50 protein-coding genes and 1 tRNA gene (2 of these 51 running past the window's edge) are annotated in these 57,671 nt (G+C 38.4%); 14 read left to right on the top strand and 37 right to left on the bottom strand.

The genetic code is table 11. The annotated features are described in order from the left end of the window. The 3 genes in view from nrfD to BLP81_RS02245 are tightly spaced (at most 32 nt apart) and all read right to left on the bottom strand, a layout consistent with a single transcriptional unit that may run on beyond the window. On the bottom strand, positions 1-545 hold the start of the coding sequence (nrfD, locus tag BLP81_RS02255; RefSeq protein ID WP_093365174.1) for an NrfD/PsrC family molybdoenzyme membrane anchor subunit. Its footprint begins 922 nt before the window's first position; 545 of the gene's 1,467 nt are visible here — the first part of the coding sequence; it begins with the start codon at positions 543-545; its stop codon lies beyond the left edge, outside the window. A 32-nt stretch (positions 546-577) separates the two neighbouring features. Next, entirely contained in the window at positions 578-3,655 is a 3,078-nt protein-coding gene (locus BLP81_RS02250) for a TAT-variant-translocated molybdopterin oxidoreductase (protein ID WP_093365454.1), read from the bottom strand. Positions 3,656-3,683: 28 nt separating this feature from the next. After that, positions 3,684-5,024 carry a c-type cytochrome gene (locus BLP81_RS02245; protein WP_093365171.1) on the bottom strand — a complete coding sequence of 447 codons (1,341 nt, stop codon included), beginning with the start codon at positions 5,022-5,024 and terminating at the stop codon, positions 3,684-3,686. Between the two features lie 200 nt (positions 5,025-5,224). On the opposite strand from BLP81_RS02245, the gene BLP81_RS02240 reads away from it, so the two are divergent. The 10 genes from BLP81_RS02240 to BLP81_RS02195 all read left to right on the top strand — a co-directional run bounded on the left by BLP81_RS02240 (position 5,225) and on the right by BLP81_RS02195 (position 12,937). Further along, positions 5,225-5,596 carry an SPOR domain-containing protein gene (locus BLP81_RS02240; RefSeq protein ID WP_093365168.1) on the top strand — a complete coding sequence of 124 codons (372 nt, stop codon included), beginning with the start codon at positions 5,225-5,227 and terminating at the stop codon, positions 5,594-5,596. A 102-nt stretch (positions 5,597-5,698) separates the two neighbouring features. Beyond that, positions 5,699-6,379, top strand: coding sequence for a TIGR04282 family arsenosugar biosynthesis glycosyltransferase (locus BLP81_RS02235; protein ID WP_093365165.1), 681 nt, complete (start codon positions 5,699-5,701; stop codon positions 6,377-6,379). Positions 6,380-6,442: 63 nt separating this feature from the next. Then, positions 6,443-6,778: an arsenosugar biosynthesis-associated peroxidase-like protein gene (locus BLP81_RS02230; RefSeq protein ID WP_093365162.1), complete on the top strand. Its 336-nt coding sequence runs from the start codon at positions 6,443-6,445 to the stop codon at positions 6,776-6,778. A 45-nt stretch (positions 6,779-6,823) separates the two neighbouring features. After that, positions 6,824-7,876 (top strand): arsenosugar biosynthesis radical SAM (seleno)protein ArsS, encoded by a 1,053-nt coding sequence (gene arsS / locus BLP81_RS02225; RefSeq protein WP_093365159.1) that lies wholly within the window; start codon positions 6,824-6,826, stop codon positions 7,874-7,876. A 19-nt stretch (positions 7,877-7,895) separates the two neighbouring features. Beyond that, positions 7,896-8,864, top strand: coding sequence for an arsenosugar biosynthesis arsenite methyltransferase ArsM (arsM, locus tag BLP81_RS02220; protein ID WP_093365156.1), 969 nt, complete (start codon positions 7,896-7,898; stop codon positions 8,862-8,864). Positions 8,865-8,955: 91 nt separating this feature from the next. Then, positions 8,956-9,450 (top strand): rhodanese-like domain-containing protein, encoded by a 495-nt coding sequence (locus BLP81_RS02215; RefSeq protein WP_093365153.1) that lies wholly within the window; start codon positions 8,956-8,958, stop codon positions 9,448-9,450. Then, positions 9,450-10,082, top strand: coding sequence for a TIGR04282 family arsenosugar biosynthesis glycosyltransferase (locus tag BLP81_RS02210; protein ID WP_093365150.1), 633 nt, complete (start codon positions 9,450-9,452; stop codon positions 10,080-10,082). Before BLP81_RS02215 ends, BLP81_RS02210 begins: the two co-directional genes overlap by 1 nt. Then, the gene (locus BLP81_RS02205; RefSeq protein WP_093365146.1) at positions 10,079-10,891 is read left to right on the top strand and encodes a purine-nucleoside phosphorylase; all 813 of its coding nucleotides are present in this window, start codon (positions 10,079-10,081) and stop codon (positions 10,889-10,891) included. Before BLP81_RS02210 ends, BLP81_RS02205 begins: the two co-directional genes overlap by 4 nt. A 164-nt stretch (positions 10,892-11,055) precedes the next feature. Then, on the top strand, positions 11,056-12,156 hold the full coding sequence (locus BLP81_RS02200) for an acyloxyacyl hydrolase (protein ID WP_093365142.1): 1,101 nt from the start codon (positions 11,056-11,058) through the stop codon (positions 12,154-12,156). A 31-nt stretch (positions 12,157-12,187) separates the two neighbouring features. Continuing rightward, positions 12,188-12,937, top strand: a complete 750-nt coding sequence (locus tag BLP81_RS02195) for a GIN domain-containing protein (protein WP_093365137.1) — start codon at positions 12,188-12,190, stop codon at positions 12,935-12,937. 11 nt (positions 12,938-12,948) lie between these two features. Here the strand turns inward: BLP81_RS02195 and greA are convergent, their stop codons facing one another. Continuing rightward, positions 12,949-13,425: a transcription elongation factor GreA gene (gene greA, locus BLP81_RS02190; RefSeq protein ID WP_093365133.1), complete on the bottom strand. Its 477-nt coding sequence runs from the start codon at positions 13,423-13,425 to the stop codon at positions 12,949-12,951. A gap of 112 nt (positions 13,426-13,537) precedes the next feature. Here greA and BLP81_RS02185 point away from each other — a divergent pair, with 112 nt between their 5' ends. After that, positions 13,538-13,963 (top strand): Rieske (2Fe-2S) protein, encoded by a 426-nt coding sequence (locus tag BLP81_RS02185; RefSeq protein ID WP_093365129.1) that lies wholly within the window; start codon positions 13,538-13,540, stop codon positions 13,961-13,963. On the opposite strand, the gene BLP81_RS02180 is transcribed toward BLP81_RS02185, so the two are convergent. The 7 genes from BLP81_RS02180 to BLP81_RS02150 all read right to left on the bottom strand — a co-directional run bounded on the left by BLP81_RS02180 (position 13,956) and on the right by BLP81_RS02150 (position 19,205). Then, a complete protein-coding gene (locus BLP81_RS02180) occupies positions 13,956-14,924 on the bottom strand; it encodes an ABC transporter ATP-binding protein (protein WP_093365125.1) in 969 nt (322 codons plus the stop codon). The two genes, BLP81_RS02185 and BLP81_RS02180, sit on opposite strands and share 8 nt — an antisense overlap. 88 nt (positions 14,925-15,012) lie before the next feature. Continuing rightward, positions 15,013-15,597: a DUF3332 domain-containing protein gene (locus tag BLP81_RS02175; RefSeq protein ID WP_093365121.1), complete on the bottom strand. Its 585-nt coding sequence runs from the start codon at positions 15,595-15,597 to the stop codon at positions 15,013-15,015. 78 nt (positions 15,598-15,675) lie between these two features. Continuing rightward, complete coding sequence (locus BLP81_RS02170; RefSeq protein WP_093365118.1) at positions 15,676-16,941, bottom strand: BaiN/RdsA family NAD(P)/FAD-dependent oxidoreductase; 1,266 nt, start codon at positions 16,939-16,941, stop codon at positions 15,676-15,678. A gap of 38 nt (positions 16,942-16,979) precedes the next feature. Further along, positions 16,980-17,582 (bottom strand): N-acetylmuramoyl-L-alanine amidase family protein, encoded by a 603-nt coding sequence (locus tag BLP81_RS02165; RefSeq protein WP_093365114.1) that lies wholly within the window; start codon positions 17,580-17,582, stop codon positions 16,980-16,982. Positions 17,583-17,744: 162 nt separating this feature from the next. Beyond that, a complete protein-coding gene (locus BLP81_RS02160) occupies positions 17,745-18,482 on the bottom strand; it encodes a hypothetical protein (protein ID WP_093365107.1) in 738 nt (245 codons plus the stop codon). A gap of 21 nt (positions 18,483-18,503) precedes the next feature. Then, the gene (locus tag BLP81_RS02155) at positions 18,504-18,707 is read right to left on the bottom strand and encodes a hypothetical protein (RefSeq protein ID WP_093365104.1); all 204 of its coding nucleotides are present in this window, start codon (positions 18,705-18,707) and stop codon (positions 18,504-18,506) included. Positions 18,708-19,123: 416 nt separating this feature from the next. Then, positions 19,124-19,205, bottom strand: a tRNA-Leu gene (locus BLP81_RS02150). Positions 19,206-19,301: 96 nt separating this feature from the next. On the opposite strand from BLP81_RS02150, the gene BLP81_RS02145 reads away from it, so the two are divergent. Beyond that, positions 19,302-20,699, top strand: a complete 1,398-nt coding sequence (locus tag BLP81_RS02145) for a dipeptidase (protein ID WP_093365101.1) — start codon at positions 19,302-19,304, stop codon at positions 20,697-20,699. Between the two features lie 429 nt (positions 20,700-21,128). Here BLP81_RS02145 and BLP81_RS02140 read toward each other — a convergent pair whose 3' ends face one another. The 10 genes from BLP81_RS02140 to BLP81_RS13580 form a co-directional block, all read right to left on the bottom strand. Beyond that, positions 21,129-24,491 carry a GEVED domain-containing protein gene (locus BLP81_RS02140; protein WP_093365097.1) on the bottom strand — a complete coding sequence of 1,121 codons (3,363 nt, stop codon included), beginning with the start codon at positions 24,489-24,491 and terminating at the stop codon, positions 21,129-21,131. A gap of 427 nt (positions 24,492-24,918) precedes the next feature. Next, positions 24,919-25,941: a uroporphyrinogen decarboxylase gene (gene hemE, locus BLP81_RS02135; RefSeq protein ID WP_093365094.1), complete on the bottom strand. Its 1,023-nt coding sequence runs from the start codon at positions 25,939-25,941 to the stop codon at positions 24,919-24,921. A 230-nt stretch (positions 25,942-26,171) separates the two neighbouring features. Beyond that, positions 26,172-27,158 carry a porphobilinogen synthase gene (gene hemB / locus BLP81_RS02130; protein ID WP_093365087.1) on the bottom strand — a complete coding sequence of 329 codons (987 nt, stop codon included), beginning with the start codon at positions 27,156-27,158 and terminating at the stop codon, positions 26,172-26,174. Between the two features lies 1 nt (position 27,159). Continuing rightward, positions 27,160-27,936, bottom strand: coding sequence for an enoyl-CoA hydratase/isomerase family protein (locus BLP81_RS02125; protein WP_093365085.1), 777 nt, complete (start codon positions 27,934-27,936; stop codon positions 27,160-27,162). After that, complete coding sequence (locus BLP81_RS02120) at positions 27,926-29,392, bottom strand: sensor histidine kinase (protein WP_093365082.1); 1,467 nt, start codon at positions 29,390-29,392, stop codon at positions 27,926-27,928. The genes BLP81_RS02125 and BLP81_RS02120 overlap by 11 nt, the downstream gene beginning before the upstream one ends. Continuing rightward, entirely contained in the window at positions 29,392-29,937 is a 546-nt protein-coding gene (locus tag BLP81_RS02115) for a CopD family protein (protein ID WP_093365079.1), read from the bottom strand. The genes BLP81_RS02120 and BLP81_RS02115 overlap by 1 nt, the downstream gene beginning before the upstream one ends. Positions 29,938-29,992: 55 nt before the next feature. Continuing rightward, positions 29,993-31,366, bottom strand: a complete 1,374-nt coding sequence (locus BLP81_RS02110) for an MATE family efflux transporter (protein WP_093365077.1) — start codon at positions 31,364-31,366, stop codon at positions 29,993-29,995. 4 nt (positions 31,367-31,370) lie between these two features. After that, complete coding sequence (gene hemH / locus BLP81_RS02105) at positions 31,371-32,405, bottom strand: ferrochelatase (RefSeq protein ID WP_093365074.1); 1,035 nt, start codon at positions 32,403-32,405, stop codon at positions 31,371-31,373. 1,384 nt (positions 32,406-33,789) lie between these two features. Continuing rightward, positions 33,790-34,647 (bottom strand): CPBP family intramembrane glutamic endopeptidase, encoded by an 858-nt coding sequence (locus BLP81_RS02100; protein WP_093365070.1) that lies wholly within the window; start codon positions 34,645-34,647, stop codon positions 33,790-33,792. 126 nt (positions 34,648-34,773) lie between these two features. After that, positions 34,774-34,959, bottom strand: a complete 186-nt coding sequence (locus BLP81_RS13580) for a hypothetical protein (RefSeq protein WP_176752667.1) — start codon at positions 34,957-34,959, stop codon at positions 34,774-34,776. A gap of 170 nt (positions 34,960-35,129) precedes the next feature. On the opposite strand from BLP81_RS13580, the gene BLP81_RS02090 reads away from it, so the two are divergent. Beyond that, positions 35,130-35,525: a helix-turn-helix domain-containing protein gene (locus tag BLP81_RS02090; RefSeq protein WP_093365064.1), complete on the top strand. Its 396-nt coding sequence runs from the start codon at positions 35,130-35,132 to the stop codon at positions 35,523-35,525. Here the strand turns inward: BLP81_RS02090 and BLP81_RS02085 are convergent. The 3 genes from BLP81_RS02085 to BLP81_RS02075 all read right to left on the bottom strand — a co-directional run bounded on the left by BLP81_RS02085 (position 35,517) and on the right by BLP81_RS02075 (position 39,614). Next, the gene (locus BLP81_RS02085; RefSeq protein ID WP_093365061.1) at positions 35,517-37,676 is read right to left on the bottom strand and encodes a peptidase domain-containing ABC transporter; all 2,160 of its coding nucleotides are present in this window, start codon (positions 37,674-37,676) and stop codon (positions 35,517-35,519) included. The genes BLP81_RS02090 and BLP81_RS02085 overlap by 9 nt on opposite strands. Next, positions 37,657-38,811, bottom strand: coding sequence for an HlyD family secretion protein (locus BLP81_RS02080; RefSeq protein WP_093365058.1), 1,155 nt, complete (start codon positions 38,809-38,811; stop codon positions 37,657-37,659). Before BLP81_RS02080 ends, BLP81_RS02085 begins: the two co-directional genes overlap by 20 nt. A 320-nt stretch (positions 38,812-39,131) precedes the next feature. After that, the gene (locus BLP81_RS02075; RefSeq protein WP_093365056.1) at positions 39,132-39,614 is read right to left on the bottom strand and encodes a TlpA family protein disulfide reductase; all 483 of its coding nucleotides are present in this window, start codon (positions 39,612-39,614) and stop codon (positions 39,132-39,134) included. A 168-nt stretch (positions 39,615-39,782) separates the two neighbouring features. On the opposite strand from BLP81_RS02075, the gene BLP81_RS02070 reads away from it, so the two are divergent. Continuing rightward, positions 39,783-42,239, top strand: a complete 2,457-nt coding sequence (locus tag BLP81_RS02070) for a ligase-associated DNA damage response DEXH box helicase (protein ID WP_093365052.1) — start codon at positions 39,783-39,785, stop codon at positions 42,237-42,239. Between the two features lie 544 nt (positions 42,240-42,783). Here the strand turns inward: BLP81_RS02070 and pncA are convergent. From pncA to BLP81_RS02005, 13 genes are all read right to left on the bottom strand, one after another. Beyond that, on the bottom strand, positions 42,784-43,374 hold the full coding sequence (pncA, locus tag BLP81_RS02065) for a bifunctional nicotinamidase/pyrazinamidase (RefSeq protein WP_093365050.1): 591 nt from the start codon (positions 43,372-43,374) through the stop codon (positions 42,784-42,786). Further along, positions 43,371-44,783: a nicotinate phosphoribosyltransferase gene (locus tag BLP81_RS02060; RefSeq protein ID WP_093365048.1), complete on the bottom strand. Its 1,413-nt coding sequence runs from the start codon at positions 44,781-44,783 to the stop codon at positions 43,371-43,373. The genes pncA and BLP81_RS02060 overlap by 4 nt, the downstream gene beginning before the upstream one ends. Positions 44,784-44,858: 75 nt before the next feature. Then, the gene (locus BLP81_RS02055; protein WP_093365045.1) at positions 44,859-47,252 is read right to left on the bottom strand and encodes a tetratricopeptide repeat protein; all 2,394 of its coding nucleotides are present in this window, start codon (positions 47,250-47,252) and stop codon (positions 44,859-44,861) included. A gap of 64 nt (positions 47,253-47,316) precedes the next feature. After that, positions 47,317-48,069: a glycosyltransferase family 2 protein gene (locus tag BLP81_RS02050; protein WP_093365041.1), complete on the bottom strand. Its 753-nt coding sequence runs from the start codon at positions 48,067-48,069 to the stop codon at positions 47,317-47,319. After that, positions 48,069-49,415, bottom strand: coding sequence for an undecaprenyl-phosphate glucose phosphotransferase (locus BLP81_RS02045; RefSeq protein ID WP_093365038.1), 1,347 nt, complete (start codon positions 49,413-49,415; stop codon positions 48,069-48,071). The genes BLP81_RS02050 and BLP81_RS02045 overlap by 1 nt, the downstream gene beginning before the upstream one ends. 3 nt (positions 49,416-49,418) lie before the next feature. Beyond that, on the bottom strand, positions 49,419-50,405 hold the full coding sequence (locus BLP81_RS02040; RefSeq protein WP_093365035.1) for a UDP-glucuronic acid decarboxylase family protein: 987 nt from the start codon (positions 50,403-50,405) through the stop codon (positions 49,419-49,421). Positions 50,406-50,565: 160 nt separating this feature from the next. Further along, a complete protein-coding gene (locus BLP81_RS02035) occupies positions 50,566-51,873 on the bottom strand; it encodes a UDP-glucose dehydrogenase family protein (protein WP_093365033.1) in 1,308 nt (435 codons plus the stop codon). Between the two features lie 196 nt (positions 51,874-52,069). After that, positions 52,070-53,284 (bottom strand): WcaI family glycosyltransferase, encoded by a 1,215-nt coding sequence (locus tag BLP81_RS02030; protein ID WP_093365032.1) that lies wholly within the window; start codon positions 53,282-53,284, stop codon positions 52,070-52,072. After that, positions 53,277-53,825, bottom strand: a complete 549-nt coding sequence (locus tag BLP81_RS02025) for a putative colanic acid biosynthesis acetyltransferase (RefSeq protein WP_093365030.1) — start codon at positions 53,823-53,825, stop codon at positions 53,277-53,279. Before BLP81_RS02025 ends, BLP81_RS02030 begins: the two co-directional genes overlap by 8 nt. Beyond that, the gene (locus BLP81_RS02020) at positions 53,822-54,913 is read right to left on the bottom strand and encodes a glycosyltransferase (RefSeq protein WP_093365028.1); all 1,092 of its coding nucleotides are present in this window, start codon (positions 54,911-54,913) and stop codon (positions 53,822-53,824) included. The genes BLP81_RS02025 and BLP81_RS02020 overlap by 4 nt, the downstream gene beginning before the upstream one ends. A 48-nt stretch (positions 54,914-54,961) precedes the next feature. Further along, positions 54,962-56,206 (bottom strand): O-antigen ligase family protein, encoded by a 1,245-nt coding sequence (locus tag BLP81_RS02015; RefSeq protein ID WP_093365026.1) that lies wholly within the window; start codon positions 56,204-56,206, stop codon positions 54,962-54,964. Beyond that, positions 56,206-57,441 carry an O-antigen ligase family protein gene (locus BLP81_RS02010; RefSeq protein ID WP_093365024.1) on the bottom strand — a complete coding sequence of 412 codons (1,236 nt, stop codon included), beginning with the start codon at positions 57,439-57,441 and terminating at the stop codon, positions 56,206-56,208. Before BLP81_RS02010 ends, BLP81_RS02015 begins: the two co-directional genes overlap by 1 nt. Before the next feature lie 30 nt (positions 57,442-57,471). Beyond that, on the bottom strand, positions 57,472-57,671 hold the 3' end of the coding sequence (locus tag BLP81_RS02005) for an acyltransferase (protein ID WP_093365022.1). The gene runs 472 nt beyond the window's last position; only the last 200 of its 672 coding nucleotides appear in the window; its start codon lies off the right edge, out of view; the stop codon is at positions 57,472-57,474.

Here is a 57,671-nt window from a genome sequence, read left to right as displayed (position 1 = left end):
AAACCTGTCCACCAGAATACCAGAGACACAGAAAGATAAGTAGAAATCGCAAACACATCCCAAAGCAAGGGCGAGTTAAAGTTCACCCATAATGATCCGAATTGGTTTGGTATAGGTAACACCCAAAAAGCCAGCCAGGGACGCCCCATGTGGATAATCGGGAAAAGACCTGCCTGGATAACAGAGAAAATAGTCATGGCTTCCGCAGAGCGGTTAATAGCCATTCTCCATTTTTGTCTGAATAGTAAAAGTACGGCAGAAATAAGCGTTCCTGCGTGACCAATACCTACCCACCATACAAAGTTGGTGATATCCCAGGCCCAACCCACAGTCTTGTTGAGACCCCAGACACCGATCCCTTCGGATACGGTATAAATTATACAGCCTAAACCCCATAAAAAGGCGATGAGTGCTATCGAAAAGACAACCCACCATGATTTATTTGCCTTCCCTTCCACAGGTCTGACCACGTCCAATGTAACATCATGGTAAGACTTATCTCCTGTAACTAAGGGTTTTCTAATAGGCGATTCGTAATGAGACATAATTTATTATAAATTTATTCTTAGTTAGTTGATTATGCTTCGGTTGTATTTCGAACTTTAGTCTGATACATCACATTTGGTTTAGTTCCTAAGTACTCAAGCAAATGATACATTCTATCATCCTGTGTTTTTTTGTACACAACACTCTCTTTGTCATTGATATCTCCAAACAGAATAGCGCCATTATCACAGGCAGAAGAACATGCCGTCTTAAATTCGCCATCCTCTATAACTCTTCCCTCGCGCTTGGCATCAAGAATTGTTTTTTGAGTCATTTGGATACACATGGAACATTTTTCCATGACCCCACGAGACCTTACAGTCACATCCGGATTCAATACCATTCGACCTAAATCGTTATTCATGTGGTAATCAAACTCATCGTTTTGATTGTATAAGAACCAGTTGAATCGTCTTACTTTGTAAGGACAGTTGTTAGCGCAATACCTTGTACCCACACAACGGTTATAGGTCATATGGTTTTGGCCCTGACGCCCGTGAGCTGAAGCAGCAACCGGACAAACCGTCTCACATGGCGCATGATTACAATGCTGACACATCACAGGCTGAAAGATTACCTGAAGGTCTCCTTCTGAAGCATTTTCAAGATCACCATAGGTATCTATAGCACTATTTAAACCGGAAATATCGTTTTTAAGCTCATAATCTCCCTGTATGGTGTCTTCTGAAGAATAATAACGGTCAATTCTTAACCAGTGCATATCCCTGCTCTTACGGATTTCACTTTTTCCAACTACAGGAACATTGTTCTCACTGTGACAGGCGATAACACAGGCACCACAACCTGTACAAGCATTAAGGTCTATAGACAGATTGAAATGATGTCCAATAGAACGGTCAAATTCATCCCATAAATCCACCTCAGGACTGGTAACCTCAACTTCCTGATGGTTAAGTGAAACCTCGGGAGTTGCATTCCAGTAATGCTTGTCTTTGGTATTGAAAATCTCTAAAGTCGTTTCCTTTACGATATCTCGTCTACCCATCATGGTATGCTGAAGCTGCACACAGGCAAACTCATGCACACCACTCACCTTTTCGAGACGCACGGTTTGGTGAGCATCAAAGTTTTGGTACAAGGGAAACGCATTAACACCAACCTGCATTTCTTCCTGGATAGCCTCGGTTTTACCGTAACCTAAAGCAATACCGATAGAACCTGGAGCTTGTCCGGGCTGTATAATAACAGGTAGTTTTTCTAATTTTTTATCACCTAAAGTTACCGTCACGTAGTCTCCGTTCAAAGCACCATTGGCAACATTTGAATTTTCTAAACCTAGCGCCTGTGCATCAGATTGAGAAACGGTAACATAGTTATCCCAGGAAGTTCTGGTGATTGGGTCTGGCATTTCCTGCAACCATGGGTTATTGGCATAAGAACCATCACCCATAGAAACCTTGGTATACAACGTCAGTTCCAGTCCTTCTGAATCACTCTGAGAAACCAGTTTTTTAGCTCCAGCAGGAATATCTATAGCAGGGACATCAGAGGTCTTTGGCAGGTCCATATCAAAAACATAACTTCCGTCATGAAGAGATTTATTCCAGGATAAGCCCTCGTAAGTCGACTTGAAGTTTGCTTTTATGTATTCATAATATTTTGCAGAATTACCGTTCAATTTCAACAAACAGTCTTCGAACTGCCTGGTATTGAACAGTGGCTTGATGGTTGGCTGCATCAGACTAAAGTCTTTTTTAGTAAACCTAACGTCTCCCCAGGATTCTAAGTAATGAGGAGTTGCAGCTATATACTTGCAGAGCTTAGCCGTTTCATCTTTCTTCATAGAAAAACTCACGGTAGTATCCACATTAGCCATAGCAGCAGTAAACTCATCCGCATTAGGCAGGGAGTAGGCTGGATTTGCACCTGCAATCATCAAAGCACCAACATTTCCGGCTTTCATGTCAGAAATTAAGGTCTGGATTTTAGAATTTTGACCCTGACGAATCAAGCGAGGGTTTTCAGTATCCAAAGCCCTGCTCGATAATTTTTCGTTGATTTCTAAGGCCATCGCCTGAGCTTCAACAGAATCTAAACCTGTTACGAAAACAGCTCCACCAGAAGCTTTGGATTTCAAGCTTGAAACCACGCTATCAACCTGATTTTTAAGCGCACTGTTTAGATTTGTAGTGGCGACTTTACCAACGATTTGGTTATAAACCTCAACTACAATTTGTTTTTGCAAAGAGGGCTTAACCGAAACTCTTTTATCGGCATTTGCACCAGTTAAAGTCATGTTGGCTTCAAACTGGACGTGGCGGGACATTTTTCCGTTCTTCGGAACTCTGCTTTTGCTGTAACCAGAATCAAAAGCTCCACCCTGCCAGTCTGCAAGGAAATCTGCGCCTACAGAAACAATCATCTCCGATTTGGAAAAGTCGTAGTTAGGAAGCGCTCTGTAACCATACTTAGCTGCAAAAGCATCGACAGCAGCTTCATCAGAAACCGTATCGTATACAAGATGAACTACATTAGGATAGTTCTCCTGAAATTCTTTGATGAGCTTATCTGTAGAAGGTGAAGCAAAGGTTTGCGTTAAAAGATAGGTTTTCTTATCTGCTTTAGCTTTTAAGTCAGACTCTAGAGAGGCGAAGAACTCAGTCCAGGTCACATCTCTGTTTTCAATCTGTGGATTCTGTAGACGCTTGATGTCATATAAATCCAAAACTGAACCGTAAACTCTGGCCTTACCAGCAGAAAGTCCAGTCGCTTCTTTATTCTTTTCAATTTTGATAGGGCGTCCTTCTCTTGTTTTCACAAGAACACTTGCAAAATCAAACCCATTGGCAATGGTTGTAGCGTAATAATCCGCAACACCCGGCACAATACGCTCTGGCTGGACAACATAAGGAATAGATTTGATAACGGGACCTTCACAGGCTGCCAAGGATGCAGCAGCTGTACTAAACCCAACATACTTTAGGAAATCTCTACGCGAAGTTTGAGAACCCTCTAACTTTTCCTTATCACCTAAAAACTCATCTGCAGGAATATGTTCTGCAAATTCTTTTTGTTCAAGCGCTTCAACCAAAGGACTGTTTTCCTTAAGCTGCTCAGCACTTTTCCAATATTTCTTTTCTGATGACATATTGAACTTTAATTTTTCTAAATTAATATTAATAATGACACTTTCCGCATTCCAGACCACCCATATCGGCGACGGTAAACTCTTCTACACCATACTTCTCGGAAAGCTCTTCATGAATTTTTTCGTAATACGCGTTATCTCCAACCTTAATTTTAGATTCCCGGTGACAATTAATACACCAGCCCATGGTTAAGGGCGCATATTGCTTTTGAATCTCATAGGTCTCTACCGGACCGTGACAGGTCTGACATTCAATTCCAGCGACGCTAACATGCTGAGAGTGATTGAAGTAAGCGAAATCAGGTAAATTATGAATTCTGATCCATTTTACAGGCTTGGTTTCTCCGGTATAGGATTGCGTAGACGTATCCCAGCCTGTAGCTTCGTAAAGTTTTTGGATTTCCGCATTATAATCGACCCCATATTCTTCCTTGCCTTCCGCCTGAGTTTCTTCCGCTACCTCAGCAATCTGCTTATGGCAGTTCATACATACATTAAGCGAAGGAATTCCTGAATGCTTGGACACCCTTGCAGAAGAATGACAATACTTACATTCAATTTGGTTTTCACCAGCGTGTATTCTGTGGGAATAGTGAATTGGCTGAATTGGCGCGTAACCCTGGTCGACTCCAACCTGCATCAAGAAACCATAACCTCCCCAGGCCACTGCAAGCAACAAGAAAATAACAGCGACAAAAATCAAAAATTGATTTTCAGCAAAGGCTACCCAAATAGGCTTGCCCTTGGGCTTATCTGCTTTTATTGGGATACCGTTAGCCTCAGCAAAACGGTTAAGGGTTTTATTAACCAGATAAAGTATAACCGAAAGCACTAATAAAACTATAGCCAATAGCCCGAGTACAATTTCCGTAGAAATTCCAGCTCCGCCCTGAGCCTCTGCTCCAGGAGCTGCAGCTACATCCGCTTTTGGCTCTGGTTTTGGCTCTTCAACATAAGCCAAAATATCATTGATATCCTGATTGCTCAACTGAGGAAAAGCATTCATCGCTACTTTATTCCACTCGTTGTAAAGCTCAACAGCCTGGTCATCACCAGATTTTATAAGTTCCTGACTATTTTTAATCCATTCATACAACCACTCCATCTCTCTTCGCTCGGTTACACCGTGAAGAGAAGGACCAGTAGCATTCTTATAGCGCTTGTGGCAAGCCGCACAAAGTGAATTAAACAATTCTTTTCCCTTTGCAGGATCTGAATTCACAACCACTTCAGGCACATAGGACCCGTACCCACTACTTTCTTCTCCGGCCTCCGCTCCATCCTGAGCAAAAGCTGTAAAAGTTAAAAGCAAAAAGGACACTAGAAGGAAATGTTTCAGAATAAATGGGCGTTCCATCGACTTTTTCATATAATATTTATTAACCTATTTCAATGTGATACCCATAAAAACGTGCGATTAGGCATCAAAAAAATTGACAACAAAAGTAACACTTAAAGAACGTTTCTGGAATACCTACATATGTTAAATGGCAATTTATAATCTTTCTAAATTACAATTTGAAGCCTTTATTTTACGTTTAACTGTACATTTGCTTCAAAACCAATACGATGTTAAAAAATTTGATTTTTGTTAGTTTCATATTTTTATTTTCAACACTGTCAGGCTGGGCTCAAAAACTCAATTCGACAGAACTCAATACAATTGAAAATCTCATCAAGGTCAAACATGACCTGGAATCCAATCATGAACTCAAAACGACTTATAAACTTCAAATTTTTTCCGGCTCCCTGGAGGAAGCAGAAGAAAATCAACAAAAGTTTGAATCCTTACAACTCGATATTACGTCTAAAATCATTTATCAAACTCCGAATTACAAGGTTTGGGTGGGTGATTTCAGAAACCGGATACAAGCAGACAGGGCTTTTGATAAAATAAACTCTGAATACCCCAACACGCTTATTATTCGTCCTGGGAAATAAGATCTGATTTTATCGTAACCAAACCTGGCAGAAAATCGATTTTACCACAAATAAGGTGAATAACTCCAGTAAGGTTTTGATCACCGATGAGACTAAGTATACATGAAGACATCTGTAGCCCTTTTAATTTTCTCCAGATCTGTAGAAGCTGAATGTAGTTTCAAGGGTTTTGCCGGCAATCAGCTTTTTTTTCAAAGTCAGGAAAATCGACTTAAAAAACTGTGTTCCAAAACAGGGCTTGATGTTTTCAATCATGACGAACATCAACAACAGGGAAACACGTTCGGGGAACGTTTTTGCAATGCTCTTTCTTCAGTATTTTCAAGAGGATATGACAAGGTCATCGTCATAGGTAATGACTGCCCCCAGTTAAAATACAAACACCTTCAGTCTGGAATAGATGCTCTCCATTCTGGCAAGGCGTGTTTGGGCAAATCTTTTGATGGCGGATTCTACCTGCTGGCCATTCAAAAAAAGCATTTCAATCATTCTGACTTTTTAAATCTAAGCTGGAATACGTCAGATGTAAGTTCAGAAGTTATTCAATTGCTCAGCACCAAAGCTGAAGTCAGTTTTACTCCTACTTTAAAGGATATCGATAAGCAGTCTGACTTTTCAGGCTTGCTCAATTTTTCAAAGCAACTCTACACCGATGTTATTTTGATATTAAAAACCATGCACAAATCTTATGATTTTGGTTTTCAAAGTCCTTCTTTGTATGTCAAAAACATCATTTCTGGGTCTTTTCTCAACAAAGCTCCACCTCTGCTTTCTAGAGCTTAAGAAACAGCAACATAAGATTTATAGTTTTACATAACCCCGGGCAATTGCCCCTAATCTCATACTATGGCAGATTCATATTACGATCCTAAAGACCTCAGAAAATTCCCGAAAATCACAGACTGGAATCAGGAACTGGGCGACAAATTTTTCGAATACTACGGTAAAGTTTTTGAAAAAGGAGCGCTTTCTGAACGCGAAAAATCACTGATTGCTCTCGCCGTTTCTCATGTGGTGAAGTGCCCGTATTGCATTGACGCTTACACCCAGGACGGGCTCCAACGCGGCATTACCAAAGAAGAAATGATGGAAGCTGTACACGCCGGAGCTGCCATTGAGTCTGGCGCCACTCTGGTACACGCGACGCAAATGATGAAAAAATACGACAAGTTAAGTCATTAAAAGACGGACTTAAACCGCGATTTAAACCTTTAAAATTAATCAACCATGGCAACGAAATCTCTGCTTGCAAGAAAGAAACTGATGGCTAAAGCCGAGGAGCAGCTCAAGTTCCTGTCTAACGGAATTTTCAAAGATGAACTTCCTACCTTCAGGCATCAGTTGGAAAAGATCGAAGATTTCCCGCTAAAGCCTAAGGCACTGGAAATTCTCCAGCTCAATCTGGGCTATATGTGTAACCAGGTTTGCGAGCATTGTCACGTAGATGCAGGTCCGGATAGAAAGGAGATCATGACCAGAGGAACCATGCAGCAATGCCTGGAGGTCATTAAAACGACCAAGGCACATACTTTGGATCTGACCGGAGGTGCTCCGGAAATGAATCCCAATTTCAGATGGTTTGTGGAAGAAGCGGCCAAACTTGGTGTCAAAGATTTCATCGTCAGGTCCAATCTGACCATCATACGAGCAAATAAAAAGTATTATGACCTGCCTGAATTTTTCAAAAAACACAATGTTCATGTCGTGAGTTCCATGCCCCACTGGACCAAAGGAAAAACCGATAAACAGCGAGGTAGCGGTGTTTTTGATAAATCTATAAAAGCGCTGCAGGACCTGAATGCCATAGGCTATGGGTTACCCGATTCTCCCCTTAAACTGGATTTGGTTTACAACCCGTCCGGGGCGTTTTTACCTTCCAACCAGGAGGCTTTGGAACAGGATTTCAAAAAGGCGCTCAAAGAAGATTTCGGTATTGACTTCAACAGTTTGTTTACCATCACCAATTTGCCCATCTCCCGATATCTGGACTACCTCATCGCCTCAGATAATTATGAGGATTATATGTACAAACTGGTAGAGGCCTACAATCCTGCTGCGGTCAAAAATGTAATGTGCAGGAATACGCTTTCTGTAAGCTGGGATGGCTGGCTTTATGACTGCGACTTCAATCAAATGCTGGAAATGAAAGTGGAAAGTCCGATTCAACATATCAAAGACTATAACGAAGAGCAACTGCAGGAGAGATCTATATGTGTCTCACAGCACTGCTACGGATGTACGGCTGGCGCTGGAAGCTCCTGTCAGGGGAGTGTGGTTTAAAACAAATGAAAAGTAAAGAATGAGTTATTTAAAAACTACTTACGACGTCTATAAAGACGCTGCACTTAAGCCGGATGTGGGGCTATGCTGCACAACAAATCCCATCTGGGAATTACCAGGGCTTAAAATTCCCAAGATCATGCAGGAAATGAATTATGGTTGCGGAAGCACCGTTCATGCCAGGGACCTTTCCAACAACCCTAAACTGCTTTACGTAGGCGTTGGAGGGGGGATGGAATTGCTGCAGTTTGCTTATTTCAATCGCCAGAAAGACGGAGTGATAGGCGTAGATATGGTAGACGAAATGCTGGAGGCTTCCAGGAAAAACTTCAAAGAAGCAGAGCAAATGAATCCCTGGTTTAAAAGCGATTTTGTGGCTCTCAAAAAAGGAGACGCCCTAAATCTTCCTGTGGAAGACAAGAGTATAGATGTCGCTGCTCAAAATTGCCTTTTTAATATATTCAAAGCAGAAGATCTGAAGAAAGCCATTGAAGAAATGTACCGCGTGCTGAAACCCAATGGCAAACTGGTGATGAGCGATCCTACCTGCGAGCAGCACATGAATGACACCCTGAGAAACGACGACAGGCTGAGGGCACTTTGCTTAAGCGGCAGTTTGCCTTTGGCTGATTATGTGAAGGCCCTTACAGATGCCGGGTTTGGTACCATTGAGATACGCGCCAGAAAACCTTATCGCATTCTGGACCCGAAACATTATCCAACCGACGAATTGATTTACATAGAGTCGGTAGAAGTAGCGGCCATCAAAGATCCTATGCCCGATGACGGTCCCTGCATTTTTACGGGAAAAGCAGCGATTTATTATGGCGACAAACCCTTCTTCGACGATCAAAAAGGTCACATTTTATTGCAAAATCAGCCTCTGGCTATTTGTGATAAAACCGCTAAGGCGCTATCAGATTTGAGAAGAGAAGATATCTACATCAGTGAATCTACATTTCACTATGATGGCGGCGGATGTTGTTAAATAAACAGCAAGAAATTATAAAGTAGAGTTCGGCCAAAAATAAGCGCCTAACTTTGCCAAAGCTACCTCTAAACTGTATAATTTAATTTACATGAAACCCAGGTTAATCTTACTTATTCTTATATTTCCACTACTTGCTTATTCCCAAAGTATTGACGAAGCAATCCAAAAATATAACGAACACAAAGTTGAATACATAAGCGTTCAGGAATTAGCTGAACTTAAAGACTCCGATCGAAACATAAAATTACTCGACACCAGACAAGCTTCAGAATATAGCATCAGTCATATTCAAAATGCCATTTATGCTGGGTATGAAAATTTTAAACTAACAGCTATCCAAGATAAAATCAACAAGCAAGACACAATTGTGGTCTACTGCTCCATAGGAGTGCGTTCTGAAGATATTGGAGAACGGCTTCAAAAGGCGGATTACAAACATGTTTTCAATCTCTATGGAGGTATTTTTGACTGGGTAAATCAAGGCCGTAAGGTTTACGACCAAAAAGGTGAACCCACCGAAAAAATCCATGCTTACGATATATTCTGGAGCAGATACCTTAAGAAAGGTCAAAAAGTATATTGATGAATAACCTGGTTATCGTTTTTGCTAAAAACCCGCAGCCTGGCAAGTGTAAAACGCGTTTAGCCAAAAGTATAGGGGATGAAAAGGCGCTTGAAGTTTACAAGGAACTCCTCAAACACACTGCTAGAACTATAGGCAAGGTCAAGGCTAATCGTGCCGTCTTTTATTCCGAAGAAATTCGGAGTGGAGATTTATGGAGTGATACCAAATTCCAGAAACAAGTACAAAGCAAAGGGCATTTAGGACAGAAAATGCAGGCCGCTTTTGCCTGGGGCTTTGCGCAAGGCTTTTCTAAAATCTGCATTGTAGGCAGCGATTTATTTGAACTTAGAGCCTCAGACCTAGAGAACGCCTTTCTGAAATTGGATCAAAACGATGCGGTCTTTGGACCAGCCAACGACGGCGGTTATTATCTGATGGGTATGTCCCGATTTTATAAAAATGCTTTCCTGAAAAAAGCATGGAGTACCGAAATAGTTTTGCAAAAAACCCTTGAAGATTTAAAAGGATTAAGCCTTGCTTTTCTCGATACCAAAACCGATATTGACACCGTGGAAGACCTGGCTAAACATCCGGAGTTTCATCCTTACATTCCCGCTCAAATGTTAAGAAAATTATCTAAAGACCTATGAAAGAAAGACTCAACAGAACAGTAAGTTACCTCGAAGAAAAAGGCTTTTCAAACCCGGAAATCGGCATTATTCTCGGTACCGGACTTGGAAAACTCATCGATAAAATTGACATTGAAAAGGAAATCAGTTACAATCATATTCCGCACTTTCCCACTGCTACTGTAGAGTTTCACCAGGGTAAATTCATCTTCGGGAATCTGGCCGGCAAAAAAGTAGTGGTGATGCAAGGGCGTTTTCACTTTTACGAAGGCTATTCCCTTCAGGACATCACCTACCCTGTTCGCATCATGAAAGAGCTGGGCATCAAAAAACTCCTGGTTTCCAATGCTGCTGGAGCCATTAACAAAGGCTATAAGAAAGGTGAATTGATGTTGATTGACGACCACATCAATCTGCAGGGCGGTTCACCGCTGGCTTTTAAAGGCGTTTCACAATTTGGGGAGCGTTTTGTGGACATGCTGGCACCTTACGACAAGGAGATGAATGCAAAATTCAAGGATATTGCCAGGGAAAACGACATCACCTTGCACGAAGGGGTTTATGCGTCGGTGGTAGGCCCTCAGCTGGAAACCCGGGCCGAATACCGCTATTTGAAAATCATTGGGGCCGATGCAGTAGGTATGAGCACCATTCCAGAAATTATAGTGGCCAACCACCTCAAGCTACCGGTTGCCGCTATTTCGGTATTGACCGACGAATGCGATCCGGATAACTTACAGCCAGTAAACATCGAAGAGATCATCGCCGTCGCCAATGAGGCCGAACCTAAGTTGGTTAAACTTTTTTCCAGTTTAATTGAGACGCTTTAGGGTGTTTACGGGCCTGTCTACAAAACAGGCGGGCTTTTGATAACTCAGAGAAATAGGCCTGTGAGGTTTCTAAAACCTCACAGGTCTTATGAAAAGGGGCTTGCAAAACTTAAGTTCACTTCATCAAATAAAGTTTAAGTTTGCAGATTCCAGTTGACTAATCAATGAAAACAAACTACCTGTTATGCTTATGGCTTTTTCTGTGCTTACACTCAAGCATAGCGCAGGAAAAAAACCATTCCGATGCTTTTCATGTGGACTACCTCTATGGTAAAATTATGAGGCACAGTCCGCAAATCCTACACCTTATCCAGGGTCCTACCCAAGGCATTTTATTGTCATGGGAACGCAAAACCTACGGTAAAAAAAACTGGCAGCAGCTGTATAACTACCCAAGTTATGGCGCCTCTTTATTAGTCCAAGATATGGGCTCCCCAGACTTGGGCCGAGTGTATAGCCTCCACGGCGAGTACAGGTTTTTCTTTTGGGAGCGACAGCTCAGCCTGAAAGCCGGACTTGGTGCAGGCTATATTCCCAATACTTATGATCCCATTGAAAATCCTAGAAATACAGCTTACGGCTCGTCACTCACGGCTTCGATTATCTTTGGCTTGGAATATCGACTTAAGCAAATTTTTGGCTCACCCATCGATTTCAAATTTGGTGGGTTTCTGGTGCATTATTCCAATGGCAAAACCAAATCACCCAATACCAGCACCAATAATTACGGGGTTCAAATCGGACTCAGCCATCAGTTTTCAGAAACAGAAAAGAGATATAAAACTCCTGTTTTAAAACCAATCACTAAATCCTGGTCCTGGGATCTTGTGGCGGCTACAGGAGCCAACGACAGTGGCATCTGGGGAGAAGATAATGAGGCTTTTTTAACGCTAACGACTTCGGTTAACAAACGGCTTTCTCACCGCAGTGGGTTAAGTCTGGGTGTAGATGCTTTTTTTACACCTTCTGTGAAAACGTATATAGAGTATAAAGCAGCAGCCTTCCCTGAAGAAAATCAGTTTCAGGGCGATGAAGACTGGAGACGAGCTGGTTTATTTCTGGGTCATGAACTGTATTTGGGGAACTGGAGTGTGTTATCGCAAATCGGGTATTATGTGTATTATCCTATTGATTACCTAAACAGAGAATATTTGAAAGTCGGAGTTCGGCGCTACTTCACAGATCAATTTTATGCCTCCCTTTTACTCAAATCCCATTATTCTAAAGCGGAAGCCATAGAATTTGGAATAGGCATACGCTTATGAAGTCCTGGTTAGATACTCTTAATTGAATACAATGAAAAAATTAGCTGCTTTATTCATCTTTGCTCTCTTCATCACTGGCTGTGATCCAGATAGCTCAAAGGATTGCTTACAAGGAAAAGGCAAGGTTGAAACACGGATTTTTGAAATTTCTGATTTGGAAAGAATCATCATCAGAGAAAACCTAAGGATTGAGATTACCTATAGCGACGAGGAAAGCCTTGAAGCCGTTGGTGGTGAACACCATCTGAATCAACTCGAGATCAGTCAAAATGGAAACGAATATGAATTTAAGGTCAGTAGCCTTTGTACTACCGGATTTTCTGAAGCGCCTATCGTCTTAAAATTAAGAAGTTCAAAACTAACGTATGTAAGGAATTCTTCACAATTCGAGGTCGTAAGCACCAATACTTTAGAGTTTGAAAATCTTACTTTGATATCTGAGGATTTTAATGACCCTGGTGCCTTGAATCTAGGAAATTTCAAGATAGAAGTAAACAATAAAAGACTAAACCTGGTGGGAAATGGGATATCAGATTTCGAAATTTCGGGAAAGACACAGCAGTTTCACTTTAATACGGCCTCCGGCTCAGGGACTATTCTGGCAAGACATTTAGAAGCGCAGGAAATTACTTTTTTTCATCGCTCCTTCAGAGAAGCCATTATTACTCCTATACAGTCTTTAAAAGGAGAAATAAGATCTTCAGGGAATCTAATCAGCACAAAAAAACCTCCACAAGTGGAGGTTGATGTATTTTATACGGGTCAGCTTATTTTTGAATAAGCTGAAAATTTTTAATCTCTTGAGACTTCAAGGATTTCAAAAGTAATTTTACCGTTAGGCACTTCAATTTCTGCGGTGTCTCCGGCTTTTTTCCCAAGAAGACCTTTTCCGATTGGTGAATCCACCGAAATTTTTCCTGTTTTTAAGTCAGCTTCACTCTGAGCAACCAGCTTATAGGTCATCTCCTGGTTCATTTTGGTGCTTTTTAACCTCACCTTACTATGAATTAAAACTTTGGAGGTGTCCAATTGTGACTCATCTATGACTCTTGCATTGGCGACTACTTCTTCAAGTTTTGCAATACGCATTTCCAGCATGCCCTGAGCTTCCTTAGCAGCATCGTATTCGGCATTTTCACTCAGATCTCCTTTATCTCTGGCATCGGCAATATCCTGAGAAGCTTTAGGACGTTCCACATCTCTCAACTGGTCGAGTTCTGCTCTCAGCTTTTTCAAGCCTTCTTCTGTATAATAAGATACTTTACTCATAATCCTGTCGTTTATATATATAACAAAAAAAGAATCTCACGGCTTTTTGAGATTCTATAAAGCAAATATAATATTTTTGTGGTTTCAAAGTCATAAACATCTAAAAATTAATATGAAAGCTATTGTTCTTCTTATTGGACTCTCATTTTTATTGAGTTGTGAAAGCGATGACAGCCTTAGGAGAAATCCCAATTTGCTCAACATCAATGTAAACTATGAAGCCGATTTGAGTCTCCCACAATTCAATAACCTCAACTTCAGCGGCAATTCCGTTTATGTTCCTGGCCAGGGTAATCTTGGGCTTATCATTGTAAATTCCGGAAGTAGTTTTTTAGCCTGGGATGCAGCAGATCCCAATTTGGTTCCGCGCGATTGCTCCAGGCTTATTATAGAGGGTCTCAATGCTGAATCTAGCTGCGATAATTCTCCAAATAGCTACAGCCTTATCACTGGACAACCTCTTGTGGAAAATTTGAGGTATCCTTTATTTGCCTATCGAGTTACAGAAAGCGGCGGAATACTTAGAATTTTCAATTAAGCCGTTTCATTATTTTTTCCTTATCCAATCCAAAACTAATCTCATCGCCTATATATACTTCTGCTTTGGAAGTTGCAAAAATTGAGGTGAACTTATAATCTATTTCTACAAGGTAATGCGAACCTTTAAAATAGCTTGATATAATTCGCCCTTTATAAGTGGCATTTTCCTGAATATCAATTTCATGAGGATAAACCAAGACCTTCTCCTGATGGCCTTCCAGACCGAATTCTGAGGCCTCTAAACTATTGACATCACCAAAAAGGGAAGCACAATAGACATTTTTAGGCTGGTTATACACCTGAAAAGTAGGTCTAAAATCTATAGATTTACCATCCTTTAAAATCATTGTAAAATCTGAAAATGGCAGGACATCTTCCGCGTCATGTGTAGCAAACATACAGGTGATTTTATTTTTTTTAAGAAATTGAAACAGACGCCGTCTCAGTCTGTGTTTCAAAAATTGATCGATATGACTGAAGGGCTCGTCCAGTAAAATCAATTCCGGCGGGTTGGCGAGAGCCTGAGCAATAGCCACTCTTTGCTTCTGACCACCACTCAGAGTTTTTACTTTTTGGTGCTTCACTTCTTCAAGATCAAATAAGTCGATGAGTTCGTCACTTCTTTTCTTGTTTTGACTTGGTGTTTCTCTCGATAAAAACTTCTGGATATTTTCTTCGGAAGTGGTAAAGGGCATCAAATCAAATTCCTGAGACAGGTGTTTGAATTTCCGGAAGCCAGGAACCAAATTAAATGCGGGTCCAAGAATTTCTTCATCTTTCCAATAAACTGACCCCTTCTGCAAATCAAAAAAGCCATATACAGACTTGATAAGAGTGCTTTTACCACAGCCACTTTCACCAATTACAGCCAAATGATCTCCTTTCTGTAATTCAAAATTGATCTCGGTAATACCGGTATCCCCTTTATGAAAGTAGGCGAGATCTTTTACTTTGAGCATGAATACTTATTTATACAAAGGTAACTAAAGCAAAAAGACCGAAGTCAAATGACTTCGGTCTTTATAAAATTTCAATCTAGGCGTAAGCTTATTTAGCTTCAGCCCACATAGAGGCTTCATAATCTGCTACTTTACCTTGTAAAATAGCCATGTTTTGCTCTTTAGAGGCTGTAGGATCCATTTGTATAGCATCACCTTCTGGAGTATACACCATATAAAATCCATCTTTCATGGAGGCGAGTTTAATGAGCTCTCCGTTTTCGTCAATGGTGTTCCACGTTTTATTTTCGGGTGTGTAAACCATCTCTAAGCTTTGTCCTTTATTATCACCGGAAAGAATTTCAATATTAAAGTGATTTTTAGTGGCGGTCATTTTTACATCTTCGCCGTTTATTGTGGCATACTGCGTTTCTTTTTCACCTTCTGCCATGGCGATAGGATTATTTCCTGTCCAAAATTCTAAAACATTAAAAAATAATACATCACCTGCTATAAATAATCCATAAACAGGAACGATATTTAAGGCCCAAAAAATTAAATTGTCTATAAACTTATTGTTTGTCACTCCGTCATTCCAGTCCCTTAACGAATTAAAGGCACTGAAGGAACCCAAGCAACTTGTGCTTAATAATGTCATTGACAGGGCTCCACAAATAAAAATCTTCCTTTTCATAGTGTTTAGTTTTTAAGTTAATGACATCAATTTAACAGAAATAAGGGACAAACCTTTAGGCTAAACAGAATTTTAACATTACAGAACCTCGGCAATATGTCTAGCACAAACGTATGAACTCGTCCATGCAGCCTGAAAATTAAATCCTCCGGTTACGGCATCGACATCCAAAACTTCTCCGACAAAATATAAATTTGCATGCAATTTACTTTGGAAGGTTTTGAAATTGACTTCTTTCAAATTCACTCCTCCTGCAGTTACAAATTCATCTTTGAAAGTGCTTTTACCGTTCACATGAAACTCTCCGGCGCAAAGTTCTTCCGCTAGAGTTTGAATTTGATGTTTACTGATATTCGACCAATTCAAATCCTGATCAATAGAAATATGATCCAAAAGGCTTTGCCAAAACCGTTTAGGCAGGCCTTCCAGAGGCCTGGTGTATAAGAATTGTTTAGGCTGAGATAGTTTAAACTCTTCAAACAGAGATTTCAAAGATTCCACATGGTGTTGTGGCAACCAATTCACTCTCATTTGAAACTGATGATTCAATTCATAAAAGATTCTGGCCCCCCAGGCCGAAAGTTTTAAAATGCAGGGACCACTCATCCCCCAATGGGTTATCAACAGGGGACCAGAGGATTGTAAGCTTTTGAGTTTTGACCTGGAAACACCCCTGTCTTTGGTGGTGAACACTTCAACCTCGGCAGGAAGACTAATCCCTGAAAGACTCTGCAGACGCTCATCTTTTATATTAAAAGTAAACAAGGAGGGCACCGGCTCTACAACTTCATGACCAAGGCTTTGGATCAATCGCCACATTTTTGGGCTACTGCCTGAGGCAATAATGAGTTGTCTGGCCTTTATATGAATATCCTTTCCCTTCAGTTCCCAGGAATAATCCTGGTCTTCCAATTTGGTAATCACATCTATACCCGTATTGGTTTTGACCTCAACACCTAGTTTGTCTGCTTCATTTTGAAAACAATCAATGATGGTTTGCGAAGAGTCTGATGTGGGAAAAACACGACCATCCTCTTCTATTTTGAGCTCAACACCTCTCTCCTCCAGCCAGGCAAAAATATCACCCGTCATAAATTGATGAAATGGACCAAGAAGTTCTTTATGACCACGTGGATAATTTTTGGCCAAAAGTTTAGGATCAAATTCGGCATGAGTCACATTGCAACGTCCCCCGCCAGAAATTTTAACCTTACTCAAGACCTGCTTTCCCTTTTCCAGTATGACTATTTTTGCTGCTGAATTTGAGGCTGCAAGATTAATACCTGCGAAAAATCCTGCTGCTCCACCACCAATTATGGCTACATCTGTTTCTGTAATTTTCATTCAGCAAAAGTAAAGGAATAGATGCTTTTGCCAGTCAATTAATCTAAGGAAGAGGCGATTTGTTTGGCCAAAAACTTTTGTCCAAATTCAGAATTGAGATACTTCATGTCCTCAGGATTGGACAAGAAGCCAAGTTCAACTGTAACTGCCGGGCAGTTTAAATTTCTCATAAGAAAGAAATTAGCAGATTTTAGACTTGAAGTTTTAAATTCTTTACGTTTAAAGGACTCCAGTATTTTGGTTCCGAAGTAAGAGGATTTTATGGTGAATTCATTTTCTGCTACAAAAACCTCAACTCCATTTCTTTCCCTGTCCTTTGAGTAATTAGCATGAAGAGAAATGACTAAATCTGGTGAAAGAGCTTCTATTTTGCTTATCCGTTCCTGAAGAGACATGAACTTATCTTCGGTTCTCAAAAGGATGATCTCGATATTTTTATCTTTGCAAAGTTCTTTTAGATGAGAAGATACGTCTGCAACGATCTGTTTTTCTAAAACAGTATTATTTATAGCACCGGAATCTGAACCTCCGTGACCAGCATCAATAACGACTTTGATTTTATTTTTATTGGGATGAGTAGGGTCTGCAGAGGCAAAATTGAATCCCACGCACAAAACAAATAAAAGGCAAAATAATCTCATAACACTCAATTTTCAGATAGCCTAATTTAAATATAATTTTTTAGAAAATTAAGGTTTTCTTATGAGAATATTATTTTTTTAACATTGGCATCAAACTGAATAGCCTCAGGGCAAAATAATTCAAAAAATTGATTTTCACTATATTACACTGCCCCCTTCATTTTAGTTGTTTTTAGATTTAGTTGAGTTCCACCAATCCATATACTTTTCGCTGTAGTTGTAAAGCTTTTCAATTAAATCAAGTTTATTCAATTTTTCTAAATAATAATACTCTAGTTGCTGTAAAGCCAGGAATTCATAAAACAATTTATGATTTTCTTTAGGGATACCGAGCTCCTGACTTAGAAATTCTTCATCAAAGAAGTCATCTCTTAGAAATAAGACTTCAAAATCTTCAACACTTATAAATTCTGGTTCTGGATCTGCTGGCTCTAAGGTTTGATCCCTTTTGAAAAGATCAACAACCGACTGGATGATATTCCCAATATTTCCTTTAGAGGTTCTGTAATAATTGGGGTGCTTTTTAATGTCTTTTTGGATCTGACTCGCGAGTTCATCATCTAAATCTTCAACAGCCGTGTTTCTGGATCGATAGCCAGTGATTTTCACTTCATCCAGGGTTGAAAACTTCAGTTCTACAACAATTTTTTTCTCAAGATCCTGTTTTTGGACAATCAACTCATATAAGTCGTAGGCAACATAAGAAAAGTGAACCGTATCTCCCACGGCTGCTTCCACTCTGAAATAGCCGTACGGATTTGACACCTCAAAAAGGTCCTGACTTAAATTATGGATCCGGACTCGAGAAACTCTACCTTCAGCATCATACACATAGCCTTCAATCTCTTGGGCGTAAGTACTAATAGAGCTAAAAATCAGAAGGAAAAGGAATTTTTTCACAAGTAAACTTATTAAACTTAGCTAACTATATGTAGAGTTAATAAGGTTTTCACTTACTAGTAAAGACAAATATTCATCCTTTATTACATGTCTACCATTATCTTTATCCTCATCCTTTAAAAAGTTTAAAGCTTTATAAGTATCTGCTCTCCTTAAAGGTGAAACATGAATATCATATATTTTTTTAAAGCATTTATCAGCAATCTTAGCTTCTTGTAGAGTCATAAGTAGGTGTCGTTTTTCAACTATCAAGACTATAAAAGAACAGTCCAGAGTCAAGAATAGATTTGAAATCTATAACTTTTTACTGAATATCGAGAAATTGATGATAAAATGATTTTATACATTTTAAGTTATTTTGGCGAAAACTTAAAACAGATTGATTTTGTATTAATTCAAATATAAGTTATGAGTTTTTACAATAAAAAAAAAGCTAATCTTTGCGAGAAGCTTTTGAAGTACGGGTACTTCGACAAAAGCTCAGTATAAACTACGAGACTCTTCTTAAATAAAAAACCCGGCAATCTTTTTCAAGATTGCCGGGTTTACAAGTACGGGCGGATCCCGAAGCTTCGGGAGAACTCTCGAAACCTCAATGTATTTTCATAAAAAAAGCTTCTCGAAAAGAGAAGCTTTTGAAGTACGGGCGGAGAGACTCGAACTCTCACACCTTGCGGCACTAGATCCTAAGTCTAGCGTGTCTACCAATTCCACCACGCCCGCATTATTTTTTGCGATTGCAAATATAGATAATAATTACAACTTTCAAATTAAGTTTCAATAAAATATTTTATATTGTGACAACTCAAACATAACACCATGAATACTAGACCTTATATCGAAAAGCATAAACAACGATTTATAGACGAGCTTATGGAGCTTCTTAAACTTCCCTCGGTGAGTGCAGATCCCAGCTTCAAAAAAGAAGTCTTGATGACTGCTGGCGCTGTGAAAATCAATTTGGAAGCGGCTGGCTGTGATAAAGTAGAAATTTGCGAAACCCCCGGTTTTCCGATTGTATATGCAGAAAAGATAATTGATGAATCCCTGCCAACAGTTTTGGTTTACGGCCACTATGATGTGCAGCCGCCAGATCCCGTGGATTTATGGAACAGTCCTCCGTTTGAGCCGATTATCGAAACTACCGAAATTCATCCCGAAGGTGCTATCTATGCTCGCGGAGCCTGTGATGACAAAGGACAGATGTATATGCACGTGAAAGCCCTGGAAGTCATGATTCAAAATGAAGCTTTACCCTGCAACATCAAATTCATGATCGAGGGCGAGGAAGAAGTCGGCAGTGTGAGTTTAGAATGGTTTCTGGAAAACAATAAAGAAAAACTTGCCAATGATGTCATCCTGATTTCAGATACGGGCATGATTAGCAAGGAAGTGCCTTCCATCACTACCGGACTGCGAGGCTTGAGCTATGTAGAAGTGGAAGTGGAAGGTCCAAATCGAGACTTACATTCAGGCTTATACGGCGGAGCCGTGGCAAATCCTATTAATATACTCTCCAAAATGATTGCATCGCTTCATGATGAAGATAACCACATCACCATACCCGGTTTTTACGATAAAGTGGAAGAATTGAGCGATGAGGAAAGAGCAAAAATGGCAGAAGCGCCTTTTGATCTGGAAGATTACAAAAAACACATCGGCATCCCCGATGTTCACGGAGAAAAAGGCTATTCGACCAACGAGCGCAATTCCATACGGCCCACTCTGGATGTGAACGGCATTTGGGGCGGTTATACAGGCGAGGGCGCTAAAACCGTCATTCCGAGTAAGGCTTTTGCTAAAATTTCCATGCGTTTAGTCCCGAATCAGGACTGGAGAGAAATTACAGAACTCTTCAAAACGCATTTTGAAAACATCGCTCCCGATAGCGTGAAAGTAAAAGTCAAGCCTCATCACGGCGGGCAGGGCTATGTGACGCCTATCGATGGCATTGAGTACCAGGCGGCAGATCTCGCCTTTCAGGAGGCCTTTGGCAAACCGGCGGTTCCACAGCGAAGCGGAGGCAGTATCCCTATCGTGTCCCTTTTTGAAAAGTACCTCGATAGCAAAACCGTGCTCATGGGATTTGGTCTCAATTCGGATGCCATCCATTCCCCTAACGAGCACTTTGGGATTTGGAATTACCTCAAAGGCATCGAAACAATTCCTTATTTCTACGAGCATTTTACAAAGCTGTATGAGGAACACAAGCAGTAAGATTCGGGCGTTTCTCTTCCTAAAGCCTTGGAGAGGGAGTCGGGCCTGACTGCCTACAAAGGCAGGCTATCTGATTCAAGCCATTTCAGTAAAAAGCCAAAAAACTATAAACCTGGCAAGAGCTTCGAGGCGCTTGACCAGGTTTTTAGTTTAAAATACTTTTACTATAGGGGGTTTTCATGTTTACCCAAACTCAAACCCTCGCGTATCTTGAATTTTATAAAAATATTGAGCCTACACGCCGACTTCAGTAGAAATCACAACCCCTGGACGCCACATTCTCTGAGAATCCTGCATAAACTCGATGTCATAAAAGTTTAGGTCTGCAGTGGCAAAATCAAAAAAATGCACCAAAACTTATTCTTATCACACAAAAAAGCCGCCCGCATGAGGCGGGCGGCTTAACCATGATTGAAAAAAATTAACGGATTATTCTTTTATCAATTTTCTAGTGAAGGATTTTTGGCCATCATCCAGTTTGATAAGATAAACTCCAGTAGATAAGTTATGTGTAGGAATACTTTGATTCCTCACCTGCCCCTGACTCAATTCCCTTCCGGAAAGGTCAAAGATGCTATAGTTCAGTTGCGTTTTGGAAGAGGCTTTTATCTTCACAAAGTTTCCTTTCAAAGGATTAGGATACAGCTGCATACCCAGGGGAGCCGTTTCATTGCCCAGTCTTTCTGTAGCATTCAATGTTGCATAAGTGCTGGTAGCCTGACCCACATTCACCGTATAATCTTCTACTTCGCCATAAGCAAAGCTTTCACAGGCGGTTTGTGCAGCATTGTACTTCATGGAAACTCGCATACGGGTTGGACCCGAAATTGCTGTGGCTGGCACGTTGAAAGTTGCACTTAAATTAGCTGCACTTGAAGACGATCCACTCACCACCAGTTCACTGGTTTCAAAGACTCCGTTTTTGTTGTAATCTATCCACACTTTCCAAAACTCAGTATACGCCTGTCCCGAGAATCCGGCACTTATCTGTATGGTATTAGAACCATAAGGCAAATTCGCTACCAAATTCGTGTGGTCTGCATAACCGGAATCGTCTGCGCTGGTCTTGGATATATTGTTAAGTCCGACAAAATCAATCCATTCGTAGGAAGAATTGTTTCCGCTGGAAGTGCAATAAGTTACACTTGAAGTTGTGGTTACACTCAGTGTTGCACTTGCCGAGGTATTTCCTGCTGCATCTTTTGCTCTGACAGCAAATGTATAGGCAGTACCTGCAGAAAGGCCGCTGATCTCCACACTGGTATTTGCCGTACTTCCCAAAACACTGGAGCCCTGTAAAATTTCATAGCCCTCCACACCTATGTTATCGGTAGAGGCATTCCAGGACAGACTCACTGAAGTCTCTGTGACATTGGACGCTGCAAAAGCAGTTGGCGTACTTGGCGCCTGGGTGTCTGCTGCATTCGCACTGAGGTTCACTGTATAATCTTCTACTTCACCATAAGAGAAGGCTTCGCATGAACCTGGAATAGCATTGTATTTCATGGAAACACGTAGTCTTGTAGCGCCTTCCACAACTGTACTGGGTACTGTAAAGCTTCCCGTTACCGATGAGGCATTGGAGGCTGCTTTCGAAAATACTAGTTCACCAGCATCTGTAAAATCACCATCTTTATTATAATCTATCCATAGGGCATAGCCTTCGTTGTAAACCGTTCCGGTCCAGGCTGGAGTTATTGTAAAACTATAAGTCTGACTGCTGGCTAATGCTGCAGAGATAGATGTGAAATCTGAATATCCATTTCCACCCCCGGATGAATTAGCGATAGTATTCAGTTCAAAATTTCCGATATATTCATCTGCAACGCTGTTCCCTTTAGAATCGCAGTAGACCAGCTCCTGAGCGGTCGTTGTGAAGCTAATCGATGAAGAATAGGCAGAACTGCTTGAACCGCATATACTTTTGACCTGAGCTTCGTAAGTGGTTTCTGCAGTCAAACCTTCAAGCGTCATCGACGCATTATCTGAAAGAGTTGTGGTCCAGGTCGAGGTTCCGGAAGGTCTATACCTCACTGCATAGGTTGCCGTATCTACGCTATTCCAATTCAAGATTGCTGTGTTAGAGCCTATGCCTGAAGCTGCTAGCCCTGCTGGTGTCACCGCATCACAGGCAACGGGAGCTGAGGTCAAGCCAGTCACGACCAGGCTATAATCCTGACTTCCGCTGCTTAGAGACCCTTTATGTGTTACCGTAATGGTATAAGTTCCAGAAGCATTGCTCACGTCTACACGTTCAATAGGATCCCTGGTGTTATCCCCTTTGCCATTCGTATTTACACCGGTTAATCGCCAAGGTAAAAATGACGTTGAGTTTTTAGTCACACGGATATCCAAATCATTCACCAGTCTTGCTTCCGAAGAATTTAATGTGGTCGTGGTTGTTCCTGCCGGATCTGTCCATGAAATAGAAGCCAGCAAGTCATTGACGCCATCGCTTTCGACTTCCACAGAATAGCTTTGTCCGGATGCCAGCGTTAATTCACTGATAAGCGCCGCCTGCCCATTATTTGAAATCGCCTCTGCAGCTCGTTTAGTGTTCATCAACCCCCAGCCAAAAATGGCATCGGGACCGGTTGAACCGGCATCGTCGGCAGTATGTAAAGCAATTCCTTTTAAGGTGGAGGCTTTTAAATAATTTCCAGTTGTGTTATTGGCGTGCTGTTGTAATAAAAGCAAGGATCCGGCCACATTCGGCGAAGCCATTGAAGTTCCGGAAATGCTATTGTATGCTGTATCACTGTTATCATAGGTAGAATACACCCCTTGACCGTTCCCTGTTATATCTGGTTTGATTCTGTAATCATCGGTTGGTCCCTGACTGCTGAATGAACTTATGTTGACGGAAACCAGATTGCCTGAGGTATCAATACTAGCATCCTGAGCACTGGCAACGACCATGGTATTTTTAGAAACCGAATGTCCTGTGAGTTTATCGTACTGGGGATAGGTAGGGTTAAGCGGAGAAGCATTATAAGTCGCCGTCCCGTCATTACCAGCTGCTACAACCATAAGATAATAGGGCGCATTGTACTGTAAATTATCCCAGTCTCTGGAATCGCCAATATAAGCTCCAAAATAGTAATCGGGAACAGCCTCCGAATTGTATCCGTAAGAATGGTTGGAGATCAGCATCCCGCTGCCTGCTGCTGAAGTGGCTTCGGCCAAATCATCATTCCATTTATAGGCTTTAGCCTTGGCCTGTGGAGCCATGCCTTTGGCATTGGCTACAACACCTGAGGCAAGAATGGTTCCCGTAACATGAGCCGCATGAAAATTAAGCTGAACACCGCCTTCTGCGGTTGCATCCTGAATAGAAACTCTGTTACTCCCCCCTACACCATCATATTCCTGATGGGTTACCCGGGGATGACCACCATCCCAGACATAAGAAATCATATTCTGGCCATCCAGGCTAAGTCCTAAAGAACCTCCTGAATTGACGTGGTTGACACGTGTAGATCTGGCTGAGGCCACGTTATAGGTTCTGTAATAAATCAGACTGCCATCCTCTTCAATGCGCTGAAGCTGCGCATACCCGCCATCTTCTAAAATAAGTTCAGTTTGCACTGAATTGGATTTTACATATTGCCTGATCTTGAGATCTTGTTGTTCTGATTTTGATTTGAATTCCTTTTCAAGTGTATTTAAAACTGAGGTATTATAACTTGAGGTAATTTCTGCCTGCTTTTCCGCGGTTTGTGCGACTCCTAAAAGAGAAAAGCCAACAATAGCTACTAAGCTTGTAGCCCGGTTAAGTAAATTTTGAATCATTTGTTACATGTTTAAATTAAAAAATAAGGGTCTTATAGTTAGTTTAGATACTGTGTTCGATAAACCTGTCAGCGAAAAACATGTGATAAAATGATTTTAGAGAGAATAAAATGATGAATAAACGGGTGATTTTTGAAATACCTCAAAATTGCGTTAATTTTACTTTTATTGTAAATAACGCCTGATTATTTTGAAATCATTTACGGTTTGACCGTTGTTTAAGTACGGGAAAACCGTAAGGTTTAAAGATTACATTAGCCAGTGAAGAAGCTTAGTTTGGCTGTGTCTTTATAATCGACTTATAGTCAGTGGGTTTATCTCACAAGTCGAGGGAATGCTTAATTCTTAAAAAGAAGGCTTTCATTTTTTACAAAAAAAACCATCTGCCTGAGACAGATGGTTTTTAAACTACTCATAGATTTAGAGTCTATTTATATTCTTTTACGGCATCGACAAAGGCTTTGGCATTTTCAACAGAAATGTTGGGTAAGATACCATGACCTAAATTAACGATATAGCGGTCTTTACCAAACTGATCTATCATTTGGTGCACCATTTTTTTAATCTCTTTTGGGGGAGAAAACAATCGTGACGGATCAAAATTACCTTGCAGCGTAATGTTTCCACCAGAAAATTGACGAGCATATTGTGCCGAACAGGTCCAGTCTACGCCCAGTGCCGAGGCTCCTGATTTGGACATGGTATCCAGAGCGAACCAGCAACCTTTTCCAAAGGCAATCACTGGAATTTCATCCTTCAGCGCGTCGATGATTTGCTGAATATAAGGCCAGGAAAATTTGAGATAATCCACCGGTGAAAGCATGCCTCCCCAGGAGTCAAAAACCTGCACAGCATCCACTCCGGCTTCTACTTTTCCTTTTAGATAGGCTATGGTTGTATCTGTAATTTTTTGAAGTAACTCATGCGCCATTTCAGGCTCAGTGAAACAAAATTCTTTGGCTTTATCGAAGTTTTTGGAACCTTGCCCCTGCACACAGTAACAAAAGATGGTCCAGGGAGAACCTGCAAAACCAATAAGCGGAACTTCATCATTGAGTTCCTTTTTGGTCATCTTGATAGCCTCATACACATAACCAAGTTCTTCATAAACATTGGGAACAATAACTTGATCCAGAGTTTTTCTGTCTCGGATAGGATTCGGCAGCCAGGGTCCAAGACCTGGTTTCATCTCCACTTCTATATTCATCGCTTGAGGAACCACGAGAATATCGCTAAACAAAATCGCTGCATCTGTTCCTACCTGATGAATTGGCATTACCGTAATTTCAGTAGCGAGTTCCGGAATTCTACAGCGGGTAAAGAAATCGTATTTTTCTTTCAATTTCATGAAATCCGGCAAGTAGCGTCCTGCCTGTCGCATCATCCACACCGGTGGTCTCTCTACAGTTTCTCCCTTTAAGGCTTTTAGAAATAAGTCGTTTTTAATCATGTATTCTGAATTGATAATTCGATATATTAATTCTAATATATTACTTTAATAATTGCCAAGTTTTAATTGAACTTAAGACTTTATTATTAATAGCATTTTTATTAAATTTCTTGACATACAAACTGTTTTGTTTAGGTTCGAGCCCTTCGACTTTGCTCAGGATAAACTAAAGTCGAGAACCAGCTTCATCTCGACTCCGCTCGATGATGAAACACGTAAAAGCAATGCTATTAAAGCAACTTAACCGCATCTTTTGCAAAATAACTCGCAATCATCGTTGCTCCTGCTCTTTTTATGGCTGTTAACTGTTCCAGCATGACTTCATCATGATTTAGCCAGCCTTTTTCTGATGCTGCTTTAATCATGGCATACTCCCCACTCACCTGGTAAACCGCTACAGGAACTTCTACTTCATTAGCCAGGTCTCTCACAATATCCAGATAACATAAACCAGGTTTCACCATGACGATATCCGCGCCTTCGTCGATATCTGTAAAAGCTTCTTTTAAAGCTTCGCTTCTATTGGCAGGATCCATCTGGTAGGTTTTTTTATCCTTAGGAATATCTTTCACATCTACAGGTGCTGAGTCTAGGGCATCTCTAAACGGGCCATAGAATGCAGAGGCAAATTTGGCTGAATAACTCATAATCCCTACATCGGTGAAATGTGCATCTTCCAAAACGCTTCGTATCTCCAGTACCCGGCCGTCCATCATATCGCTAGGAGCAACAAAATCAGCTCCGGCCTGAGCATGGCTTAAAGCCATCTGGGCAAGAAAAGAATTGGTTCTGTCATTGACGATTTTACCCTGATCTACGATCCCATCATGCCCGTAAACGGAGTACGGGTCTAAAGCCACATCAGTCATGACCAGCATTTCCGGCACAGCATCTTTAACCGTTTTGATAGCTCTTTGCATCAATCCACTAGGATTGACCGCTTCCTCACCTCTATTGTCTTTTAGCCTTTCATCCACTTTCACAAAAAGCAAAACTGACTTTAAGCCCATCTGCCAAAGTTCTTTGACTTCTTTAGCCAACAGGTCTAGACTAAACCTGAAGTAATTGGGCATAGAAGCAATTTCATCTTTCACGCCTTTTCCTTCAACCACAAAAAGCGGAACGATAAAGTCATTCGGACTCAGATAATGTTCTCTCGTCAATGCCCTTATGGCTTCGCTTTGTCTTAAGCGTCGGTATCTTTGCAATGGAAACATATTACTTGAAATTTGGCTTTTGCTTGTTTAAAAAAGCCTGGGTTCCTTCCTTAAAATCTTCGGTTCCAAAGGATTTTCCGAAGTTTCTGACTTCGGTTTCGAACCCATTGACACCATCTTTATAGTTATCATTGACAGCTTCAATAGCGGCAGAAATCGCTTGCCTTGAATTGTTTAAAATCTTAAAGGCCAATTTTTCAGCAAACGGAATTAATTCCTCTATGGTGGTAACATGGTTGACCAAACCGTAATCTTTGGCGGTTTGCGCATCTATCATCCCGGCAGTCATGATCATTTCCATAGCTCTACCTTTCCCTACCAATTGTGGTAAGCGCTGAGTTCCGCCATAGCCGGGAATCACTCCCAGAGAGGTTTCAGGCAGGCCCAATCTGGCGTTGTCACTTGCGATTCTGAAATGCGCAGACATGGCCAGTTCCAGTCCACCACCCAGGGCAAAACCGTTGACCGCTGCAATCACTGGTTTGGGGAAATCGGCGATATAATCAAACACCTGTTCCTGACCTTTAGCGGCAAGATCCTTTCCCTGTTCAACGTTGTAGTCTGAAAATTCTGAAATATCAGCTCCGGCTACAAAAGCTTTTTCGCCGCTACCGGTAAGAATGATAACTGCAGCCTCCGTATCCTCCCGAAGAGATTTAAATGCCTGATGAAGCTCTTCAATAGTAGCTCTGTTCAGTGCGTTTAGTTTTTTTGGCCTGTTGATATAAACAGTCGCTATGCGATCTTTAATATTAACTTTTAAATTTTCAAATGTCATGAGTATCGGATTTTGGAAATTTGAGTGTAAAGATACTGCCTTCGTGAGGTTTTGAGGTCAGTTTTATATCTCCTTTATAAGTTTTGACAATATTTTTAACCATACCCAGACCAAGGCCCATGCCGCTGGATTTGGTGGTGAATCTCGGTTCAAAAATTCGCTCCTGCATGTCTACAGGAACCCCAACTCCATTGTCTTCAACGCTAATGATAACCTTGTCTTCTTCGGTAAAGATTCTTACCAAAATAACTGGAAACTCAAGATGTTCAGTAGCCTGAATTGCATTTTTAACCAAGTTGGTGATGATTCTGATCAACTGACTTCTATCAAATTTGATCTGAATATTGTCTTTTTCAGAAATAAATTGAATTTTATAATCATTGAAAATATCAAGAGCAAGTTTAATGATTTCAACAGCATTTAAACTTTCTTTTTGCTGAGCCGGCATTTTGGCAAAGTCTGAAAAGGCTCCGGCAATGGCACTTAAATTATCGATTTGCTGAATGATAGTTTTCGAAAATTCCTTAACTTTTATCTCAATATCAGGATGCTCCGGATCGAAATTACGCTCGAAACTTTGCATGCTCAAGCGCATGGGCGTTAGTGGATTTTTGATCTCATGGGCTACCTGTCTTGCCATCTGCCTCCAGGCTTCCTCGCGTTCAGTTCTGGCAAGCTTTATAGCACTATCTTCCAGCTCGTCGATCATTTCATTATAAGCCTTAACCAGTGGTTTAATCTCATAGCTGATTTCTTTATATGATATTTTAGGATTGGCCTGATCCAGCCGTGTTCTGGTTATTTTTTTACTGATGCTTTGAAGAGAGCTCGTGATATACCTGGATAAAAAATAAGCTAAAACGATAGCGGCAATCAGCATAAATAAATAAACTTGAGACAAAAGAATCAGAAAATCCCTAAGCTCATTTTGCAGAAATCCATCATCTTCAATATAAGGCAAATTCAAAATACCTATAGGCTTAAAATAATTGTCTAAAATGTAGGTGTAAGACGACTGATAGTTTTGATCGTTGATTTTAAAGTTTTCAACATATTTTTTGTCAGCAGAGTTTTCAAGAGCTTCCAGTTTTTCCGGTGCCATTCGCGTTTCGATGGAATCCATGTAAAATGTAGCAAAAGAAGACTTTAAAAGATAGCCGTCTAAATCGTAGATATTGATTTCGGTATTATGAATATCTTGTATTTCGTAAATTTTCTCCTTAAAAATAAGAGGCAAATTATCAGTATCTACCGGATAAGTAGTGGTTCTCAAAACATAATTGATGTTTGCCAGAATAGCATTTTCTTTTCTGTTCAGTTTTTCCAGATGCAATTCTTTAGCTTCCTCGGTGAATTGATAAATGGTAACCCCGGCAATCAAAACGGAAGCCCCCACCACTAGGGCTATCATAGAGATGAATATTCGTGTTCGTAAAGATTGCCTGTAATTGAACATCATGCAGAAGGATTTCGATTTCTAAGTCGTTTGTATAATTTAATGCCAAGCATCAGCACAAGACCTAGACCAATTAAGCCTACCAAACCCCAGATCCAACTGATAGCACTTTTCAAAATGACTAAAAACACAATGGCAAATAAAATAAGAGTTGCGCCTTCATTCCAGAGACGCATGCCGTTGGAAGTCCATCTGATATCCTCTTTTTGAAATTGTTTAAAAATGAAATGATTTTTGATATGATACCCAAAAAGCAGGGCTACAAAAGCCAATTTCACGTGCATCCAGGCTTGCTCGAGCCATCCAGGGATTAAAATCAACAGCCATACGGCAAAAATGGTCGCTAAAATGGCTGAAGGCCAGGTGATGATATACCACAAACGCTTTTCCATGATTTTGAGCTGGTCGCTTAAGATGTCACGATCAGGCTGTGGTTTTTGCCTGGCTTCAATATGATAAATAAAAAGCCTGGGAATGTAAAATAAACCGGCAAACCAGGTGATTACAAAAATGAGATGAAGCGCCTTGATGTAATTGTATTCCACGTTACACTATTGAATTAGTAATTCAAAGATAAACATTACTAAAAGACTTTGTTCGCTAAGATGTTTCTACTTCTTTGGTTTCATCGCTTGTGATCAGCGTTGATTTTACTTCTCTCCTCAAAAAATACCCGGTGACGATGGTAGACAAAAGGTCCGCCAGAGGAAAAGAAATCCAAACCCCCAGTTCGCCATAGTATTTCGGCAAAATTAATATCAGCGGTATAAAAGCAATCCCCTGGCGTGATATGGTAAGAAGAAGGGCAGGAACAGCTTTGCCAATGGCCTGAAAATAGGCGCTCCCAATGAGTTGTATAGAAATTATGGGGATTGCCGCAAAGACCCAGCGCATAGCACTTGGCGTGTCCCTGATAACCTGCTGGTCCCGAGTGAAAACAGAAGCTATTTCTTCAGGAAATATCATGATCACTGCAAACACTAAAATGGCAACACCTGAGGCGTAAAGTATAGCTTTATTGATGCTTTCTCTAACGCGTTCATAATAATTTGCCCCATAATTATACCCTGCGATAGGCAGAAATCCCTGGGTAACTCCAAGTACAGGAAATAAGGCAAACATGAGCATTCGAGCGACGATGGCATAAACCGCTACCGAGGATTCACCTCCGAGTTCAAAAAGAATATTATTCAAAAGAAGATAGATGACACTCACCACAGCTTGTCGAGAAAGCGTTACAAAACCTAAAGCGCCCATCTCCTTTAAGATACTGAAATCAATTCCAAAATCAGAAAACCGAATCTTCAACTCTGAATTTTTGGAAAGAAAAAACCAGAGGATATACCCCATACATAAAATATAGGAACCTGTTGTGGCCCATGCTGCTCCTAACATCCCATAATCTAAAACATTGATAAAAACGTAATCCATGATGAGATTTCCAACCGATGGAATAATCATAGCCACCATGGCAAATTTGGGTTTGCCTTCAGCCCGTATCACTGTGTTTCCCATCATGGCTAAAGCCAAAACAGGAACTCCGTAAAGAACAACTCTGTAGTAAATTTTGGCAGGAGCAAAAATTTCACCTTTGCCTCCAAAGGCCGGAATCAGTTCATCGATAAAAGTCAAACCAACCACCACCATGCTGATGGTTACCAAAAGTGTAATGGTGATCTGGTTTCCAAAGGTTTTTAAAGCTTTCTTATCATCATTTGCTCCAAGGGCTCGAGAAATGATAGAAGATCCGCCAATTCCAATGGCCATCCCCAAAGCAGCAATGAAAAAGGAGACGGGTAAAACGACATTAATCGCCGCAATAGCCGTGGAACCAATCCAGTTTCCTACAAAAATAGTGTCCACTAAAATATTGATGGACATCACCAGGATTCCTATGGATGCAGGAACAGCCTGCTGTATTAGAAGCTTGCCAATAGGCTTTTTACCTAATTCATCTGAATTGGCTCTATTCATGTATTTATGCGTTTACCTTTTCGTTTTGATGAGCCCATTCGTCGATCCATCGGCTCATGGTTTTAACCCAGTCTTCACGATCATTTAAGCAAGGAATAAACATAAAATCATCACCTCCGGACTCCTCAAATATCTCGCGAGCTTCCATATTGATCTCTTCTAAAGTTTCTAAGCAATCCGAAACAAAGGCTGGAGAAACCACCGCCAATTTTTTGGTGCCTTCCAATCCTAATTTCTCAACGGTTCTGTCGGTGTAAGGCCTTAGCCACGGGTCGAATCCCAATCGAGATTGAAAGGAGGTGCTGTAAGTTCCTTCTTTAAGGCCTAAGGTTTTTGCCACTCCGCGTGTGGTCTCAAAACACTGGTGCCTGTAGCAAAACTGATGGGCTTTGGAAGGGGTCTGACAACAGGACCCGTCGATCTTACAATGCGAATTGGTGATGTCACTTTTTCTGATGTGTCGCTCAGGAACTCCATGATAACTAAACAACAGGTGATCATAATCAAATTCATCCAGTTTTTCTCCGATGCTTCTGGATAAAACCGTCACATAGTCGGGATGGTTATAAAATGGGGGTAAAGTGGTAAACGACATTTCCGGAAAGTGTTCGCGTCTTAATTCTTCGGCCAGCACCAAAATGGTTTCCGTGGTTGCCATAGCAAACTGAGGATATAAAGGAACCAGCAACACCTCATCTACGCCCTGGTCATGAAGTTCCTGTAAACCTGATTTTATAGTCGGCTGTCCGTAACGCATGGCCAGAGAAATAGGGACACTCGTATGCTCATCAACTCCCTTCTGAAGGCGCTCTGATAATACAATAAGCGGCGAACCTTCCTTCCACCAAATTTTGGCATAGGCTTCTGCAGATTTTTTGGGTCTTGTATTCAACACAATCCCCTTAACGAGAATAGTTCTGAAAAATTTGGGTACATCTATGACGCGCTCGTCCATCAAAAACTCTCCCAGGTAAGTTTTCACATCTTTGGGATCGGTGGATTTGGGCGAACCTAAATTGACTAATAATACTCCTTTCATCTGTTCGTTTTTTTCTCAATGAGTCAGATACCATTCTCTCACAAACAATTCAGTTCGTAATTAAAATTGCATGACCCATTTCATAATATTCATTATAGTCTTCAAAATTAAAGCACTGAATTTTAACAATAGCCAATTTTGATAGAATGTTATGATAGGTCTAGTGGAAAGGATTATTTTAAGGTGTTTTATAGAATGAAGTAATGCCCTGCGAGAAAATATCGCCGGTAATGGGAGTTTTTTGACCAAGAAAACCCTGTAAGAGTTTAAAACTCTCGCAGGGTTGACATAAAGATTAAAAAAAAATAATAACTAGGGGGATTAAGTTTGAAAACTAATCTATTAAGCCTCTCCCCAATGTTTTTCCTAATTCATACATAATGTTACCGATCGAATTAATAAGAATTATCAGAACAAAAATATAAAATAGAACAGTTTCATAAATAGAATCAAATTTCACTTCCATAATTAAATTTATTAATGTTAAAACATACCGTTGTAACTTCTCATTATTACGGTATAATAAAACTATTGATTTTTAACCATAGACTCACCTATGTCGTATCCTATATTGTAGGCAATATCACCTAATTCATTAACTGCAGTTATGCAAGCTGCTACAACTATCCACCAAGCACCTCCATTAATATTCCTTTGTTCTTGCTGAGTAAGCTCAGTTGCATTTGATTTATAAACACATTTTTACTTTTGGAGAGAGCATAAATAAACCCCTAGTTCTTTACCAAAATCATATGATATATCCGCTATACTTAAATATAATAATATCCCTAAAATGCTTGATAATAGGTAAATTAATGGTTTAATCTGTTCTCTTGTCATAACTTTTTAATTTGAATTATGTTCTTCGATCGCTTCTAAAACTCCATCCCGTATATCCGTTATAAAACCAACCAAATAGGCTAAAAAATTTTGAACCGAGTCTAACTCTTTAAGAACATACATAATCAAGTAGATAAGATATTTTTATGCAGATAAGTTAAATAAGCACATCACTTTTTAAAGTTATAGGCTAGAATTCTGTTCGATTTCATTAATAATTTAAAATCGTAGACCCTATAAATATCGGCCCAAGTACTTACCTAAAGTATAGATTATCAATAAGCTTATTAACAGAATTGATAATAAAATTAGAAAACTTTCCGATTTCTTAAACATATAATTTTTATTAAAAATATTGCTGATTCTAATTACTCATCTCTCTAGATCCTTACCCAATCACAGTTATAAAACCAACCAAGCTAAAAATTTTTGGACCGAGTCTAAATCTTTAAGAACATACATAATCAAATAGATAAGAATTTTTACCTCAACACTCTTGAATAATGTATCATCATTTTGAATATTAATCGTTCTTAGATAATTTTTACTCTGTTGCATGGGTTGAAGCCTGCTTTTTACGATACCAGATATATATAGCGATAATCAAAACCATATACATCAGGGTAAACAAAAGAGGCTGTTCAAAGTAAGATTCACCAATATTTATCATGCCACTTCCAGATTTCTGGAATACAAATAAAGAATATGGGGCATCTCCAGCATTAACACCGAATAAAGATTGAAAAAAATTCCAACTAAAATGAAGAGTTATTGGGAACCATAAATTTTTATTTAACATGTACGGTAGCCCTAGCATAATCCCTCCTAAAAAAATATTTATAAATGTTAAAACAGATAAATTTGAATTCATACTATGCATTAAAGCAAACAAAACAGCAGATATAAGTAAGGCTTTATATTTGTTGAAAGAATACATCAAATTACGTAAAATATAAGCCCGATACAATAATTCCTCCTTTAGAGCAACTATAATATAAAGAAAAAACATATAGCATAGTTCATATAGGTCTAAATTGACTCCTTTGTAACTTATAGCATCAATTGATATCAAAGCTAATATACCCAAACTCATTGTAAAGAAACCTATTAATATCCCTATGAGAATATCAACAGATCTATTTCTTAAACATAATCCAATACCGATAAAGGACTCTTTATCAATTATTTTTAAAAAAAGAAACAGAACAGCTACAATTCCTATAAAATCAAAAAAAGTAACTGTGAGCAATTGTAATATAGTGGCTTGATTAAATTGTGTATACATATCAATACCCGCCACTACAACACCTATTAATTTAAACACATTTCCTACAAAAAGGTAAGCTATTATGACAAATAGAACTCTGACCCAACCTTTAATATGTGAATTTTTATAAGGCATTTAAATGAAGAATCCAGTAAATAATTATAGAATTTTAACTATTAAAAATTAAGAGTAAAAAGAAAAAGCAATTTGGTATGGAAAACAAAAACCAAATTGCTTCAAACCTTATTCAATTTAAAAAAATTAAGCTTGAACGCCTGTGTTGAGCGAAGCATCTATATCATTATGCCTTCTATTCCATGCTTCACCACATTTGTAATGTACCCAACCAGCACCATTACCATAATAAAGATCAAATAGGACAGAGCCCCATTCTCCAAAAAACCCTCCTTCAGTTTCTTGAACTTCCTGAGTGCTCAGCTCAGTCACATTTAAATTTTTTAAATTCATGATTTCTAAGATTTAAGTTAATAAATTACTTTAATCGCATCAAAAGTTTTTCTCGAGATATTTTGATAATATAAAATTAAAAGGTTAACTTGTTGCCTTCCATTACTTTATATAATATTTCATTACTTTTAATAAAAACTTTATCACTTATGGAAATCATAAAGGTGTTAAAAAATATTGAACGTGTAAGAAAGAATAAATACTATTCACATGATTATATGGCCATTTGTTTAGATATAAGTCAGGCTGCTTATTCTAAAATTGAACGCAATCAAACTAAACTCAGTGTAGAGCGTTTATTCAAAATTGCAGAGATCCTAGAAGTAGAACTTGAAGACTTATTAGAAACAGGTATTAAATACCAATTTACCCAAGCCAGTAAAGAAAACCTTACCGCATACCTACAACGAATGCCCAGCTTTCAGCAAGAAAGCAAAGACCAACTTTTAAAAATTATTGATTTATATGAGGAGCGCATCAAAGATAAAGATCATCTCATCAGGGAATTACAATTAAGTCTAGAACAACTCCGCTTATCAAACTAAGCTTTGTTTTTCCCAAAGTTCATAGTACAAACCTTTATAGCTTATTAAGTCTTTGTGATTTCCTTCTTCTTTTATTTCCCCGCCTTTCATTACCAAAATACGGTCTGCATTTTGTATAGTGCTTAAGCGGTGAGCAATTACTATAACGGTTTTATTATCGGTTTTAAAATTTTCTATTGCAGTTTGTACCACTTCTTCTGAAGTTGTATCTAACGCTGAAGTAGCTTCGTCCATAAGCAAAATAGCAGGATCTTTATATAAGGCACGTGCTATAGCTATACGTTGTTTTTGTCCGCCAGAAAGCATAGCTCCATTTTCCCCAACCTGGGTTTCAAAACCCATGGGTAGTTTTTCTACAAATTCATTTATCCCTAGCTCTTTAGACAAAGTTAAAACACGTTGCATGTTGGTGAATTCTTCACCTAAAGCAATGTTTTCTATAATTGTTCCTGTAAATAATTTGAGTTCTTGCGGGATAACACCTATACTTTTTCTTAAGGATTCTTTACTTACATAATTTAAGTCAAAATTTCCTATATAAATTTTTCCTTCCTTTAGAGGATATAAGGCTTGTATTAAAGAAATGAGTGTCGTTTTTCCGCAACCGCTTTCACCCACGATGGCGGTCGTTTGATTTTTAGGGAAGTGGCATGAGAAATTTTCAAAGACTTGCACCCTGGAACCGTATCTAAAGCTTACATTTTCAAACCGAATATCGCCTACTTCTTCTTTGGGTAAATGGGATTTATGCGTCGTTTCCTCGCGTTCCAAATCCATGATTTCAAAAAGACGGTCTGAAGCTATAAGGGCATTTTGTATGGTTTTGTTCATGCCAATAAGCGAAGCGATAGGGCCTGTAAAGTAGCCTATTAAGGCATAAAACGAGAACAGTTCTCCCGGGGTAATTTCCTGGTCAATCACATAACCTGCCCCCACCCACATCAAAATTACCGTAAAAATAGACGCTATAAACTGTGTGGAGCTACCTGCAAATACAGAGTTTAATCCAGAGGTATAGGTGGTAAATAATAGCTTTACAAATCGGTTTTCGGTTTTAATATTAGAGTAACCTTCAATTCCAAATTCTTTTACGGTTCTTATATTGCTTAGACTTTCCACAAGTTGCGTTTCCAGTGAAGCCGCATTTTCCATCATTCGCCGTTCCACCTTTTTGTTGAAGTAGTTCATGATGGCATAAATGATAATATAAAGTGGGATGACGAGTAAGATGACTAATGCCAGTTTCCAGTAAAAGGTAAACATCAGCCCAAAGGAAAAGACCACAATAAAGATGTTGACTACCATATCTATGGCGACATCGTTTATAAAGGCTCTTATTTTTACGGCATCGCTAACCCGAGAAGTGATTTCTCCAATCTGCATGGTATCAAAAAAGGTTTGTGGAAGTTTGAGCAAGTGCTTATAGTATCCCAAAATAAGTTTGGTATCTATGATTTGTCCTGTTTTGAGTACAATTATACTTTTGGATGCTCCTACAAAAAGCCTTAGTAAAATAATCCCGATCATTCCAAAACTCAAAAGATTCAATAAATTTCTATTGCCTTCAACCAGTACATAGTCCGTTATTTTCTGAATATAAATAGACATGGCTAATCCAAGAAGCGTAAATACAATAGCACCAAATAAAGCCTGAAAAAGAATAGATTTATGAGGATGTATTAAGTCATAAAAACGTTTGATGGGTGAAATTTGTTCATTATAGATTTTAAAGTCGTTGCTTTTGGCAAATAAAATGAGAACTCCGCTCCATATTTCCTGAAACTCCCTGGCAGTATAGGTTTTAAACTTACCAAGACCAGGATCCATGACTTTTAGTTTCCCTTCCCCTTTCAGGGAAACTTTATAGATAACCACATAATGTTGCAGTTGATTTTTTAAAACAACATGAGCAACAGCAGGTAAAGGTATTTGGTCTAAAGCATCCAGCCCTCCTTTTACCCCTTTTGCGGTAAAGCCCATTTTTTCGGCAGCTTCTATCATGCCCAAAACATTGGTGCCACGTTTATCTGTATGAGCGATTTGTCTTATTCTAGCTATGGGCAGATTGACGTTATAATGGTTGCCAATAGAAGCTAAGCAAGCTGCTCCGCAGTCTTTTATATCATGTTGTTTAATTTGTAAGGATGCCATATTGGGTCATTAATTTTGGATTAAGCCAATCATCTACTTTATCAAAAATCAAATCATAAAGACTTCTTTCAGTAATAATAAACCTGGAGGTAAGAGTCATTCCTTTACTTATAGAAGCGGCATACCCGTTTTTTAGGCTTAATGTCGTCTCGTCTAACTCTGAGCGAACTCTAAAAAACACTTTTTCGTTTTCGATAGTCACATTTTGAGCGATGTCATATACTTTACCAGTTAAGAGACCCCATTGGTTGTAATTGAAAGCATCTAACTGGAATTTCACCTCTTGTCCTATTTTGATAAGTCCAATATCCCGAGGACTTACCATATTTTCTACAATTAATATGTTGTCTGGAGACAAGTAAGCTATAGCTTGTTGTGGCATAATAAAAGAATGTTCCTGTAAACCGACAAAACGATCTATAGTTCCTTTTTCTGGAGCAGTGATAAAGTAATTTTCTTCTTCAGCATCTAGTCTTTCCAGACTTCCTTTTTGTTGTTGAAGTTTTTCAAGGAGGTTTCTTTTCTGAAATTCCCAGTCGGCTATTTGCCTTTTTTTTAAAGCAGATAAGGCCCTCTGGTCTTGGCGGAGTTTGTATAAATAGTGTTCGTATTCCATTTTTGCAATCACCCCTTTTTCATAAAGAATTTTATATCGATTAAAGTTAGCGCGTGATTGTTCTTCTCTGGTTTTAAGTTCATTTAGACTGGCTTCATATTGTATATAATCTTCCAGAACAGTTGTAGTTTCAATAGAATCTTTTTGGGAACTAATGGCGTGATTATAATCTACATAGAGCAGGCTATCAGTATCCTTTAGTTGTTCCTGAATTTTTTTTTGGACATCTATTATGTCTTTGGCCACGATAAGAAGAGTATCACCCAGATTGACATGTTGGTTATTTTTAAGATCTATGTATTCAATCCTTCCACTTACTACAGAAAAAAGCGGAATATCTTCCATTTCACTCCTTACAATACCTCTGCTTTGCGCAGTGATATCTATTTTAATAAAAGGCAGGGAAACCAACAACCCGACAAGGCTAAGCAATACAATAATATATACCAAATTGGTTTGGGTAGAATACTTATTGATTAAGTTTTCCTGTGTATGAACTGGGTCAGAACTGAAGTTCACTTTTTTAATATAAAGAAAAGCTATATAAGAGCAAAAAATTATAACTTTATCGACAACTTAAATCTAAATTAGATTACTTTATTCACTTTTTGAATCTATTGAGCTAGATATATTTCTAAACTTTAGGAAATAAAAAGATTTATAAGAAGTCGACTGGTTAATAATCAAAAAGCCCTGCAAGGGTTTGAAACTCTCGCAGGGTTGACCTAAGATACTTCTGTTAAACTTTTGAAAGCTTAAATACTTACTTGTATGCTTTTCATAGGCATACTTTCAAATACATCATAGAAAAAAAAGAGGTTAAAGCTTTAGCTTCCTCTCTATTCAGGCAAATCGTTTAAAAAAAGAACCGCTTCAGCTTCGCCTTCATAGGTTTTGACGAGTTTGTTTTCTTCATCGTATAAATATCCACTTGGGAATAGTCCGACAAAGAATATATCGGCAAAGGCATAATCTCTGTCTTTTAAAATGTGGAGATTGTCAAGGGTTTTAAGCCGTGGAGCGATTTCCTCAAAAAACGTAAGGGTCTGATAATCTGTGCCTGCAGAAACTGTGTAAATCTGAACATCCGCATTTTTGAGCTGCTCTGATTTGAGATTCAGGACTTTAAAAGCTCTTACACAATGCCCGCAGGAAGGATCATAATATATAAAATAACTGGAACTGCCCGTTTTGATATCATCCTGATTAAAGGACTCCCCCTCCAAAGTGAAGATATTAAATTCCGGTAAGGTCTCGAGTTCGCTTTGCGAAAAACTTGCCTGAACAGTCAACAGAGCTAAAAAAAGGAAACAGTATTTCATGCGAGTTAAGTTTAAAATAAATGTAAAGGTAATTTATTTTTAAAAACCTGTTCAGCGGGAGTCTCCCCTTCTGGAAGAAACTGAGTTTGAATCTTATCTCTGATTAAAGAGGCGTTTTGATACTGGCAGAGATACAACTTGATTTTAAATATACTTATGTTTGTAAGTATGTCGAAATCTCCAGATATTTCACTATTTGCAAACTGGTTTGCTGCCAAAGGCTGGACGCCCTTTGAGTTCCAAACCGAAACCTGGCAGGCTTATGCTGAAGGTAAACATGGCTTATTAAATGCGCCGACCGGTAGTGGAAAAACCTACGCCCTTTGGGTGCCTATTTTTCTGGACATCCTAAAGCTAAAGGCTCAGCAAAAACGTAAAACTTCGAGTCTGAAGGCGGTTTGGATCACACCACTTCGCGCCCTTTCTATTGAAATACAACAGGCCGCCGAGCAACTCATCACCGATCTGGATCTCGATATGACAATTGGTATTCGAACGGGTGATACACCTCAAAACGAACGAGCCAGGCAAAAACGCAACATGCCGGATCTTTTGGTCACGACTCCGGAAAGCCTGCAACTGCTGCTGGCTTCCAAAGACTACCCTAAAACCTTTAGAGATTGCCAGGCCATTGTCGTGGATGAGTGGCACGAATTGCTGGGCACCAAGCGCGGCGTGCAAATGGAATTGGCCCTTTCCAGGTTTAAAACCATCAATCCTGATTTAAGAATTTGGGGAATTTCTGCTACGATTGGTAATTTGGAACAGGCCCGAGAGGTACTTCTGGGCGTCAACCCAAAAATATTGGATAATTCCACTTTAATCAAAGCTGATTTGGAGAAGAATATCCATGTCCAGAGTATCATTCCTGAAACCATGGATAAATTTCCCTGGCGCGGGCATCTGGGCTTGCATTTGCTGGAAGACGTCATACCCATCATCAAGGCTTCCAAAACCACTCTATTGTTTACCAATACCCGATCTCAATGTGAAATTTGGTTCCAGAAGATTTTGGAAAAACATCCGGAATTTGCCGGAGAACTGGCCATGCATCACGGCAGTATCAACAAAGACACCCGGCTTTGGGTGGAAGGCGCCATCAGAAATGAAAGCCTTAAAGCTGTGGTTTGCACCTCCAGCTTGGACCTGGGCGTTGACTTTGCGCCTGTAGAAACCATCATACAGATTGGAGGCCCAAAAGGAGTTGCACGCTTCTTACAACGCGCCGGAAGAAGTGGGCATCAGCCCGGGAAAACCAGTGTGATTTACTTCCTGCCCACCCACGCCATCGAGTTGATTGAAGCTTCTGCCCTGCAAAAGGCAGTAGAAAGCAAAGTAGTTGAAGACAGGTTGCCTTACCTCAATAGTTTTGATGTATTGGTTCAATACCTGACCACTCTGGCGGTATCTGATGGATTTTATCCCAAAGACATTTTACCAGAAATCCAATCGACCTTTTGTTTCCAGACCCTGAGCGAAGATCAATGGGTTTGGGCGCTCAATTTTATCACTAAAGGTGGGGAAGCACTTCAAACTTACGATGAATACAGAAAAGTAGACATTGAAGACGATGGACGCTATAAAGTTAACCGAAAAGGCATTGCCATGCGGCACCGTCTGCAAATCGGTACGATTGTGAGTGATGCCGTGCTGAGCGTAAAATACATGACTGGCGGCTTTATTGGTTCTATTGAAGAATGGTTTATATCCAAATTGAAACCCGGGGATGTGTTCACCTTTGCTGGTCGGAATCTGGAATTGGTCAGGATTAAGCAAATGCAAGTACTGGTAAGAAAATCCAAGTCCAAAACGTCCAAAGTACCGAGCTGGATGGGCGGCCGATTGACCTTGACGTCTCAAATGAGTGAACTTTTGAGAGAGGAACTTTACAATAGTGATGCTGAAGGAAAGAGCCCGGAACTGAAAGCACTGGAACCGATTTTTGAACGCCAGAATTTAGAATCGATCGTTCCAAAACCTCATCAGTTTTTGATTGAAACCTTTAAGACCCGGGATGGCTATCATCATATTTTCTATCCGTTTGAAGGTCGGTTTGTACACGAAGCCATGGGAAGTTTGCTGGCTTATCGCATCAGTTTGTTATCGCCGATTTCGTTTTCACTGGCCTTCAATGATTATGGGTTTGAACTGTTGTCTGACCAGCCCGTGGATATGCAGGCGGTTCTGGATAATGATTTGTTTACAGCAGAGTATCTTTTGGATGATTTATCCAAAAGTCTAAACGCAACCGAAATGGCCAGACGGAAATTTAGAGATATTGCCGTGATTGCCGGCCTGGTGTTTACGGGCTACCCCAACAAATTGATTAAAAACAAACATTTACAATCCAGCTCCCAATTGATTTTCGACGTTTTTAAAGATTTTGACCCTGACAATCCATTGTATCAACAAGCCTTTACAGAAACCTTTGAACATTCTCTGGAGCAGGGGCGTTTGCAAAAGGCTTTGGAGCGCATTGCCACTCAGGAGATTACCTGGAAATCCTGTCAGAAACCAACTCCTTTTTCGTTTCCTATCATCACCGACCGGCTTAGGGAAAAATTGTCATCTGAAAAACTCAGCGACAGGATTCAAAAGATGATCAAGAAATTGCAGAAGTCATGAGCCTGCCTGCGTTTCCCTGGCAAAGGCAGGTGGTGAGCCTGCCTGCGTTTCCTTGGCAAAGGCAGGTCGTGAGTCGTTAGTCGTTAGTCGTTAGTCGTTAGTCGTTAGTCGTTAGTCGTTAGTCGTTAGTCGTTAGTCGTTAGTCGAAAATAAAAATTTGAAATGAAAAACAAGTAGAAAAGAAAATAGAACAAAGAGTGGTCAACTGGTCAACCTGCCCGACTAGCGTCAGTCAGGCGGGCTGGTCAACAATTAAAATATCTGAGGTAAACAAAAAATAAAAATCCTAAACTCTAATTCCCATCCCCTTACACCTAAACTTCACGCCGGCTTCAGGCGAAACCTTAAACTTCGGGCGCTACATAAAGTGAAAAACAAGTATGAAGCTGGATATCGGCAGCCTTTACATTTAGCAGCGGCAAATTCAAAAGAAACAATCACTGCCGCTATCTGATAATTTGTGCTAATCTGGGTTTTAAATTTGAGGTTGATTTATCACCTGAAAAAACCCTAAGCAATCACCCTACACTGACTTTAATAAAAATCAAACAAATACAACCCCTTCTGCTTTTAGTTCTTCTTTCTGCTGATTAAACCTATCCTGGTCTAAAGATTTGGTTGCTTTTTCCATAACTCTCACTTCAAAACCTTCTTTGAGCGCATCTTTGATGGTGAAATACACACAAATATCGCCCGCAAGTCCACAGATGTCTAAGCTTTCGCAGCCTTTATCTCTAAGATAGCCCGCAAGTCCGGTAGATTTTTTATGATGGTTGTCGTAAAAAGCACTATAACTATCGATGTTGGGATCGGTACCTTTTCTGAAAATGGCTTCTAAGCAATTGGTCCGCATGTTGGGGTGAAATTCTGAGCCTTCAGTGCCTTGTACACAGTGGTCTGGCCATAGAGTTTGCTGGTAACCATCGATTTCTTTGTCCTGAAATGGCTTGAAATTATCGTGATTGGAGGCAAAACTCATATGATGCTGTAGATGCCAGTCTTGTGTGGCTAACACCAGGTCGTACTGAGACTGAATCAAGTTGATGTGAGATATGATTTGATCTCCGTTTTCCACGGGCAAGCCGCCACCGGGCATAAAATCGAGTTGGGCGTCTACGATGAGTAAGGTTTTCATGCGTCTTTATTTTTGTAATGATTTCTCAGTGCCTCTCGTTCTTTAAGCAGTTGATCTGAAATTCCAATTTTATAGAGGTGTGGGTTTTCGAAACGCTGAAATTCTTCTGAAAATTCAGCAAGCCGCTTTCTCGAATAAACTTTGATATCTTCTAATCTTTTAGGAGGCTCTGTTCGTATTCCATCTTTCATCACATAATGCAATAAAGCTTCTTCATTGCAATTCTTGAAACTCAGGGATTTTGAAACATCAAACGGGTGATTCATATGTTTGATATCTGTTTCATCTCTTAAAGTGACAGCGTCAGCACCGGTTAGTTTACCTTCAGAATTTCTTAGTCTATAGACTTGCTTTTTGTGGGGCAGGGTAAGTTTGGCCAGGTTTTCTGAAAGTTTAATCCGCGGCTTATCATTCGCAAAAGCCAGTTTATAAACCCCATCCAGAGCCGCATCGGGATCACCAATAACCAGATTAGTACCCACACCAAAAACATCTATCGGCCCCTTTTGCTCTTTCAAGCTCCTAATGACATATTCGTCTAATTGATTGGAAGCAGCGATTTTCACGTGCTCCAATCCAGCTTCATCAAAAGCTTTTCTACATTTTTTGGCGAGATAAGACAAATCGCCGCTATCCAAACGAACCCCTTTTAATTCTTCACCTCGCGATTTCATTTCTTTGCCTACGGTAATTGCGTTGGGCAAACCAATTTTAAGCGTGTCGTAAGTATCTATGAGCAAGATCGTATTTTCTGGGTGGCTATTTGCAAAATCCCGAAATGCAGTAAGCTCGTCATCATAACTTTGAACAAAAGAGTGGGCCATGGTTCCCGAAATCGGGATGTTAAAATCTTTACCCGCAACCACATTACTGGTCGCTTCAAAGCCGCCAATAAAAGCTGCTCTGCTGGCATGATAGGCCCCGGTACTTTGCGCGCGCCGCATTCCAAAATCGATGAGCATTTGCTCTCCGGCAGATTTTCTGATGCGGCTTGCTTTAGTCGCCACCAGGGTCTGGAAATTGAGAATATTGAGTAAAATGGTTTCTATCAATTGAGCTTCGACCATATTGGCTTCAACTTGTAAGACGGGTCGGGTGGGGAAAACAATATCTCCTTCTGTAGCACTGATGATATTACCTTCAAATCTAAAGCCCTTGAGATAGTTCAGGAATTCAGAGTCTAATCCCTGGTCTTTTAGGAACTCTAAATCATCATCCGAGAATTTAAAATCTTCTAAAACCTCCAGTAAGGTCTCTAAACCCGCAAAAACAGCATATCCTCCTTCAAAAGGGAGTTTTCTGAAAAAGTAATCAAAAACGGCCTTATGCTCATGTTTACCTTGCTGAAAGTAAACCTGAGCCATATTGATTTGATATAAATCGGTGTAAGTTGCTGTGAAATCATGCATTTTCAAGGAGTTTCATCAAATTTAAGAAATGAAACTCTTGAAATTTTCAAATAGCCTATAAATTAATGCTAAAAGCTAAATAAAGTCGCTTTTTACCGGAACTTCGAAACAAATTCTGGTGCCGCTGTTTTCTTCGGAATAATCCACCCAGATGAGTCCACCATTTTCTTCAACATATGTTCTACAAAGCATGGTGCCTATGCCTTTCCCATCTTCATTTTGAGTGCCAATAGATGAGATAATCGATGAGTTCGTAAACAACATCCGTGCTTTATCCTGGTCCATGCCCACTCCAGTATCCTGAATACAAATCCTGTTAAAATCATCCTGTGTAGTTGCTGAAATCGAAATTTCATCGCCGGAATTACAGAATTTGATCGCATTGGAAATAATATTTCTAATCACCAGTTTAAAGGCGTTAGCATCCATATACATTGTAAACTGTTTTGAAACTTTATTATTCAAAATCAGATTTTTCTCTTTTAAAGCTGAGTTAAAAAAGTCTTCCATATTTTCTATCTCTTCGCGAACAAAAAATTCTGTTTTGTTCACCTGAGATTCATGAAGAGATTCACTGGCCCATTTCAGGAGATTGTCTATTAAGAGCCGTGTAGAAGTTATGTTTTTATTGATTTCCGGCACCCATTCTTTGAATTCTTCTTCAGAAACTTGTCCAGATACATACATGTCGAAAATCTGACTTAAGCTATTCACCGGACTTCTTAAATCATGAGAAATGATTGAAAAGAGCTTATTTTTTTGAAGATTGGATTCCCTTAGTTTAATGTTTTGTGTTTCAATCTCTTTGTTTTTAAGATTGAGCAAATGATTTGTTCTGGATTTATTCTTCTTAATATAAAGTAATAAAATAACGACGAGAATTAAAGCAATAGAGGAAATGCTAAGTCCAATGATAAAATTTTCCCTTTGACCAACCTTAAACTCATTTTCTAAATTTTGTTTTTCTTTTTCCAGTTCCATTTGCTCTTTAAGACTTTTGAAGCCTAATTCTGCTTCAAGTTTGCCTAGAGCTTTGCTTTTTTCTTCATCGAAGAGACTGTCCTTAAGCTTTGTAAATATTTCAATATGTTTCAGGGCTTCAGAAGCATCCCCTTTAGATTTTGAAATGTTATAGAGCAATTCCGAAGCAGCATATTCTTCAGGTAAAGCTTCTATTTCTTTGGAAATAGCATATGCTTTTTTAGCATAGAAATAGGCTGAGTCTAATTTTTTTTCTTTCAGACAAACTTCTCCTAAACCGTTATAAATGGATGTACAGGTATATTTATCATCCATTTCTTCGGCTATAAGTTTGGCTTCTTTATAAAAGTTCTTGGCTTCTGAAATATTTTCCAGTTTGAGGTGATTGTTTGCTATATTAGATAAGGTATTGGCAACATAAATTTTATTGCCCTGATCCCGATAAATAGTAAGTGCTGAGTCCAATGATTTCAGGGCTTTATCATACTGCTTTTTATTGGTTTGGATAATCGCCAAATTGGACAATAAGCTTGCGTAAGTAGATTTATCTATGCCTTTTATTAAATCAATTGCCTGTCTGTATAAAGAAGCTGCTTTATCGTCGTCGTTGATATCCAAATAAGAATTAGCCAAATTATTTAGGATTATACCTTGCAATCTTGGATTATTTATATCCTCGGCAGTGATCAAGGCGTTTTCGAAATATTCAATAGACTTTAAGTAATTTCCTTGTTTTCTGGCAATGTTGGCCAGGTTGTTATACATCCCAAGTACCATTCTGGGAACCTCCAGTTCTTTGAAGAGTTCAAGACTTTCAGATAGTTTTTTAACAGCTCTATCGAACTCTCCTTTTTTTTCCGCAATAAGTCCTTCTCCGGAAAGAATACTGGCTTTTATGCGAAGGTCTTTAAGATTTTCATTGATTCCTCTCGCTTCTGAAAATACCTGCAAAGCCTTGTCAAAATCACCCTGGTTCTGGTATACATTGCCCAGGTTTATAAGGTTATCTGCTGTCCCGGTTTCATTTTTAATTTTTCTGAAATAATGTATTGCCCGTTGGTATTTTTCTATAGCCTTATCGGTAGCTCCATAACTTTTGAGCAATACGCCATAGCTTTGATAAGCTTTGGCCACTAAAAGATCAGACTGTATTTTCTTAAAAATGAGAATAGCTTCTTCCATTTTTTCTCTGCTTTCAGTCTGGTCGCCTGCATAGAAGTAGTAGATGGATTGGTTTTTTAGGGCTATGCCTTTCCCTTTGGGAAATTTTATTTTATTAGATAAATTAAGCGCTTTTTGAGCATAAGGTAATATGCTGTCATAGCTTACGTCTATAAATTCAAAAGCGATTTCATTGAGAAGGCGAACCCGGATCGTATCAACTTTTGTAGTTTTTAACTCGGCTTTTAAGCTATCTATTTCAGGATGATATCCATATGAGGACAGGCTAAAAATAAAACAGATTATAATGATATAAAGTGACTTCATTTACTCAGATTGGAAGGCTAGCAATATATATCTAATTTGAGAAATTAAGAAGTAATTAAGAAGCTTATTTTTTATATTTTTTATACCCTAAATATGTCCACAGTGTTATATAGTATAAAGACCTTAAAGCATTGATATTCTCGACCTTCCTATAAAATTCCCACTGGTATTTTATAAGGTTGAATTTATTTCTCGAAAGCGAATTTTCTCGTATTCTGTAGATGGCATGAGGTTGTTTTATACCGTGAGCATATTGTGTTTCCTTGAGGTATTTCAACCATAGCCCCATGTCCTGACGCTTACGTATAAGAGGCATTTCTTTTTTACCCAATTTATGAATATCAACTACAGCCGTGAGACAGCTTATGGAATTTGACTTTAAAATATCGGTATAGGACACTTTTGAGGGAACTTCAAAATCTGGGTATACAAAATTTAAATCTTCGTCAGATCTTTTATAGGAAGCAAAAACAAAAGCATAGTCTTTTGTTTTCATGACCTTTAAAGAGTCCTTCAGGTGAAAGTCGAACCAAATATCATCGGCATCCAAAAAAGCGAGGTATCTTCCTTTAGCCAGGCTTATAGCCTTATTTCTGGCGACTGCAGGACCGCTATTTTCAGGCAATTTGATTAATCTGATTCTGGGCTCTGTTTTCGAAAATTCTTCTATGCGTTTAAGCGACTGGTCCGATGAACCATCGTCGACCAGAATATGTTCCCAATGTTCATGAGTTTGGTTTCTAACTGATGTTAAGGTCTCTTTAATGTATTTTTCAGCATTATAAACGGGCGTGATTATAGAGACCAAATCTGACATTAGTACGCTTTTTTCTCGCCTTTAACAGCATTCATAACGGTTTGAAAAATAATCTTTATATCCAAGAGCAAGGACCAGTTTTCCAGGTAAAAAATATCATATTTCACCCTGTTGATGATATCCTGATCGGTTTCCACTTCACCCCTGTAACCACTAACCTGAGCAAGACCGGTAATTCCCGGTTTAATGAAATGTCTCACCATAAATTTGTCTACGTTTTCTGCAAAGTTATGCGTATGGCTTACCATATGAGGTCTTGGTCCCACCACACTCATATCCCCTTTAAACACATTAAAAAACTGAGGCAATTCGTCGATACTCGTTTTACGCATAAATTTACCGATTTTAGTAATCCGTTTATCGTTTTTATTGGCCTGATGGAGATCGGCCTCCGGATTAGGTTTCATCGACCTGAATTTATAGCAGTAAAATTCCTCGTAATCCAGTCCATTGCGCTTTTGCTTAAAAAATACGGCTCCTTTGCTTTCGATTTTTATACAAATCGCTATCAAAGGGGTTAGCCATGATAAGATAAAAACGATCACCCCTAAGCTTAAGAGGATATCAAAAAACCGTTTTAAAAATCTATTCACAGGTATATCTATCGGAATTTTCCTAAGTGAGAGTATCGGCAGATAACCATAATACTCATAGTTCAATTTTCTCGAATACACATCTTTGTTATCCGGTAAAAACTTGAGAACTTTCAGATTGTTATCCGCAAATTTTATTATAGAATTGATCTGTTCATTAGTGAGCTTTGCCATCGAACAGTAAATCTCATCGACTTCATTTTCCAAAACGAACTTATGTATGCTTTCAATATTGGAATTGGATCTGATTTTAAAAAGCTTCTGACATTGATAGCCGTATTCAGGGTTATCATCAAAGAAAGATTTTAACTGCTGGCTCTTGGGAGAGTCTCCTATAATAATGGTTGTTCTGAAATTACCACCAAGACCCTCACGGTATTTTTTTAAAAAAACATGAAGAGAGACTTTAATTAAAAATATAACTGCAAATGACTTGCCCAGATAAAGAAATATTCGATTCGGGTCTCTTCCAAACTGGTAGAAATAACCAAAAAAACCAAATACAAGCAAAGTAAATAGAACGCCCTGAAAAAACGTAAGCGAGGCTATCTTTACAAATTTGGTATATCTGTAAACCTCATAAAAATTAGAGTAAAGGGATAGAAGTATCCACGACACAGTCACATAAGAAAAGAAGATTATATTCATTTCCAGCCCAAACTTAAATTGGGAGGCGAAAAAAATGAGAACTGCTAAATCTATCAGATAGGATGCCGGTCTGATATAAGTGGAATATCGTCCTGTTCTGGCCATATATTATTTCCTGTTATGAACTGAAAAGTCTTTATGTTCGCTTCTTTGTAATTCTTCTTTGGAAAGCGATTTGAAATAGTCGTACGTCAGTTTCATACCTTCTTCCCTATTCACTTTAGGTTCCCAGCCCAATATCGATTTAGCTCTGGTGATATCGGGTTGCCGTTGCATCGGATCATCTTTCGGAAGAGGTTTAAAAACGATTTTCTGCTCGGTCCCTGTCAATTTGATGATTTCTTCAGCAAAGTCTAAAATAGAGATTTCATACGGATTCCCAATATTAACCGGTTCGGCATAATCGCTCAGCAAAAGTTTATAAATACCTTCCACCTGGTCGTCGACATAGCAAAAGGAACGGGTCTGGGAACCATCTCCAAAAACAGTGAGGTCTTCTCCTCTTAGCGCCTGACCGATAAAAGCCGGAATCACCCGACCGTCATTAAGACGCATGCGGGGACCGTAAGTATTGAAAATCCTGACAATCCTGGTCTCCAGTCCATGAAACCGATGGTACGCCATGGTCATAGACTCCTGGAAGCGTTTGGCTTCATCATAAACTCCTCTGGGGCCGATCGTGTTGACATTTCCGTAGTAATCTTCGGTTTGGGGATGAACCAAAGGATCCCCATATACCTCGCTTGTGGAGGCGATTAAGAGCCGTGCGTCTTTGGCTTTGGCTAAACCCAGTAAATTATGGGTCCCTAAAGACCCCACTTTGAGGGTCTGAATGGGTATCTTTAAATAATCTATGGGACTTGCCGGTGAAGCAAAATGGAGAATATAATCTAACTCATCAGCCACATGAACAAATTTACTAACGTCATGGTGGTAAAACTCAAAATTATCCAGTTTAAAAAGATGCTCGATGTTCTTAAGATCTCCTGTGATGAGGTTATCCATACCAATCACCTTAAAGCCTTCATCAATAAACTTATCGCAAAGGTGAGACCCCAAAAATCCGGCAGCACCAGTAATTAAAATTTTTTTCATTATGGATTGATTATATAGGACTACTAATTTGTTCTACATACAAAGTTATAAGATTTAAGCATATGAGCGCTAAAACTTTTATGGAATAAAAAACTGCACAGTTTTAGAGTTGAACTCCGAAACTATGCAGTTAACTTCTCCGTGAATCTTATAAAAACACTTACACTTTTTGTCTTCCTATGGAAATATAGTGTATTCCTTCTTTAGCTAGCTCCACCGTTGGATATAAATTTCGACCATCGAAAATAACAGGCTGCTTTAAATTTGATTTTAAGCGCTTGTAGTCTGGTGTTCTAAAAATACTCCATTCTGTACAAATCAGTAATGCATCTGCGCCTTCTGTCACTTCATACATGTCTTTACCAAAACCTATTTTATCGCCATACTTTTGCTCCACATTATCCATAGCTTCAGGATCAAAAGCTTTCACCTTAGCGCCTGCTTCCAATAATTTGTCAATCATATACAAGGCTGGGGCTTCGCGAATATCATCGGTTTCCGGCTTAAATGCCAGTCCCCAAATGGCAATGGTTTTACCTTTTAAATCCCCATCAAAAAATGAAGAGATTTCCGGGTATAAGATCGTTTTTTGCCTTTCATTGACGTCTACGACAGCCTCTAAAATTTTGAAGTCGTAGTTGATGTCTTTTCCAGATTTATGCAGTGCCTTGACATCTTTAGGGAAGCAAGAGCCCCCATAGCCTATGCCTGGAAATAGAAAGCGTTTTCCTATTCTGGAGTCCGTTCCCATTCCAATTCTGACTTTATCCACATCTGCGCCAACTTTTTGACAGTAATTCGCGATTTCATTCATAAAGGTGATTTTGGTCGCCAAAAACGAATTGGAGGCGTATTTAGTCAGCTCAGCTGACTTTTCATCCATGATGATGATAGGATTACCAGATCTCACGAAAGGCTGATACAAGCGCTGCATGATTTCGATCGCTTTCTCGCTACTAGAGCCAATCACAATACGTTCTGGTTTTAGGAAATCGTTCACCGCAAAACCCTCTCTTAGGAATTCGGGGTTGGACACCACATCAAAGTTTGTTTTACAGGCTTTGGCAATTGTAGAATGTACGAGATCTGCAGTTCCCACAGGGACCGTGCTTTTATCAACAATCACTTTATAGGAGGTGATGTATTCACCAATTTCTTTAGCCACGCCCAGGACGTATTTTAAATCCGCAGAGCCATCCCCATCTTCCGGAGTCGGTAAAGCCAGGAAAATCACCTCGCCAAAGTCCAGACCTTCTTTTAAGTTAGTGGTAAAGTTCAACCGACCTGCTTCAATATTTCTATCAAACAGCACATCCAAATGAGGTTCATAGATTGGAACGACACCAGCTCTCATCTTATCTACTTTGTCTTGATCGATATCGACACAAAGGACTTCATTACCATTTTCTGCTAAACAGGTTCCTGTCACCAGGCCGATGTAGCCTGTTCCGATGACTGCTATTTTCATAAGGTGGGGTTAAGTTTTGAGTTTCTAAAATAACTCAAAATATTAGTTACTAAAAATTGAATTTATTTTAAGGAGTCAAAAATATAGGTTTTTGATGTTAAAATATGAACTGAAGGAAATTATTTGAAACCTTTAGTATGATTAAATTTTTTCTATAGTATTACGAATAAAAGCTAGAAAGACCATTCACTAAAACTTAAGATATATTTTCAATTTCATTCTTGAATTTTTTTAAAACTTCATCTTTAGAAAAAATTTCTTTAACGTAAGTTTTTGCATAAGCTCCCAGCTCACTGCTTAACTCTTTATTTTCCTTTAGATATTTTACATACTGAGTTATTTCTTGTACTGATTCTCCATCTAAATAATATCCCCCTTTTGATTCTTTGAGTACACTAGCTACTTCACTTTTTAAGTTTCCCGTAATTATTGAAGGTTTCCCGCTAGCCATCATACCTAACAACTTAGAAGGCATAACAGTATCAATAACATCAGTTTTTTGAAAAAGAATGTGAACATCTGCACTTGAAAGTAATGAAGGTAATTCAGAATAAGGCACTAAATTAAAGTGTTTAGCAAAACTAAATTCCTTTAGTCCTTTAACAACTCTATCTTTTTCAGCGCCCTCACCTACGACTATCACTTCTATATTATCGACACCACGTAGTTCACTTAGAAAATTGAAAAAAAGATTCCAGTCTTGTTTTGCTCCTATATTACCTGAATATAAAATTTTAAATTTTTCTGAGCTTAAATATGGATGACTATTGTTGTTTACTGATGAAAATAATGAAACATCAATCCAGTTTGTCAGGTAATATGTGCTTACTCTTGTTTTATTCTTTAGCTTGCTAAGCATGGCGTGGCTAATTGTAGAAACTACATCTGCTTTATTCAGCAATTTCCTTTCTACCCATAATAATGACTTAAAAATATTATTTGATTTTTTTTTCATTAAACCAGAATCTAAAGCTGCATCAAATTCAAAATCTTGAATATGCACCCATAATTTTGACTTATATCTGATTTTTAAAAGCCACCCGAGAAATACCGAAGTTGTAAAAGGTATAATTGTAATAACCACATCCGGTTTAAAAGTCTTAAATAAATTAATTAGACTACCTAAAGTAAAACTGAGAAGGTGAAGTATGCGTTTTATAAAACTTGGATTACTTGGCACGTATTGTTTTACCCTTAAAACTTTCACGCCATTAATAGTTTCACTTAAAAATAATGGCCTTTTATTGTATTTATCCTGAATTTTCCACTGAGGATAGTATGGAAATCCTGTAATAACTGTTACTTCAAAGCCATTTTCTACTAAATATTCTGCTTTTTGAGTAGTGTATAAGCCTATAGCACTATCTTCAGGATAATAATTAATTCCGACTATTAGTATATTTTTACTCAATCTTTCGTATTCTTATAAATTTAGCTGGTGAACCTGCGTAAACTGAAAATTCATCTAAATTTTTAAACACTGAACTTCTAGCACCTACAACTGTTCCTTTTTTAATTGTTACATCTGGGGCTACAAAGACATCAGTGGCTAACCAACATCCATCTGTAATTAATATTTTTTTTGCATAAATAGGAAAATCTATTTTATCATAATCATGTGAACCAGTACAAATATAACTCCGTTGAGAAATAACGGTATTATTTCCAATTTCAATCTCACCTAATGAGTATAAAACTACTTCATCCCCTATCCAACTATAATCTCCAATTGTCACTTTCCAGGGGTAAGTGATTTGGGCTGATGGTCTTATAATCACTTTTTTTCCAATCTGGGCTCCAAAACTTCGGAGCAGAAACCGTCGCCAACCATAAAAGACCTGAGGAGATGGTTTAAAAAGAAGTGCATACACTAACCACCATAATTGTACAGTCCATTTAGATCTGCCCCTAAAATTTGGAGGGAGTTGAAATTTATCTAATTCAAAAATCATTTTTCTTTTATTATATCTGAATAAATGCTAACCCAATCTTGAAGTCTATGTTCCCAAGAATAATTTTGTTTTACAAAATTATAAAGTCTTTCACCATTGATATCTCTTTGCTCTTTGCTCCAGGAAGCTGCCTCTTCAAGAGCTGACGTGAGCTCTTTTTGATTTGGATTAATCAAAATACCTCCATTTACATTCCACTCCCTTTTAAGGCCAGTTTGATGGGTTGTGATTACAGGTGTTTTTTGTGAGGCTGCCTCTAGATTAACCATCCCTACCACTTCTGAATAAGATGGAGCTACAAACACATAAGCATCCTTAAACAGTTTCATCTTTTCTTCACCAGTGACTAATCCAAGAAACTGGACCTTTTTTTGTAAGTCCAATTTCTCTATTAATTTGACTAACTCAATTTTATAATCATTAAATTCTCCTGCAATTTTTAAAATTAAATCATTCACTTTTAATTTAGAAAATGAACTAATCAATAATTTGATGCCTTTTTTTTCATGTAATCTACCCACATACAGCAAATATTTCTCTGTTGAATCATTTATGCAATTTGACAATTCAAAACTTATTAAGTTTGGTATTTCAACAAAGTCAGATTGAGGAAAAAGCGGCTTTAAATTATTTTTTTCAGCCGAGGTGATAGCGTGTATTCTTGATGCTTTCGAAAATAGAGATTTAACTAGGAGATTAAAATATGCACTTTTTTTCAACCTCCCTTTTGTCCAAAGCCAAGGCTCATACATTCCGTGGGGAGAAAGAATAAAGGGTATATTATGTTTCAGAGCAAATTTAGCTGCTTTATACTGAGGGTACATCCAGACTCCATGTATATGTAGAATATTTATGTTTTTTTTTAAAATTAAATCTACAAGCTTTTTATTCCATTGGACTGAATAAAGCCAAGGCTTACCTTTTGCATCACTTACAAGTTCTATATTATCTCCTTTTTCTTGTTGTGATGATAAAATATATGAATTTATATTCTGAAGATTGTTAAGATTATTACTTAAGTCATTAATCACTGTACGTAACCCTCCACTATCTAGACTAAAGTCTTCTGTTATATGGAGTATATTCATATTAATGTGTATTAAATTATAGGATTCTTAATTAAGATTTGAAATAAATTATCTTCTTTTTTTGTTGAAAGATAGATTTTTTGGTAAAAATAAAATAAATGATATCAAAAAGGAGTAAACAATTACAGGAAGTTGCCTCTCCAAAACGGTTTCGGTAAACATTTGTAGTATAATGAACAACAAAGCCCAAAGGCTGTAGTTGAATTTTTTATTAAAGGCTAATACAATTAGTGAAATTAAATGAGCCATTAAGCCTAAAAGCCCGATAATGCCCACTCCTAGAAAAATACTTATAAACTGATTATGTGTGTCAAATTTTTTAGTTAACAATTCTTCGTAATTATTCTTCTCATAGACTTCATTTAATTCTTTCTGCACATCACCAATACCAGTTCCTATTAGAGGATTAACTTGTTTAGCCAAATCTAAAGAGCTCTTAGTCACTCTGTATCTTTGTTGAGTACTATCATCCTTGGCTCTTTTTTTTCCTTTATAAAAATATTGCAACTCTTCAACTTCGTATTTGATTGAAGGTATCTGGTAAATAGGATAAATGATTAGTAGTGCTAATATTATAAGTATTATACTTATTTTTTTTCTTTTTAGTTTAAAAAAAATAAACCATGCGCCAAAAAGAATTGTAAATAATATAGCGATTTTACTTACTAATAAAAACACGACACTTAAGTATATTATGATGATGATTATAAAAAAAAATGAATTCAGCTTTTTTGTTGTGAATAAATGTACTGTGTTAATTAGGCTAAGCGTTATCAAAAATGAAAAATAAACAGGCTCTATATGAAAATAAGGAATATCATTTACTGCAAATTTGAAAAAAAAACCAGAAGGAAATACAAAAGCTGGATTATTTGACGGCTCTATAAAAGGCAGATAAGTAAAATAAATCACACACAATAACAAAGATGAAATACTAAAAAGCATTTGAAACTTTGTCAGGTTTGATTTTATATGTTGTATTGATTCACTTTTTAATAAAAAAAAACTCAATGGAACTACTAATAGTGACAGTCTTGTACCACTTACTTTTTTGAAGGCGTAGCTAAAATCATCTGAATAGAAAGAAGAAAATAGAAATAAAATAAAAGGAATCGTGGCAATAAAAAGTTTTTTATAATTAAAATTAATTTTCTTCGTTTCAATAAAATTAATAACACTAGAAATAAATAGTAGAATAACAGGTAATCCCAAAATTTCTTCAGGCAACAATGGAAAAGCAGCTATGCCGTATAATGAAAAGATTAAGAGTTTTTTACTGATTTCACTTTTCATTATTTGATTAATTTTGCAGGTTCGTTTTCATTTAACTTTAAAGTTATTTTTGGCAAATTAAACAGGAACATAAATAAAAAGAAAAACATTTCTTCCGGAAAATAGTGGCCCATTCTTAAAAGCTTTAAAAGGAAATAAATTAATATACCTGTACATACAGTCTTTTTTTCAGAATCAAAATCTTTGACAAATACTAAAATTCCCAAAAATAAAAAAACAATTATAGCGAGTAAACCAAATAACCCAAAATCAGAAAGTATTCTAAAAAACATAGAATTTGCATCTTCTCGGTTAAGATTTTTTAATCCAGATGCTTCAAAATATCTAGACACTTTAAGATCTTTAATGTAAACATCATGCTGATAAGCAAAAGATCCAATACCCGTTCCCAAAGGATGATCAATAAAATTGTTAATCGAGATATAGGCACTTTTTAATAAAATAAATGAACTTAAATTAGTATTCTCATCAAAAGATTTAGTTTCAAAGACATTAAGGTTTTCGATGGTCTGATTATATCTTAATTGAAAATTCTCATTGGTTTGTAAGTAAGGTATTAAAAAGAAAAAGGGTAGTATTGTTAATCCTACATATTTTAAAGTACTCTTTCTTATAAACAGAAATAGCAACATAATAAAGATAGCTATAAAGCCAATAGATGATTGTGCTAATATGAAGCCTAGTAACAAAATAAAAGATTGTATAAATTTCTTCTTATTTAAAAAATAATACAATGCTGGCACATTAATGATTATAAACTTTGAAGGCTCTGTCATCAGCCCATCCATCCTGCTAAACTCTTTATCTAAAAGACCAGTTGGATAAAAAATAATTGCTATAACACAAAAAACTATTGCAAGTTTGAGATATAATTTGAACATTTTTTTCATATCACATAACACAAAAACATTATAGAAATATATCGCTACAATTGAAATACCAATCGTTTGTTTAATAAAATAAGACCAGGGAATACCATAATAAGTATTTACAACTATTGCATGTACGATTAGAAAAAAAATTAGACCAAATAAGTATTTATGTAGCCTTATTCCGTAAATACTATATAACAGAACACTATTTACAATTAAAAAAATGTAAAATAATCTTAAATCAATAATAAAAACACCAAAAATGACAAAACCCTGTAAAAATATCATCAATACAGAAGTAAATTCTATATATGAATTTAATGAAAATTTATTTTTAATTTTTATACTTCGATTTAAACCCATATGAAATTTTAGTTTGATGCAGTATAAATTTTAATAAACAAATCCTTCTTCTCTTATAAAGTATTTGGCTTCACTAGAAATTCGAGAGATAGGTTTTGCAGGAACACCACCATATAAGGTATAACCTTCATTAAAGTCCTTATTTAATAATGATTTTGCTCCTAAAACAGAATAAGCAGGCAAATTAGCCCCGCCCAGTAACACACTATTTGTTCCAACAAAGCAATAAT

Origin of the sequence: Psychroflexus sediminis, assembly GCF_900099815.1 — a bacterium.
GTDB lineage: Bacteria > Bacteroidota > Bacteroidia > Flavobacteriales > Flavobacteriaceae > Psychroflexus > Psychroflexus sediminis.
The sequence above is the reverse complement of the archived record's forward strand: the minus strand, read 5'-3'. Positions and strand labels throughout refer to the sequence as shown.

Bases quoted from the DNA above. Each gene is read 5' to 3' on its own strand.
- BLP81_RS02250 (WP_093365454.1), bottom strand. From the start codon at position 3,655: ATGTCATCAGAAAAGAAATATTGGAAAAGTGCTGAGCAGCTTAAGGAA.
- BLP81_RS02245 (WP_093365171.1), bottom strand. From the start codon at position 5,024: ATGAAAAAGTCGATGGAACGCCCATTTATTCTGAAACATTTCCTTCTA.
- BLP81_RS02240 (WP_093365168.1), top strand. From the start codon at position 5,225: ATGTTAAAAAATTTGATTTTTGTTAGTTTCATATTTTTATTTTCAACA.
- BLP81_RS02235 (WP_093365165.1), top strand. From the start codon at position 5,699: ATGAAGACATCTGTAGCCCTTTTAATTTTCTCCAGATCTGTAGAAGCT.
- BLP81_RS02230 (WP_093365162.1), top strand. From the start codon at position 6,443: ATGGCAGATTCATATTACGATCCTAAAGACCTCAGAAAATTCCCGAAA.
- arsS (WP_093365159.1), top strand. From the start codon at position 6,824: ATGGCAACGAAATCTCTGCTTGCAAGAAAGAAACTGATGGCTAAAGCC.
- arsM (WP_093365156.1), top strand. From the start codon at position 7,896: ATGAGTTATTTAAAAACTACTTACGACGTCTATAAAGACGCTGCACTT.
- BLP81_RS02215 (WP_093365153.1), top strand. From the start codon at position 8,956: ATGAAACCCAGGTTAATCTTACTTATTCTTATATTTCCACTACTTGCT.
- BLP81_RS02210 (WP_093365150.1), top strand. From the start codon at position 9,450: ATGAATAACCTGGTTATCGTTTTTGCTAAAAACCCGCAGCCTGGCAAG.
- BLP81_RS02205 (WP_093365146.1), top strand. From the start codon at position 10,079: ATGAAAGAAAGACTCAACAGAACAGTAAGTTACCTCGAAGAAAAAGGC.
- BLP81_RS02200 (WP_093365142.1), top strand. From the start codon at position 11,056: ATGAAAACAAACTACCTGTTATGCTTATGGCTTTTTCTGTGCTTACAC.
- BLP81_RS02195 (WP_093365137.1), top strand. From the start codon at position 12,188: ATGAAAAAATTAGCTGCTTTATTCATCTTTGCTCTCTTCATCACTGGC.
- greA (WP_093365133.1), bottom strand. From the start codon at position 13,425: ATGAGTAAAGTATCTTATTATACAGAAGAAGGCTTGAAAAAGCTGAGA.
- BLP81_RS02185 (WP_093365129.1), top strand. From the start codon at position 13,538: ATGAAAGCTATTGTTCTTCTTATTGGACTCTCATTTTTATTGAGTTGT.
- BLP81_RS02180 (WP_093365125.1), bottom strand. From the start codon at position 14,924: ATGCTCAAAGTAAAAGATCTCGCCTACTTTCATAAAGGGGATACCGGT.
- BLP81_RS02175 (WP_093365121.1), bottom strand. From the start codon at position 15,597: ATGAAAAGGAAGATTTTTATTTGTGGAGCCCTGTCAATGACATTATTA.
- BLP81_RS02170 (WP_093365118.1), bottom strand. From the start codon at position 16,941: ATGAAAATTACAGAAACAGATGTAGCCATAATTGGTGGTGGAGCAGCA.
- BLP81_RS02165 (WP_093365114.1), bottom strand. From the start codon at position 17,582: ATGAGATTATTTTGCCTTTTATTTGTTTTGTGCGTGGGATTCAATTTT.
- BLP81_RS02155 (WP_093365104.1), bottom strand. From the start codon at position 18,707: ATGACTCTACAAGAAGCTAAGATTGCTGATAAATGCTTTAAAAAAATA.
- BLP81_RS02145 (WP_093365101.1), top strand. From the start codon at position 19,302: ATGAATACTAGACCTTATATCGAAAAGCATAAACAACGATTTATAGAC.
- BLP81_RS02140 (WP_093365097.1), bottom strand. From the start codon at position 24,491: ATGATTCAAAATTTACTTAACCGGGCTACAAGCTTAGTAGCTATTGTT.
- hemE (WP_093365094.1), bottom strand. From the start codon at position 25,941: ATGATTAAAAACGACTTATTTCTAAAAGCCTTAAAGGGAGAAACTGTA.
- hemB (WP_093365087.1), bottom strand. From the start codon at position 27,158: ATGTTTCCATTGCAAAGATACCGACGCTTAAGACAAAGCGAAGCCATA.
- BLP81_RS02125 (WP_093365085.1), bottom strand. From the start codon at position 27,936: ATGACATTTGAAAATTTAAAAGTTAATATTAAAGATCGCATAGCGACT.
- BLP81_RS02120 (WP_093365082.1), bottom strand. From the start codon at position 29,392: ATGTTCAATTACAGGCAATCTTTACGAACACGAATATTCATCTCTATG.
- BLP81_RS02110 (WP_093365077.1), bottom strand. From the start codon at position 31,366: ATGAATAGAGCCAATTCAGATGAATTAGGTAAAAAGCCTATTGGCAAG.
- hemH (WP_093365074.1), bottom strand. From the start codon at position 32,405: ATGAAAGGAGTATTATTAGTCAATTTAGGTTCGCCCAAATCCACCGAT.
- BLP81_RS02100 (WP_093365070.1), bottom strand. From the start codon at position 34,647: ATGCCTTATAAAAATTCACATATTAAAGGTTGGGTCAGAGTTCTATTT.
- BLP81_RS02090 (WP_093365064.1), top strand. From the start codon at position 35,130: ATGGAAATCATAAAGGTGTTAAAAAATATTGAACGTGTAAGAAAGAAT.
- BLP81_RS02085 (WP_093365061.1), bottom strand. From the start codon at position 37,676: ATGGCATCCTTACAAATTAAACAACATGATATAAAAGACTGCGGAGCA.
- BLP81_RS02075 (WP_093365056.1), bottom strand. From the start codon at position 39,614: ATGAAATACTGTTTCCTTTTTTTAGCTCTGTTGACTGTTCAGGCAAGT.
- BLP81_RS02070 (WP_093365052.1), top strand. From the start codon at position 39,783: ATGTCGAAATCTCCAGATATTTCACTATTTGCAAACTGGTTTGCTGCC.
- pncA (WP_093365050.1), bottom strand. From the start codon at position 43,374: ATGAAAACCTTACTCATCGTAGACGCCCAACTCGATTTTATGCCCGGT.
- BLP81_RS02060 (WP_093365048.1), bottom strand. From the start codon at position 44,783: ATGCATGATTTCACAGCAACTTACACCGATTTATATCAAATCAATATG.
- BLP81_RS02055 (WP_093365045.1), bottom strand. From the start codon at position 47,252: ATGAAGTCACTTTATATCATTATAATCTGTTTTATTTTTAGCCTGTCC.
- BLP81_RS02050 (WP_093365041.1), bottom strand. From the start codon at position 48,069: ATGTCAGATTTGGTCTCTATAATCACGCCCGTTTATAATGCTGAAAAA.
- BLP81_RS02045 (WP_093365038.1), bottom strand. From the start codon at position 49,415: ATGGCCAGAACAGGACGATATTCCACTTATATCAGACCGGCATCCTAT.
- BLP81_RS02040 (WP_093365035.1), bottom strand. From the start codon at position 50,405: ATGAAAAAAATTTTAATTACTGGTGCTGCCGGATTTTTGGGGTCTCAC.
- BLP81_RS02035 (WP_093365033.1), bottom strand. From the start codon at position 51,873: ATGAAAATAGCAGTCATCGGAACAGGCTACATCGGCCTGGTGACAGGA.
- BLP81_RS02025 (WP_093365030.1), bottom strand. From the start codon at position 53,825: ATGATTTTTGAATTAGATAAATTTCAACTCCCTCCAAATTTTAGGGGC.
- BLP81_RS02020 (WP_093365028.1), bottom strand. From the start codon at position 54,913: ATGAATATACTCCATATAACAGAAGACTTTAGTCTAGATAGTGGAGGG.
- BLP81_RS02015 (WP_093365026.1), bottom strand. From the start codon at position 56,206: ATGAAAAGTGAAATCAGTAAAAAACTCTTAATCTTTTCATTATACGGC.
- BLP81_RS02010 (WP_093365024.1), bottom strand. From the start codon at position 57,441: ATGGGTTTAAATCGAAGTATAAAAATTAAAAATAAATTTTCATTAAAT.